The following is a 52,079-nucleotide window of genomic DNA, read 5'->3' as shown; positions in this document are numbered from 1 at the left end:
ACACTACGGCACCGCCATCAACTGGAACGAGTTCCACACACCAGTCAGATACCCCAACACCACACTCTGACCAACACACAACCAAACCCACACACAGAACCTAAAACAACGCGTTTAGTTCCTATAGGCCCGAAATGTGCCCGATTCGGGGCATACAAAAAATTCCAAGGCCCGGAAGCCTTGGAATCGTTGCTATTTGGTCGGGCCGGCGGGATTTGAACCCGCGACCCCTTGACCCCCAGTCAAGTGCGCTACCAAACTGCGCTACGGCCCGACAGTGCATCAGCACCGAGTAGAGATACTAGCACAGCGTAACGGGGCCGACAACGGTCCGGCGAGTCCCAGGAAACAAGTCCAGGCAGACCAGGTCACATGATCAACTTGCTATCATGTTTCTGGACGGTCGACGCAACCCGCGTCGACCGCAAGTCGTCCCAGCCCGGAAGGGGTTCCATGAGCACAGACGTTTTCGACCTTTCGGCCGCGAAGATGCGAGACAAGGGCATGAGCGAAGTCTCCATCAACCAGTTCAAGCAGCTTTACGAAACTTGGGAACGGGGAGACGCCAAGGCCTGCGTGCGCGAGAAGGATGTCACTCCGCTCAAGGACGTGCCCCGTACCAAAGATATCCACGACACCATGAACATGGACATGGCCCTGGATGCATTCTCCCGCACGGCCTTCATCAAGCTCAACGGTGGACTGGGCACCTCCATGGGCCTGGAGAAGGCCAAATCCCTGCTGCCCATCCGTCGCCACAAGGCCCGTCGCATGCGTTTCCTGGACATCATCATGGGCCAGGTGCTGACGGCCCGCAAGCGTCTAGGGGTTCCGCTGCCGCTGATCTTCATGAACTCCTTCCGCACCTCGCGCGACACCATGCGCGCGGTCAAGCAGGACCGCCGCTTTGTTCAGAAAGACGTGCCCATGGAGATCATTCAGCACATCGAACCTAAGATCGACGCTGACACCGGCCGTCCTGTCGACTTCCCAGCCAACCCCGACCTTGAATGGTGCCCTCCCGGCCATGGCGACATCTTCTCGACCATCTGGGAGACGGGCCTGCTGGACACACTCAAGGAGCATGGAATCGACTATCTGTTCATCTCCAACTCCGACAACCTGGGCGCCCGGCCTTCAAGGACCCTGGCCGGTTATTTCGCGCAGTCCGGAGCGCCCTTCATGATCGAGGTGGCCAAGCGCACCGATGCTGATCGGAAGGGCGGCCATATCGTTATCGATAAGGCCAGCGGACGCCTTATCCTACGAGAGATGTCCCAGGTGGACCCGCACGACCGCAGCTCAGCCATGTCCATCCGCAAGCATCCCTACTTCAATACCAACAGCATCTGGGTCAGGGTCGATGCCCTGCGCGACAAGCTAGCCGAATACAATGGCGTGCTGCCGCTGCCCATCATCGAGAACCGGAAGACCGTCGACCCCACCGATCCATCCACCCGCCCCGTGGTGCAGCTGGAGACCGCCATGGGCTCTGCCGCCACGCTCTTCGAAGGAGCCATCTGCGTACAGGTGGACCGTATGCGCTTTCTGCCGGTCAAGACCACCGACGACCTGTTCATCATGCGCTCCGACCGCTTCCATCTGACCGACTCCTATGAGATGGAGGATGGCAACTACGATTTCCCAAACGTTCAGCTGGATGAGCGCTACTACAAGTACATCGCCGACTTTGACGAGCGCTTCCCCTATGGGGTTCCCAGCCTGGCGGCCGCCAACTCGGTCACGATCGAAGGCGACTGGACCTTCGGCAGGGATGTGACCCTGTATGCTGATGCCCATCTGAGTGATCAGGGGCGCTCATCATACGTGCCCAATGGTCAGTATGTGGGACCCCAGGGGATCGAACCGGACGAGTGGGTCTAGGGCCAGTCTCAGCAGGGTTCAGCCTGTCAAGAAAAGGGACCGTATTTGGTTGTTTGGCTCCCAAGGTCCTGAAAATCAATCTATGATAGATAAGCGTGCGTTAGGCGCACTGATACAAAAATTTTAACGATACGCGAGGACTGATGGCAGAAGGCACGAACGGAAGACGGCGTTTCTCGGATAAATGGGGCAAGCACGAACTTGATGTCCTAGCCGTCTTATCGTCAGCTTTCCCACAATGGCTTACATCTCGGCAAATAGCCCAACGGGTCAAGGCCTATGCCGACTCCTATGGCGAGCTGGCTGACCAGGCCGCCAAGGCAGCCTTCGCCAAACAGTTCCAGCGTGACCGCGCCAAGTTGGCGGCCATGGGCATAGCCATAGAATCCCGTCAGCCCGAGTATTCCTCCAAGTCAGAGGGGCAGGATTTCGCCTCCTACCGTCTGCAGCTGGGGGATGAGCCCCGCATCCGTATGCACTTCAATCAGGAGGACATGCCGGTGCTGGCCGCGGCCAACTACCTAGCGCGATCCATAGCCATGTCCCAGGAGGCCAGCGAGGAGCCGACCCGACCGGTCTCGCGCACCACGCCCCGGGTACCGCAGGTGCCCATCCCCGGCCTTGGCCTGGACTCCATAGCCCCTGGATTGGGCACCCAGCGCATTCCCGACGATCTGGTCAAGGTCATCGATTCCCGCCGCTTCGCCGCCACTGTGGACGTGGACGGGGAGAACCTGAACGTGGCCTATGCCGACTCCGATGACCTGGCCATGTTCGTCTTGGAGCACCCCGATGCCTCCATCGTCAGCCCTCAGGAGGCCGCAGATGCCTTCCGGCGCCGTCTGGATGCAGCGGCCCGCTTCAAGCTGGCCGACGAGTCTTTGAGCCCCGGCGCGGCAACGGTCATCTCTCCGGAGATTGCCCGGACCAGCGTCGAGCATTTCGCCACTGACCTAAGCGACGACGACACCGACCTCCGCCACGCCCGTCGGGTCAGTGCATCCTCCTTCCAGACTGGATCCGAGGTGGACCGCCGCCTGCGGCTCATGCTCTTCCTGTCCGCCCACCTGGGTGAGGAGTTCTCCCTGGCCGAGCTGGCCGATCGCTTCATCGGCCATCCCAACAGCAAGGAAGAACTGCGCAAGTACGTCAATACCATTCACAAGGACATCAACACCCTGACCACGGTTTCGGACGATGGCGAGATGGCCGGCAGTCAGTTCTTCGACATTGACTGGTCCCTTCTGGACGACAGTGGCATCGTCTCGGCCACCAACTCGCTGGGGCTGGAGCGACTGGCCGGCATTTCACCCCAGTACCTGAGCATGCTGACCGCCTCTCTCAACTACCTGGCCCATTCGCCCCTGCTGCCCGAACAGTCCCGCACCCAGGCCGAGTCGCTCTACCAGCGCCTGCGCACGCATGTAGGGCCGGGGGAGACACCCTGGCTCTCCCTGACCGGGTATGAGACTGAGCCCAAGAGCTTCTCGGTAGTCCGACGTGCCATCAAGACCGAGTCTTTGCTGGACATGGAGTACACGGACGCCGCCGGCCGCACCCGCCGCAAGGTGGTGGCACCTGCCAAGATCTTCGTGGATGAGGGCGTCTACTATGTCGCCGCCTGGACCGATATAGGCGATGCAGCAGAGGGCACTGAGGCTGCGGATGCTCCCTCGGATTCCAGCCGCCACCTCAAGCAGGGCACCGGACGCAACAGGCAGTGGCAGGTTCTGCGAATCGCCAGAATCGAGCATGCAACCATCGTTAAGCCCAGCCATAAGGTGGAGTTCCCGGATGTGCCGGTCAGCGAGCTGCGCAAGTGGTCCTTCGACAACGGCACGGCTGCGGTCTTCATCACCGACCGGCCGGATCTGCCCTACATTAAGTCCCTGCCGGGCGCCTCGGTGGAGCCATGCGGATCCGGGCAGAAGGTCCACCTGACCGTCTCCTCGGATTCCTGGTTTGTGGCCTTCTGCATAGCGCACGCCAAGCACATCACCGCAGTGGCGCCCAAGACCCTGCGCACCATGATCCTGGCCCGCGCCCAGCGCGAGATCACCATCAGCGACGCTCACGACAAGGAGCAGGACCGGCACTAGTCCCGGTCGGAGAGGAGTGCCATGCCTGGATGGATCTGGATCTTTCTGGTGATCTTCATGCTGGCCATGCTGATTGGCGGAGCCGTCTACGCCATCCGCCACGCCATGACAGCCGGCCAATCCATAGGACGGGTCTCAGACGATCTGAACCGACACATGCCCCAACCTCCAGTTGCAGGACAGTCCCAGGCAACAGATAGGGCTGAAGGTCCGGCTTTCGCCCTGCCCCTGTCGCAGTCAACCGAGCGCTACAGCCAGGCCCACGCCCAGGTTCTGCAGCGCAGGGAGCAACGCAGGAGGAATCATGCCTGCGTCTGGCGGCGGTGGAAGCAGTTCAATAAGTAGTTCTTGGAGGAATATGTCAGGTCATCGTCACCACGGACAGGATTCATCAACATCCGAACCGGGGCCGGCGGAACGCTATGCCCGTTTCAGTCGTCATCGTAAGCGAATGACCGGGGCGCCCGCACGTTTTCAGTCCAAGTTGCCCTTCCCTCTGGACGACTTCCAGCTGGAAGCCATCACTGCTCTGGAGGATGGCGACAACGTCTTGGTGGCCGCTCCGACTGGCGCCGGGAAGACCATCGTAGCCGATTTTGCAGTATTTTTGGCCCAGGAGCAGAACGTCAAGACCTTCTACACCACCCCCATTAAGGCCCTGAGCAACCAGAAATACCATGACCTGGTCGACCGCTACGGCGAGGACCGTGTGGGACTGCTCACCGGCGACACCTCCATCAACTCCGAGGCAGACATCGTAGTCATGACCACCGAGGTCTTGCGCAACATGCTCTATGAGCAGTCCTCCACCCTGACGGCACTCAAGTACGTAATCCTGGATGAGGTCCACTATCTTGCCGACCGCTTCCGGGGACCCGTCTGGGAGGAGGTCATCATCCATCTTCCTGCCTCCATCCGCATTGTGGGGCTGTCGGCCACCGTGTCCAACGTGGAGGAATTCTCCGACTGGATCTCATCGGTGCGTGGACGCACCCATCTGGTGGTCTCCGAACGCAGGCCCGTACCGCTGGAGCAGCACGTCCTGGTCCAGGCCGACAGGCACACCGAGCCCGAGATCCTCGACCTGTATCGACACGACAGTTCAGGACGGCAGACCCCAAAGATCAACCCACGTCTGGTCTCCCGGCTGGCCCAGCTGGACAAGGCAGGACAAGAACGTGCCCAGGCCCGTGATCAAGGACACCATCACCATTATGGCCGCGGCGGCAGGCCAGAGCGACGGATGGGGGAGCGGTATCGTCCAAGCCGGGCAGACGTGGTCGATGAGCTGGACTTCATGGACATGTTGCCCGGCATCTACTTCATCTTCTCCCGTACCGGCTGCGACCAGGCCGTCCAACAGTGCATCCGGGCAGGCCTGCAGCTGACTACTGATGAGGAGGCCCGCCGAATACGGCACATCGTGGACTCCATGGCAGCCGGCCAGCTCAGCAAGGAGGATCTCAAGGCGCTGGGATTCTCCCAGTTCCGTTTCGCTCTGGAGCAGGGCTTCGCCGCCCATCACGCTGGCGTGGTCACCCTCTTCCGGCAGATAGTCGAACATCTGTTCGAACTGGGACTGCTCAAGGTGGTCTTTGCCACTGAAACCCTGGCTCTGGGCATCAATATGCCCGCGCGCTGCGTGGTGGTGGAGAAGCTGGAAAAGTTCGACGGCACCGGCCATGTAGCCTTGACACCCGGCGAGTTCACCCAGCTGACCGGCCGCGCCGGCCGGCGCGGCATCGACGACATCGGCCATGTGGTGGTGGTCGACCATCGGGACTTCAGCCCCAAGACCATGGCCGCCTTGTCCAGCAGGAGGGTCTACCCGCTGCACTCCAGCTTCCGGCCCACCTTCAACATGGCCGTCAACCTACTCAACTCATCCAGCTACGGGCGTGCCCGGGATACCCTGGATCACTCCTTTGCACAGTGGGAGGCCAACCGATCAGCCTCGGAGCTGGAGGAACGCATCGAAACCCTGACCAGCGGCCTGGAGGACTACCGAAAGGCAGCCCGGTGCAGCCGTGGCGATCTGATCGAGTTCATGCGCATCCGTGCAGCCCTCTCCTCGGCCCAGAAGAATGACCGCCGCCGCTTGAAGCGCCAAAGGTTCACCAGTGAGAAAGCCCGGTCGCAGGCCTTCCGCGACCTTGACCATCATATCGACCAGTTGCGCGAGCAAGAGCGCAACCATCCCTGTCGCCAGTGCCCGGACTTGCCCAAGCATCTGCGCTGGGGTAACCGGTGGATTCGCATGGACAAGGAACTGCAGCGCACACGGGAACAGTACGAGTCCAAAACAGGATCAGTCTCACGCCAGTTCGACAGAATCTGCCAGATTCTGGCCGACCTGCGCTACACACGGCCTGTGGACCCTGACGACTGCCGACTGACCCGGAAGGGGCAGCTGCTTCGGCGCATTTACAGCGAACAGGATCTGAGCCTTGCCGAGACCCTGAATCGGGGCATCCTCAATGATCTGGAACCCGCCGAACTGGCGGCCGCCGTCTCTGGACTCGTCTACGAATCCCGCCGTGGGGTAGGGGAGCAGCCAGGGGAGAGGACCGGATACCGGGCTCCCAGGCTGGTTGAGGCCGTGGAGGATATGAAGCGTCAGTGGTCCCAAGTGCAAGAACGCTGCGATCAGGCCGGATTGGAACTGCCCCCGGAACTCGACTTCGGCTTGGGGCCGACCATTTACGACTGGGCATGCGGCGACTCGCTGACCACCATCCTGCGTGACAGCGATCTGACGGCGGGGGACTTCGTGCGCAACGCCAAGCGCCTGTCCGATGTGCTTACCCAGATCGTCCAGGTGGAACCCTACCTGGGCAGGGGAGGGCATCACCTGGCCAGGACTGCCAGCATCGCCGCTGATCAGGTTAACCGCGGCATTGTGGCTTATACAGGCGTGGAGTGAACACGGCCGCAGACAGGGAATAAGTTTCAGGTCAACACTGTTCTGTAGCTTGGAGGCAGTGACGGACACGAGTATGGAGGAATCATGGCAGAGCGCAGTCTTCGCGGCATGAGTATTGGGGCGAAGTCCCTGGAATCCGATCAGAATGTGGACTTCGCGGCACGCAGCGAGGTCGCCTACATCTGCCCCAAGGGCCATCGGACCATTCTGCCCTTAGCTGAGGGCGCTGAGGTGCCGCAGGAGTGGGAGTGCCGCTGCGGGCAAATCGCTCACCTTGAAGGACATGACGAGCAGGAGTCTGGCAAGACCGGCAAGCCGACCAGGACCCACTGGGACATGCTGCTGGAGCGTCGATCCGAGGACGAGCTCAAGGCTGTCCTTGACAAGCGCCTGAAAATGCATCGCGAAGGATGGTTCCCTGACTATGAGTAAATCACCGCGCCGCCTGGTTCTGCTGGATCTGGACGGTACCCTGACTGCTTCTCACCCTGGCATTCTCGCTTCTGTGGTGCAAACTTTCAAAGAGCTTGGTCATCCTGTGCCCGATGAGAGCGAGCTTCGACGATTCATCGGACCAGCTATCGAAGTATCCCTGCGCAACAACGGCATCAGTGAGGAGGATGTAGATAGGGGCGTTCAAATCTACCGGCGCTATTACAGCGAGATAGCAGCATTCGAGGATCCTGAACACCCAGGACAACACATCCCAGGTCGACTGCTCGCCACGGTCTTTGACGGCATTCCCGATCAGCTGAACCGTATGCACGAGCATAGTCTGACATTGGCTGTGGCCACCTGCAAACCCGAGTACCAGGCCCTGCCGGTCTGTGACCACTTCGGACTGACTCCACTGGTAGACGGCGTCTATGGCGCCAGCAAGGACTCTACAAGGATCACTAAGGCCCAGGTCATCACCTACGCTCTGCAACAGCTTGGTTTCAAAGCCAAACAAGGCGACCGAGCCCTTATGGTCGGCGACCGCTGGACTGATGCCGACGGTGCACTGGAAACCGGCCTGGACTGCCTGGGATGCGGCTGGGGCTATGCCGAGCCCGGAGAACTTGAGTCTCACGGGTGCTACCGAGTCATCGACCAAGTCGGCCAATTGTGCCAAGCTGCCGAGGATTACTTCCAGGAATAACACCTTGTTCAGGATCTGTCTTGTGCCAACGAGCACACACTTTTGAGGCCAAAGACATATGCATGTCAGTATCAGCAAAGATTCGGGAACAGGGTATGCCGGTATGCCCATATATCTATCGATTTAAAGGCAGTTCAGTCAAAAATATGAGTCGATATTGAACTGCCTTAAGTCAGCACTGCAGTATTTACAATAAGCCAATAATGATGTTCCGGCCCTACATAGATGTACCGCTTAACCCGGCAAATCAAGGAGTAGAACTACGAGAGCTATTCCCGAAGAAACAAATGCTTCAGAGGAAACAACTTACACTTCATCACTAAGGGAATGTGTTAATAAACTGACCTTTAGATGCCAAATTTTAGCTGTCATTGCCACAGCTTCAATAGCCGGTCATGTAGGTGCGGTTTTCGGGCTGTTGTCTTACTTGAATCACTGGTGATAAAGATCAGATTTGAGTTTTGCGATTGTCTGCGCACCAGGTAGTCGACAATCGCAAAACTCAAAGCAAGGACAGTAGCAACCGTGAAATCATAGTCAGCAAAACAAATTGTGGCGAAACACCAGTAAGCCGATAATGTACGTTATGTCAAATTACTTATTATTTTTCTCCCCCTTTAGGCCGCCACATGGCCTTCGCACAATGTTGTCCTCGTCGATCATGCAGCCCGTTGACGCTGCTCGTGCTGGTGCTCCAAACGCTGGCGCAGACGCATAGCCGTCAGCTCGTCGATGGGCCGCTCAGGCAAGCCTGGTGTCAGCTGTCCGGTAGTCAAATCCACATGGTCGCAGGTCTGCAGTTCCAGATCCATCCGATGCCAGATAGCACCCACAGAGATAGCAAAGACGGCACGCCCGGACTGCATCAAAGCGAAGACCTGATCCGGGCCTGAACACTCGCTAACCTCGTCCCCGTCGCAAACCACAGTCACATGCTCAAGCTGACCGACTGTCCGATGCTCAAGATAAGCCACAGTGCTCGTTGCGTTGACCAGGTTGACGCCGGCATCCAGAAGTCGCTTGAGGACCGCCAGGATGACCACATCTTTAAAAGAATATAGCCTGCGGGAGCCTGATCCGTGTGAGGCCTTGATTGAGGGCTCTACAATCCGTTTGCGGGCCCAGTAATCCAGCTGCCGATAGGTGATGCCGGCCACCTTGGCCGCGACAGTTCCCCGGTAGCCTCGGGTCGTGCCCTCGGCCTGCTCAGCCGAGAAGAGTTCCCCCTGCACCAGCTTCGGCACCTCTTCGGCCATGCCATGCCCCCTATCAGCTCTTGGCGATGACTGCCCGATTGTCGAAGTAGACCAGCCTGAACTTGCCGATCATGATCTCGTCGCCGTTGTGCAGGTCGGCCTGGTCAACGCGTTCACGGTTGACGTAGGTGCCGTTAAGGCTGCCCGTGTCCTCGACCCTGAAGCCTTGGTCAGTCCGTACAAATATGGCGTGCGCCCTGGAGACTGTCGAGTCGTCCAACAGAATATCCGCTTTGGGATCACGGCCCACGCTGACCTGGTCCTCATCCAGCAGATAACGCGATCCCGACACCGCTCCCCTAGTAGAGATCAGCAGGGCTGTACCCTCAGGCAATCGGGCCATAGTCTCCAGATCGTCCTTGGTCAGTGGACGGTCACCGTTGGAGGTGACTGGAATGTTCAGGGCCGGCATGCCAATGATGGTCGTCTCGCCCGCAGTGGGAATAGGTTCTGTCATAACTGTCTATTCTACAGGCTTTGCATACTGATAGTCCTGCACGCGTCGAACCTGGTCGATTCTGACACTATCGGACTGCTCCACGGACACGGATGCGTGGAATTGGACCTTGATCCGCGAACCCACTCCCCCGGCGATCTGAATGGCGTTCTGCAGGCTGTCCGGGTCCCCGATAGCCTTGACTACGTAGGGACTGTGCAGCTTGGTATGATCGCACTGCAGGCCGGTGCGGGTATCCAGCAGATAGGTGTTGGTGACCACCCGGACATCATTGAAGGATATGACCTCGGCCCCGGCGTTGCGCAGCTCCTCAATCAGGTTGAACATGGTGGAGGCATCCACACGATCACTGTCCTCGGTGACCGTCACCACTACTCCCCTGCCCTGGGCTGGCAGCCGTCCGGACAGGATGCCACTGCTCTGCTCGTTCTGCTGGGCGATGCGGGCGGCCTCCTTTTGCTTGTCAGCAGCGGACTTGATAGAGGTCAGCTGCTGGTTGAGCTGGCTCTTACGCTCCTCCAGCTTATCGACCTGGTTGCTGGTCTCGTCCAGCACCCGCACCAGCTCTTCCTCGGACAGGCTCTGATAGGAGGACTGATTGTTACGCACCTGGACGGCATATCCAAAGCCCAGCAGGGCGCACATAAGGGCCACTAGGACGCTGGTGACCAGCCTGACCCTGGTGGCGTTGGAGTTGAGTGTGCGCAGAGGCCGCCGACGAACCACAGGGAAAGCACCAGTCTGTGTATCGTCGGATGGAGCCCTGACCCGTCCAGGCCGCCTAGGCGGAATGCTCTCGGGCATTCGTTCATCGCGCTTTTTCCTGAGGGTGTGTCTCATATGCTCACCCCTTGAAAATGAACCGTCGAATAGCGGAGACGTTGGAGAAGATGCGAATACCTAGGACCACAATGACAGCTGTGGACAGCTGAGAGCCCACACCCAGCTGATTGCCCAGGAAGACCAGAAGCGTGGCGGTGATCACATTGGAGATGAAGGAGACCACGAAGACCCGATCTGAGAAGCTGCGCTCGAAGTAGGAACGGACTGCGCCCATCAATGCATCCAGGGCCGCCACCACCATAATGGGCAGGTAGGGCTGCAAGACGATGGGAATGTCGGGCTTGAGGAAGATGCCCGCCACCACGCCTAGGATCAGGCCTAGAATTGCCGACATGTCAATGACTCCTTCCGGCATAGGACAGATTGGGCAGACCGACTGCATTCAAGTTCAGGCGCCGCTGCTTGTTCACATTGACGGTTATGTTCGCATCCTTCAGATCACGCAGGCGGCTCTGCAGATCGCTGCGAGACATCAGATCAGACAGTGCACCCTGGTCGCCTATGGCCTCAATCTTGTAGGGTGCCTCGATGGAAGCGGTACCCACCAGGATGGTCTGACCGGCCGTGCGCACTGATGTCTGTGTTCCTATTCTATTGCCGTTGATGGCAATGGCCTCGGCTCCCGCAGACCAGAGCTTGGTCAGAAACCACTGCAGATCCTGGTCGGTGACCAATTTAATCTGATCCGTATTGTCCCGGGCATCCTTGGAGGCAATGGGGTTAGCCAGGGTGATAACAATGCCTTGGCCCTGCACCTTACTGGTACCGTTGGTCAGATCATCGGCGGTTTTGGGGCCGTTCTGCCCCCGACCGCCCACTTGACCCGAAAGCGTGTCGATATTTCCGTTGAGATCCGAAATCTGGCCGTTGAGGTCATCGGCACGTTTGCTGACCACCTCTACCTGAGAGATCAGCTTTTCACGTACCTTCTGACGCGGGTCCCGGTGCAGCACCTGCACTATGCCCGTGCCAGCCAAACCAACCAGCACACAAATGACGAAGACCAGGATCCTGTTGACCCAGACGCTCAGCGGTGACCTGCGCTCAGCAGGCAATAGGCGGGCATCCTCAAACATAGGATCCATGGGACGGTTGGTCAGATCATCGATCAGCCTCAAGGACTCATCGGCCATGCGTCGACGAATGGACTCCTGGGAGGGCTCAGAGCTCTCTTCATCAACATAGTGACGTTCCAGACCAGCACTGGAGTGCGAAAAAGCCGCCCGGCGGTGAATCAGGGCACGGTCGGGCGGCACGGGGAAGGATTCAGGCACTCTCTGCGGTTCAGTCATGATGGCGGTCCTGACGAAGCAGTCCGATGCCTTGACGTGCGTATATCAGCCCTGCCAGCCAATAGAGGCCCACCCCCCAAATGACGGCCGCCAGGGCCACCAGATGGAAGAAGCGGAAGAAGGCTGAAGTACCCACATCCGCAAAGATCAGGGCCGGTATGGCCAGCATGAGTACGGCTGTGCCGGTCTTGCCCGCGAAGTGAACCGGCAGAGGGCCATAGTTGTGCTGAGCCAGCGCCAGAACCAGCAGACCCATGAGCACGTCCCGGGCCCCGACCAGGGCCAGAAGCCACCAAGGGAGTATGGATGCGATGCTCAGAGCCAGAACCGAACAGAGAATGAGCAGGCGATCAGCCACAGGGTCTAGAATCTGGCCCAGCTTGCTGACCTGGTTGAACCTGCGAGCAATAATTCCGTCCACACCGTCTGACAGGGCCGAAATCAGCATGACCACCAGAGAGATGATCAGGTGCCGATTGGCCACCAGGTAGGCAATAAGGGGTATGGATAGGATACGGAGCAGGCTGATGACATTCGGTACAGTGAGAATCACAGACCGCGGCTCAGGGCTGTACCTGCTGCGTGAAATTCGATCGATCAGTGCCATCCGACTACATTCTAGAAGCTTGAAGAGCTGTTACAAGGATGGCACGCGCACCAATCTCATAGAGGCGGTCCATTAGGTTGTTCACCTGGTCCCTGGGGACCATGGCCCTGACTGCCGCCCACTGCTTGTCATGCAGGGAGGAGACTGTCGGCGACTCGTACCCGGGCGTGATGCCTACAGCCATGGCTACACGCTCGACCGGGATGTCGTAATCCATCAGTACATAGCGACGGGCTGTCAGCACACCCTCCAGCCTACGGGACATGACCGCCAGCCGCTCATCATCCGGATCCAGGCGGGGCGACCTGATGAGAATCCCCTCCGATTTCAGAATCGGGTCACCGAAGACACGGAGCCCGGCATTGCGCAAGGTGGTGCCGGTGGAGACCACATCAGCGATCAGGTCAGCCACCCCGAGCTGGACAGAGGACTCCACTGCCCCATCCAGATGGATCAGTTCTGCCTTGAGACCCTTGCCAACCAGGTAGTCACCAAGAAGCCGGTCGAAGGTGGTGGCGATCCGCTTGCCGTCCACATCCTGAAGACTGCTGATAGCACTGGCTTCGGGAGCTGCGAACCTAAAGGTGGATGCGCCGAATCCCAGCTGGGTGACCTCGACGGCCCCGGTGCCTGAGTTCAGTAGAAGATCACGCCCGGTGATGCCCAGATCGATGGTTCCCAGGCCGACATAGACCGCTATGTCGTTGGGCCTTAGGTAAAAGAGCTGAATGTCGTTGTCAATGTCATCGACCACCAGCTGCCGATCATTGGAACGCAGACGGTAGCCAGACTCTGACAGCAACCTCCATGCAGGTTGGGACAACATGCCTTTATTGGGCACCGCGACCTTCAACACGGCAACCTCCTAATTACGGAAGCGAATCTACAGCGGGATGGGATTGGGAGTCACAGGTACCTGTAGACATCCTCCAGGGTGATGCCCCGATCGATCATCATGACCTGGATGTGATACAGAAGCTGGCTCATCTCTTCAGCCGTCCGCTCCTTGCCCTCATACTCAGCGGCGATCCAGGTCTCCCCGGCCTCTTCATTGATCTTCTTGCCAATGAAATGCGTGCCTTTGTCCAGCTCGTCAACAGTCAAGGATCCTTCTGGGCGCTCCTTTGCTTTGGTCGTGAGCTCCTCAAATAACCCATCAAAGGTCTTCATCCGGCTATCTCCATTCTTCCTGCAAAACCTGTCAGTCCTTGTAGCTTACCTGCGCAGCCTGCCTGATCTGGTCAATGGCTTTGGCCGGGTCGTCGGCACCATAGACCGCTGAGCCTGCCACCAGAACATCGGCTCCAGCTTCTGCCACGATGGGAGCCGTGGTGGGGCTTACTCCACCATCCACCTGGATATGGGTCTTGAGGCCACGAGCAGTGATCTGGTCACGTAGGCGGCGGGTCTTAGGCATCTGATTGTTCAGGAACTTCTGGCCACCGAATCCTGGTTCCACGGTCATGACCAGAATCATGTCAAACTCATCCAAAATATCGAAGATCGGCTCTACGGGTTCGGCAGGACGCACAGCCAGGCAGGCCTTGACCCCCATGTCGTGCAGCTGTCGGGCCAGGCGGACCGGGGCATGGACGGCTCCAGTGTGGAAAGTGACGGAGGCGACACCCAGCTTGGCAAATTCAGGAGCCCAACGGTCGGGATCCTCGATCATCAGATGCACGTCCACCGGCAAGTCGGTTACCTGGCAGATGCGCTCCACCACAGGTTCGCCGAGTGTCAGGTTGGGTACGAAATGGTGGTCCATCACGTCGACGTGGACCATATCGGCATTGGCAATAGCCTTGAGATCCCGCTCCAAATTGGCGAAATCGGCGGAAAGAATGCTGGGTGCTATCTGAATGCTCATGAAGATCATTCTATGTTGTACGGAAGACCGGCGGTACCGGTTTGTTGCTCAATTGCACAGGTCCCGACCCTCGGGCAACCGACCCCTGTTCTACTTGCTCTGGACCTCAGATTCCTGACGCACCTCAAGCTCGGTAATGGTCCTCAGCTTTTCGGACAACAGGGAGGTCGGCTTGCCCTTGCGCGCTATGAGGACGAAGGCTGCAGCAGCCAGGAAGAAGACCGTCATGGACACCCAGACGTTGATCCTGACACCTAGGAATTCGTGGGCGAAGTCGATGCGAAGGGCCTCGATCCAGGTGCGCCCCAAGGTGTACCACATGACATAGAGGGCGAAAAGGGAGCCAGCCTTGAGGATGTTCACGGCCTTGTGGCCGATCCAGACCAGGAGGGCCGCGCCGATCAGGTTCCAGATCATCTCATACAGGAATGTGGGCTGGAAGAGGGTGCCGGTCGGACAGGTAGCCCCGTCATAGCACTGTTCGCTGCTGCCGATGGCGGAACCTGCGGCGTCGATCTTCAGTCCCCAAGGCAGCGTAGTGGGAGCCCCGTAGAGCTCCTGGTTGAACCAGTTGCCCAGCCGCCCGATGGCCTGGGCCACCAGAAGGGCAGGAGCCACGCTGTCAGCCAGCAGGGCGGTCGGGTAATTCTTGTGACGGCACCAGACCCAGGCTGCTAGAGCTCCCAGGAGAACTGCACCCCAGATGCCCAGACCGCCTCGCCAGATGCGCAGAATGTCTGCCGGGTTGCCATCAGCTCCGAAATACCGCTCAGGAGTGGTGATGACGTGATAGAGCCTTGCGCCGACGATGCCGGCCGGTACCGCACAGATAGAGATGTCCAGAATCTGATCAGTCCGGCCACCCTCCTTCTTCCAGCGTCTGGTCGTGATCCAAGCAGCCACGATGATGGCCAAGAGCATGGTCAGGGCATAGAACCTGATGGTGACCGGCCCCAGATGGAAGCTGGATATTCCCGGCGATGGAATGTAGGCAAGCGTCATAAAGCCCCAATCTAGCCCCTAGGCCTTACAGCCCCACTCACTTCCTGGCCTGGGAGATGCCCCAGCGCAGGTCGGAGCAAACCTCAGCCAGGGCCTCCAGAGCCTTTCTGCGATCTTTCCGCGGCCTGCCCTCGTCATCCAGAAGGCAGTGGACCAGAGCCGATCCGACGATGACCCCGTCCGCGTAAGCGCCGACCTGGGAGGCCTGCTGGGCGGTCGAAACCCCGATGCCCACGCAGACATAAGGAGCGCCCGCATGCCTGACTCTCGCCACCAGGTTCTGGGCCGAATTGGACATACTTGTTCGCTCGCCGGTCACGCCCATTCGTGAGGTCGCATAGACGAATCCTCTGGCGGCTCGAGAAGTGATCTGCAGACGTGCATCAGTGGAGTCGGGCGAAACCAGATAGACCCGGTCAAGGCCATAGCGGTCAGACTGCTCTATCCATTCCCCAGATTCGTCGACAATCAGATCCGGAGTGACAAGCCCGGACCCGCCAGCCTCGGCCATACGCTGGGCAAAGTCCGCTACGCCATGATGCAGAATCAGATTCCAATAGCTCATGACCAGAGCCCTTGCACCGTCCGCCTGGACCTGGCGAACCGCATCGAAGACGCCCTCGACCTTAACGCCATTGTCGATGGCGCACTTGCTGGCTGCCTGGATCACTGGGCCATCCATGACCGGGTCGCTATAGGGCAGTCCGATCTCAACGATGTCGACACCGCTTTTCACCATGACCCGCATGGCCTCCAAGGATGTTGGCACGTCGGGAAATCCGTAGGGGAAGTAGCCGATGAAGGCTGGCTTGCCCTGCTGCCGGAGGGCCTGCAAAGTGGATGCCACCGGGCTGGCCGTGCGGCTGAACCCTTTCGGCTGGACGGGCTGCACGGGGGCTTTCTGCCATTGCCATAGCTGGTTGACCATCATCGGGCCTCCTCTTCTGCTTGATCACTCTTGCCATGCCCGGCCTGGGCTTCCAGTGCGCTGGCCTCCTGCTCGGACAGGTAGCCGAACCATCTGCCCGCAGTGGCCACATCCTTATCGCCTCGGCCCGAGATGTTGATCAGGATGACAGGATTCCTGATTCCCTTGCGCAAAAGGTCGGTGGCTGCCTTGCTGGCTCCTGCCAAGGCGTGCGAAGACTCCAGGGCGGGGATGATGCCTTCGGTCCGGCAGAGGTCACTGAAAGCCTGCATGGCCTCCTTGTCTGTTGCGTAGTCATACTTGACCCGGCCCATGTCGTGCAGCCAGGCATGCTCAGGTCCCACCGAAGCGTAGTCCAGGCCGGCGGAAATCGAGTAGGTGTCCATGGTCTGGCCTTGGTCATCCTCCAACAGATAGGACTTGGTCCCCTGGAAGACGCCGACCTGACCTGTCCCTGGCGACAGGCGGATGGCGTGCTCGCCCGACTTGGGCCCGTTCCCGCCGGCCTCGTATGCGTAAAGGGAGACACGAGGATCGTCCAGGAAAGTGTTCATGATGCCGATGGCGTTGGAGCCTCCACCGACGCAGGCCACAACCCCATCAGGATGGTCGATGCCATACGCAGACAGCTGAGCTGAGGCCTCTTCGCCGATGATCTTCTGAAAGTCCCTGACGATGGTCGGGAAGGGATGGGGGCCGGCCACCGTGCCCAGCAGGTAGTGGGTGGACTCCACGTTGGTCACCCAGTCGCGCAGGGCCTCGTTGATGGCATCCTTGAGAATCCTGGTCCCTGTGGTCACTTCGACGACTTCGGCGCCCAGCATTCGCATCCTCGCCACGTTCAGGGCCTGTCTGCGGGCGTCGATCTGCCCCATGTAGATTCTGCACTTGAAGCCCAGGAGGGCACAGACCGTAGCCGTGGCCACGCCGTGCTGTCCGGCGCCGGTCTCCGCAATGACGCGGGTCTTGCCCATCCGCTTGACCAGGAGCCCTTGCCCCAGGGCGTTGTTGATCTTGTGGGCGCCCGTGTGGTTCAGATCCTCCCGCTTCAGGAAGACCCTGACCTGGCCGCCGACCCGGTCACTGATCAACTTGGCGAACCGGGGGGCCGGCGTCAGGGCCGAGGGACGCCCCACATAGACTCGGTTGAGTCTGTTCAGCTCCTCACGGAAGGCCGGATCTGCCTTGGCATCCTTGTATACACGCTCCAGCTCGTCAAGGGCACCCACCAGGGCCTCAGGGACGAAGCGTCCGCCATAAGGGCCGAAATAGGGACCGTCATGGGTTGAGAGGGGTTTGGCCTCAGCGGCCTTGAAGCGATGGCCGGCCTGGACCAGCAGGCGAACCGTCCCCTCCTGGTCCTGGGAGGTGACCAGACCTTCTCCTATCAGGACTGCATCGGCCCCGGCCCGGGCGTACCGCTCCAGCTCGACCGTCCCGAACACTCCGGACTCAGCCACCTTGACCACATCCTTGGGCAGGTTGGAAGCTAGACGGGCATATTGGTCAACGTCAACGCTCAAGTCTTTCAGGTTGCGGGCGTTGATGCCAATCACCCTGGCGCCGGCCGCGATGGCCCGCTCAATTTCTTGACGATCATGCGTCTCGACCAGGGCGGTCATGCCCAGACTCCCAGCCAGATCGAGCAGGTGCTTAAGGCGGGTGTCATCCAAGGCCGCCACAATTAGCAGGATCATATCGGCCCCATTGGCTCTGGATTCCCAGACCTGATAGTCGGAGACGATGAAGTTCTTGTTGAGCACGGGAATGCCCACTGCCTGCCTGACCTGTCGCAAATCTTCCAAAGACCCCAGGAAGCGTCTGCCCTCAGTCAGGACAGATATGGCTGAGGCACCCCCGTTGGCGTACTGCCGGGCCAAGGCAGCAGGATTTTTGATGTCTGCAAGATACCCCTTGGAGGGCGAGGCGCGCTTAATTTCTGCGATAATCGGAATGCCGACGCTCTCCCTGAGCAGTCGGGCAGCATCCAGAGGTTTGCGCTTCATGCTCCTGACCTGTTGCTTGAGGCTTTCCAAGGGAATCTTCTGTACCCGGCCCCTAGCATCCTCCACGGCACCGGCCACCAGTTCATCCAAGACGGTCATAGAGCCCTTCCCTCCAGTTTCCTGTGTGTTCCCTGCCACAACCTTAGCGTCTTTCTGCAATGGATGGCCCTTCCTCACTATTCATTTCCGCCTGAGTACGATTGCCCTGCACTACTGGAAGCGGTCCGCCGGCTTCGAAACACGACCTGGTCCCGGTATGGCAGGCCGCCCCTACTTGGTCCACCTCGATAAGAAGCGCGTCCCCGTCGCAGTCAATGCTGACTCCCTTAACGTATTGGACATGCCCGGAGGTGTCACCCTTGCGCCAGTATTCCTGCCTGGAGCGGGACCAGAATGTGACCCTTCCTGTCGTCAAGGTCCGTCTAAGGGCCTCCTCGTCCATGTAACCGACCATAAGCACCTGGCGACTGTCATACTGCTGGACTACAGCGGCCACAAGCCCCTGATCGTTCTTCTTGAGCCTAGACGCTATGTTCGGATCCAAACGTTCTTCCTGGTCATTCGAAGACTGTGACATTGATCCTCGTTCTCCTTGATTCAGCTAATTGATTCAGCTGGTTTGTCCGACATAACCCTGTCGATTTATTGTTTATAGTATGGGTATAGTTTCCCGATGTCTGCCAACAAGGCCTGCAAACGCCGTGCACCGCGTGGTGCCGAAGTTCTCTGCGGGATTGGTTCAGGCCTGCCATCGGACCGGATACCCGGCCGCATGGAGCGCCTGCTTGACGTCCTGGATGGACACCTGACCAAAATGGAAGACGGAAGCAGCCAAGACCGCATCGGCCCCAGCCTTGACCGCAGGAGGAAAATCGGCGGCCTTGCCTGCTCCGCCACTGGCGATGAGCGGAAGAGATACTGCCCTGCGCACGTCGGCGATCATCTCCAGATCGAATCCCTGACGGGTGCCATCCGCATCCATGGAGTTGAGGAGTATCTCGCCGGCTCCGAGTTCCTGGGCCTGCTTGACCCAGTCGATAGCATCAATGCCGGTGGACTGGTGGCCGCCCATGGTGGTCACCTCATATCCCGAGGTAATGCCCTGTGCATTGGATCGGCGGGCATCGACCGAGAGCACTAGAACCTGGCGACCGAACCGCTGGGCGATGTCGCCGATGACCTGCGGGTTGGCAATTGCTGCTGTGTTGATGCCAACCTTATCGGCTCCTGACCGCAGGAGAGTATCGACATCCTGCGGGGTGCGCACGCCTCCGCCGACGGTTAGGGGGATGAAAATCTGATCTGCAGTGCTTTTGACCAGGTCCACCATGGTGGCTCGCCCGCTGCCCGAAGCAGTCACATCCAGAAAGGTCAGTTCGTCGGCTCCCTGTTGGTAATAGGCGGAAGCCAGTTCGACCGGATCACCCGCATCGCGCAGGTTCTTGAAGTGGACGCCTTTGACCACACGGCCCTGGTCGACATCAAGGCAGGGAATGACACGAACCGCTACCGTCATGCGACCTGCCTTCCTGCCTGAACCCATTTGTTTGAGTCAAAACCTTAGCTTCTGCACTGTCCGAAGACCATAGCATGTCCACACTCTGGCATGTCCACATTGCAAAACGCTGAATCAGGCCTGAAGCTTTACGGCCTTGGCTGCCAGCTGTCCGCAGGCGCCGTCGATGTCAGATCCGCGGGTGTCCCTCATAGTTGCCGTGATGCCGGCCTTGTGAAGGATGTCCAGGAAGCGCTGCTCATCTTCAGGCTTGGAGGCCGTCCAACGAGACCCCTCAATCGGATTCAGAGGTATGGGATTGACGTGCGCCCAGTCGTCCCCATAGTGGTTGAGGCGCTTGGCCAGAAGGCGTGCATGCTCGGCCTGGTCGTTGATGCCGCGCATCAGGGCGTACTCGATGCTGACCCGTCTGCCACTGGCCAGGTAATAGTCGTGAGCTGCATCCAGAACCTGGGTGGTGTTGAAGCGGCGGTTCATGGGAACCAGCTCGTCGCGCAGCTTGTCGCTGGGAGCATGGAGGGAGACGGCCAGACGAACCGGGATTCCCTCTTTGGTCAGTTTGCGGATACCGGGGACCACGCCAACCGTGGACACAGTGATGTTCCTGGCCGAGATTCCGAATCCTTTGGGCGGCAGGGCGCTGATCTGCCTGACTGCGGACAGGACGGCCCGGTAGTTGCCCATGGGCTCGCCCATCCCCATGAAGACGATGTTGCTCAGGCGTCCCGGGCCTCCGGCAACCTGTCCGGACCTCATCATGCGAGAGGCGGCCCTGACCTGTTCCAGAATCTCCCCGGTCGACATGTTCCGGGTCAACCCAAGCTGACCTGTGGCGCAGAAGGGGCAGCCCATGCCGCAACCGACCTGGCTGGAGATGCAGAGGGTGGCCCTAGAGGGGTAGCGCATGAGCACGGATTCGATCCTGGATCCGTCGAAGAGCTCCCAGAGGGTCTTGATGGTGGTCCCCTGATCCGCCTTCTGAACGGTGACCGGGGTAATCAGTTCAGGGAAGAAGCGGTGTGCGGCCTCCTGGCGGCTGGCTGCGGGAAAGTCCGTGAAGTCGTCCGGGTTGGTGGACAGATGATTGAAGTAATGGTTGGCCAGTTGCGAGACACGGAATTTAGGCAGGCCCAATTGAGCGCAGACCTCGTGACGCTCCTTCTGGTCCATGTCCGTAAAGTGGCGCGGCGGCTTGCCTCGCCGGGCATGGTCGGCCGCCAGAACGTCCCTGAAGGCCCCATCCTTGCCTCCGGGGGTGATGCCGGTCTCAGGCTCGTCACCGGTCACGTCGACATCCGTCATACCTCAACCTCATCCTGTATCAGTCATCCGACCATCAATTCCGGTCACAGGCCGGTAGTCAAAAGAACCAGTGTGATGAACGGTGCGGACATGAGGATGGAATCCACCCTGTCCAGCACTCCGCCGTGGCCCTTGAGCAGGTGGCCCATGTCCTTGATCCCCAGGTCGCGTTTGATCAAGGAGGCACTCAGGTCCCCGAGGGTGCCTGTGGCTCCGACCATGATGCCCATGAGCAGGGCGACCCACCAGATTCGTCCCCAATCCGCCATGGGGTAGGTGGCCGCAAAGATGACCAGGGCACCGACCAGGCAGCAGAGCATGGAGCCTGCCAGACCCTCCAGGGACTTGCCTGGCGAGATGCGGGGCGAGATCTTGTGCTTGCCGAAGAGGGAGCCGAAGAGAAGACCGCCGATGTCGCTCAAGGCAGGCAGGAAAATCACCATGAAAGCATGTGCGGCGGGATGCCCGCCGAAGGTGGTGGGCAGGGTTATCAGACAGGCCAGGAGGGTGATGTAGACAACGGTCAGGAGGGTGACTCCCACATTGGCCAGGCTGCTTGACCGGCTCTCACCCTCTGCGGTGCCGTAGGAGGCATCGGCCATGGTCTGAGCATCCTTGCCCGACAGCTTGGCGTTCACCGCCTTGAGCAGACGGCCGCCCGGACGATGGTTGCGGGTGGCCGCAAGAGCTCCGACCAGGGCAGTGATCAGAACACCGGCGGTCATGACCGCCACATGGTCCGGCGCGTAGAACGAGGCCAGCATGGTGGCCGCCGAGCATACCCACAGCTCGACCACCGGTATGTGCAGGCCCGCCGTGGCAAAGTCCACCCTGAGCTCCCAGAGCCCCAGGGTCATGAAGATCACGATCAGATAGATGAATGCGTCGATGCGCACCAGGATGCAGGCCAGGATGATAACCACCAGAAGCGCACCGGTAGCCACCGCCTGCGGCATGTTGCGCCCGGTGCGTTTGTTCAGGGTTGCGACTGCATCCTGACCTGCCTTCTCGGCTAAGCTTTCCTTGGTACTCATGAAGTGTGGACCCTCCCCAGGCGGATCAGACCTCGAGGATCTCCTTCTCCTTGGCATCCAGGAGCTGGTCGATCGTGTCGTTCTTCTGCTTGGTGACGGTCTCCAGCTCCTTCTGCAGCCGGTTGCCCTCGTCCTCGCCCAGGTCGCCGTCCTTGACCTTGGCCTCCAGCTCCTCCTTGACCTTGCGCCGGATGTTGCGGACAGCCACCTTGCCCTCCTCGGCCTTGTTCTTGGCCAGCTTGACGTAGTCCCGGCGGCGCTCCTCGGTCAGCTCGGGCATGGTGACCCTGATGACGTTGCCGTCACGGCTGGGGTTGACGCCCAGGTCGGAGTCGCGGATGGCCTTCTCGACCGCACCCGCCTGGGAGGGGTCGAAGGGGGTGACGGCCAGGGTACGAGGCTCCGGGACGCCGATGGATGCCAGTGACTTGATGGGCGTGGGAGTGCCGTAGTACTCCACCATGATGTCGTTGAGGAAGGAGGGGTTGGCGCGCCCGGTCCTGATCCCCGAGAAGTTCTCCTTGGTCGCCTCGATGCTCTTGTCCATCTGCCTGCCGGCCTGGTCCACCACTGTGGTCATGATCTGCTCCTTGCTGTATGGACCATCCGCCTGTGCGCGCGAGGTCCGTCATTCTTATACTCTACGGCCATGGGGCCACAGGGGCCAAGCGGCGCGGGGTGTGTGCCCGCAACCGGTCACAGGGTACGATCAGGACCGCCGTGGACCAAGGTGCCCAGGCGCTGGCCTTTAAGCGCACCGGTCACGTTGCCTTCACCCTCCAGTCCGAAGACGCGGATGGGCATGTCATTGTCCCGGGCCATGGACAGCGCTGCCGCGTCCATGACGGCCAGGTTGTCCACTAGGGCCCGCTGGTAGCTGAGATTGGTGAACATTCGCGCAGAAGCCTGCTTGTGCGGATCAGCCGTATACACACCGTCCACACCGTTCTTGCCCATGAGGACCTCGACGCAATGTATCTCCAAGGCCCGCTGTATGGAGACCGTGTCGGTTGAGAAGTAAGGCATGCCGGATCCGGCGCCGAAGATGACCACGCGTCCCTTCTCCAGGTGGCGGATGGCCTTGAGCGGAATGTAGGGCTCGGCCACCTGGCCCATGGTGATGGCTGTCTGCACCCTGGTGGCCTGACCATCCTGCTCCAGGAAGTCCTGCAGAGCCAGGCAGTTCATGACCGTGCCCAGCATGCCCATGTAGTCGCCGCGCGAACGTTCGATTCCGGCCTGACTGAGCTCGGCTCCGCGGAAGAAGTTGCCACCGCCCACCACGATGGCCACCTGAACGCCGCCCTGCACCGCCTGGACGATCTCCTTGGCCACCCGCTTGACCACCTGCACGTCGATGCCGACCTCGCCTCCTCCGAAGGCCTCTCCGGAGAGCTTGAGCAGCACACGACGAGGCGATGCTTGGTTTTGCGCTGAATCGGATCCGGTCATAAAAGCCCTTTCTCCAGACATGATGACGGGCGGAATACGCCGATAATAGAGTATCTGGGCTGGGCGACAACCCCTCTTGAGCAGACCGAGGGAATAGGCCCTGGGAACTGACTTAGGACAAAAGAAGGGGAGCAGCTACGAAAGCCACTCCCCTGCCATCAATGCCGGACGTTTGCCAGTACCTTAGACAAGATCAAGCAGACGACGCAAAACATTGCTGAGCTACTTACTACTCCTCGTCGCCCTTGCCGACCTCGAGACGGGCGAAGGCCAGAGCCTTGCCACCTGCCTGCTTGAAGAGGTCACCAATGGTCTTGGATGTGTCCTTGACGTACTGCTGCTCCAACAGAACGGTCTCCTTGAAGAAGGCGTTCAGACGCCCCTCGACGATCTTGGGAATGATTTTCTCGGGCTTGCCTTCGGCCTGGGACTTCTCAGTGGCCACGCGACGCTCGGACTCCACCACATCAGCGGGCACATCTTCGCGGCTGAGCCACTTGGGGCTCATGGCGGAGATCTGGAGGGCCACCTCATGGGCGACCTGGGCGCCGGCCTCATCAGTGGCGATCATGGCCACGATGGATGGGGGCATCTCCACAGACTTGCGATGGGCGTAAATCTCTACACGGGGACCTTCGACCCGGGCCACCTGGCCGACCTTGACGTGCTCATGGAAGAGAGCACCAGCTTCCTCCACGGTCTCCTTGACGGTGCCTGACTTGGATGGAGCGGCATCGACCTGCTCGGCGTTGGAGGCATCAGCCTTGGCCACGTCATCGATGACCTCCTGGCCAAACTCGATGAACTGAGGGGTCTTGGCCACGAAATCGGTCTCGGAGTTGAGCTCGACGGCGTAGCCGATCTGACCCTGTCCGCCCTCGATGACGGTGGAGGCGATCAGGCCCTCCTGAGCCTTGCGGCCCTCACGGGCGCCTGCGGCCTGGATGCCGGTGGCGCGGATAATCTCCTTGGCGCGGGCCATGTCGCCCTCGGCCTCGGTTAGGGCCTTCTTGACGTCCATCATGCCGGCGCCGGTCTGGTCACGCAACTCCTTGATCAGTGCAGCGGTGATTTTTGCCATAAAACTCTCCTATCTGGTCTTTCCTGAATGCATCATCTAGACGCCAAATTTCAGGCGGCCTGATCGGCAGCGGGGGTCTCCTGCTGCTGTTGCGCGGGCTGCTCGGCCTGGGGAGCCTGGGCGGTCTCCTGGGCCTGCTCCTGCGGCTGTCCATCCTTGTTCTCCAGCAGATTCTTCTCCCACTCGGCCATGGGCTGGTCAGAGGCCTCCTCGGTCTTGGCGGCCTTGCCAGAGCGCTCCAGCAGACCGTCAGCCACGGCATCGGCCATCAGCCGAGTCAGCAGCTCGACGCCGCGAATGGCATCGTCGTTGGCGGGAATGGGGTAGGTGACGAGCTCAGGATCCGTGTTGGTGTCCACCAGGGCCACCACCGGAATGCCCAGCTTGTTGGCCTCGGAGACCGCCAGGGCCTCCTTGTTGATGTCGACCACGAACAGGGCCGAAGGGGTGCGGTTCATGTTGCGGATGCCACCCAGCTGGCGCTCCAGCTTGTCCTTCTCGCGCCGCAGGAGCAGGAGTTCCTTCTTGGTCAGCCCCGAGCCGTGGACATCGTCGAAGTCCATCTCCTCCAGCTCCTTCAAGCGGCCGACCCGCTTGGTCACGGTCTGGAAGTTGGTCAGCATGCCGCCCAGCCAGCGCTCGGAGACGTAGGGCATGTTCACCCGGGTGGCCTGGGCCTTGATGGCCTCCTGGGCCTGCTTCTTGGTCCCCACGAAGAGCACGGTGCCGTTGTGGGCCACGGTCTGCTTGATGAAGTCATAGGCCTGGTCGATCAGACCGAGCGACTTGAAGAGGTTGATGATGTGGATGCCGTTGCGCTCCATCAGGATGTACTGCTTCATCTTGGGGTTCCAACGACGGGTCTGGTGTCCGAAGTGGACGCCGGCCTTCAGCATTTCGCTCATGGTGATCTGTGCCATGTCCGTACCTTTCATTGTCGGTTATTGCCTGGCCATGTGCACCTGCGTGCAACTCCGAAGAGCCGACCGACACAGGGCGTCGCGGACATGGCGCGAATTTGCGGCGTGTGTTCGGGAATACTCTTGGCGCGCCTGCCCACCCGTGACAGCGGACCTGCGCAATGACACGCCGAATTACCATGATACCCGAGGCCAATGACCTCGGGTATCATGTTCGCCCTCTGCCTACTTGGCTGATCTCAGCTGCTGCATGGCCTTGCGGCGGACATCGCTCTCCAGCCGATCCACATAGACATGACCGTCCAGGTGATCGCACTCGTGCTGGATCATCCGCCCCATGATGCCATGGCCTTCGAGGGTCACCGTCTTGCCGTCCAAGTCGATGCCGTGGGCTCGGGCGTAGTCGGCCCGCCTGGTCGGATACCAGAGGTTGGGCAGGGACAGACATCCCTCCTCGCCATACTGCTCGCCGGAGGTCTTGTCGATGACCGGATTGATGATGTAGCCCACCTTGCCGCCGATGTTATACGAGAATACGCGCAGGCCCACGCCGATCTGATTGGCCGATAGTCCTGCCCTGCCTGGATCGTCGACAGTGTCCACCAGGTCACGCACCAGACTGCGCACAGCCGGGGTGATGCTGGTCACAGGATCGCAGGGGGTACGCAAAACCGGATCGGGAACCACTCTGATTGTACGAATCGCCACTGCCTACTCCTCGTCATCCCGGCCGTCGCGGCCGTCCTTCTCGTCCTCCAGGGCTGCTTCCTCCTCCTGGCGGCCTTCACGCTTGCGTCCGGTCATGCTGGCCAAGGAATCGCTCATGGTGGTCCGTGCCCTGCTGACGATGTCGTTCTCCTTGACAGCGGGTTTGACTGGCGTCCTGGGCGCATAAAGGACCTTGTCCACAAGTTCGGCATACTGACGGAGCACCTCGGGGCGCACCACCTTCAGGCTGGGGGTCAGGGTACCGTCCTCCTGGCTAAAGTCCTTGTCCAGCACCAGGAACTTGCGCACCGACTCGGCCCGTGAGACGTTGCAGTTGGCCTTGTCTACATACTGCTGGATGAAGGCATGGATAGCATCGTTATGGCTGGCCTGCTCCATGCTCATATCAGCATCTAGGCCCTGGGAGGCCAGCCAAGATTTTAGCATTCCGGCATCCAGAGTGACCAGGGCGCCAACGAAGGGTCTGCCGTCGCCCACGACCACGGCCTGGGAGACTATCGGACAGGTGCTGATTACATCCTCCAAAGGCGCCGGGCTTACGTTCTTGCCGCCGGCTGTGATGATGACATCCTTCTTGCGGCCAGTGATGAAGACGAAGCCCTGGTCATCGATTTGGGCCAGATCGCCGGTATGCAGCCAACCGTCCTTGTCAAGTACGGTGGAATCCAGCTCGGGCTGGTGGTAGTAGCCCATGAAGACGCTGGGGCCCTTGACCAAAAGCTCATCGTCGTCGCTCAGCCTGACCGTGATGCCCGAGCCAGGTCGACCGACCGACCCAACTTCGTTGGCATCCTCGAAGTTGACAATGCAGGGGGCCGCCGTCTCGGTCATTCCGTATCCCTGAATGAAGGTAATCCCGTCGATTCCGTTGAAGAAGTGGGCCAGGTCTGCGTTCATGGGTGCGCCGCCGCAGGCCAGATAGCTCAGATTGGAGCCCAGGGCGGACTCGATCGTGTTGCCGACGGTCTTGGTGTAGAAGGCATGGGCCAGGCGAGTCAATGGCGAGTGGCCGCGCCCCTCCTGCTCATCCTTGGACCACTTGATGAAGTGCCTGGTGGCCTTGGCAAAGACCTTGCCTGCCAGACCTGCACCGGCCTTCTGTGAGGCGGCATTGTAGACCTTCTCGAAGACGCGTGGCACACCCAGCAGATAGGTGGGCCGGAAGGTGCGCAGGTCAGTCAGCAGGTGTTTGGCGTTAGAGACGTATCCGACCACGCCTTGAGCGCCTATGGCCACGTACTGGATGTAACGGGCGAAGCAGTGGGCCAGGGGCAGGAAGAGCATCAGGCGGGAGGGGGCTGCCAGCATGTGGTAGAGCACATCCCAGCCCACGAAGACGATGTGGACAAAGTTCCGGTTGGAAAGCATGGCGCCCTTGGGCTCACCGGTGGAGCCCGAAGTGTAGACGATTGTGGCAAGATCGTCGGCCTTGACCTGGGCGATGGCCTGATCCAGGCGTTCGTCGTCAATCCCCTGGCCGAATTCGCTGACTGCATTCAGACCCCCCGCCTCGAAATTGAATACATACTTGAGCTTGGGCGATGACCCCCGGACCTGCTCAAGGATCTGCGCATGCTCCGAGTCGCCGGCAAACGCCAGGACGCAGTCCACGTCCTGAACGATCTTCTGGGCCTGGCTAGGCGAGTCGGTCTCATAGATGGGCACAGAGACCGCCCCGATGGCGGCACAAGCGAAGTCCGTGACTCCCCAGTCGTAGCTAGTAGAGGCATAGATGACTACGGTGCTGCCTTTTCCCACACCCAGGGCCATCATGCCTTTGGCCACGGCGCGAACCCGTGCGGACATCTGCCCGGCCTTGACATCGTGCCAGTTTCTGGTCATGGGATCCTGCCACTGGGCAACCAGCTCCTCAGGATCGCGAGCGGTGCGTTTTGCCAGGAGTGAATAGATGGTGTCCTTGTCCGTCGTCGGGTGTTGAAGCTCGACCGTATATTCACGCAACATACCCACCATCATATGGGTCAACCCGCCAAAGCCGCCGCCTAGCCCATGTCGAAGCGCACACAGACCCAGCGCGAACCGCTTCTGGCGACAATCATGTTGGCCAGCACAGTGCGCTCGCCGACCAGGCATCTGATGGTGGTTTCGTATCGGTCGCGGTCCACGCGGTAGATCTCAACCAGGTTAGGAATCAGCGGTAGGTATGTCATGCGTGCATGATCTGCAGTGCGAACCATGCCTAGATGCCGATCATGCAGCAACCGGGCCAGCAGGGCCAGCCGTTCCATGCATACGCGGTTGAGCACACGATCCAGGCTCTTGATCGGCAGACGGCCCCGCAGCACATCGAAGACCCTGGAAGCCAATGCACACAGGTTGACGAGAATTCGCTTGAGACTCCCAGGCAGTCCCTCATTCTCAGCAACATCTCCCGGTCGGACGAAATTGACCGTTCGCACTGTCAGATTGATGTCGCCAAGTCCAAGCGGCACTTGCGTACAGGTGGACGGCCACCAGCCGTCGAACTCCTGTCCTGTTGGATCCTCGTTTGCCTGCTCACTATCCCAGGCCGGTGCTAGATCCATATAATCCGTCATACTTCTCTCCTCGCACTTCGACGTGCATGCTCCCCCTCCCATGCAGGCGAGGCGCAGCGAGCTACTGACGCAACGACAGCGATTACGTTCAGAGCAGGAATGCGCAGAGGGATTGTAAATGTAAGGGTTATAAATAAAATAAATAGGCTGTGAATGTCTTCTTCTGCTTAGCTGCGGGGAGCAGGAGTCACTGCCACACGGCACTTCTGGAAGTTCTTGACATCCACGTAGCCGGTGGAAGCCATGGCTCGCCGCAGAGCGCCGATCAAATTCAGACTGCCTTCGGTGCGATCACTGGGTCCGAAGAGTATGCGCTCCAGGCTCCCCACCTGGCCGACCTGGACCCTGCGACCCCTCGGCAGCTCAGGATGATGGGCCTCGGCTCCCCAGTGCATGCCCTGACCGGGAGCATCGGTAGCCTTAGCCAGAGGCGTGCCCAGCATGACCGCGTCGGCCCCCATGGCCAAGGCCTTGACAAAGGACCCCGAGGTGCCGGTCTCACCGTCGGCGATGACCTGAACGTAGCGTCCGCCGGACTCATCCAGGTAGTCGCGACGCGCCTCAGCCACATCCGAGATGGCCGTGGCCATGGGGGCCTGAATGCCGATGGTGGCGGAGTCAGTTGAGGAGGCTCCCCCGCCGAACCCGACCAGGACCCCAGCAGCACCCGTGCGCATCAAATGCAGGGCAGCCTGGTAGGTAGCGGCCCCGCCAACGATGACCGGAACGTCGAGATCGTAGATGAACTTCTTCAAATCCAGGGGCTCATGGCTGGTGGAGACATGCTCGGCCGAGACCGCCGTTCCACGGATAACGAAGAGATCCACGCCCGCATCAACCACCGTGGTGTAGAACTCCTGCGTGCGCTGAGGGGACAGAGCCCCGGCCACTGTGACCCCGGCCTTGCGAATCTCCTGCAGGCGGCGGGTAATCAGCTCTGTCTTGACCGGCTCCCGGTAGACCTCCTGAATGATCCCAGTCGCTTGCTCCGGCGAGGCATGGGCTATCCGGTCCAGCTGCGGACGCGGATCCTCATATCGGGTCCACAATCCTTCCAGGTCAAGCACACCCAACCCGCCTAAACGTCCCAGGGCGATTACCGTCTCCGGACTGCTCACCGAATCCATGGGCGCCCCCAGCAAAGGCAGGTCGAACTCGTAGGCATCCACCTGCCAAGCCGTGGAGACATCCTGGGGATCCCTAGTCCTCCTTGAAGGGAGTATGGAAACATCATCGAGCGTGTAGGCGACTGTAGCCTTCTTGCCGAGACCAATTTCGATTTCCTGTGTCATGTCTGTCAGCCTAGCGCCTCATGATGACGCTCCGGCGTGCTACGAACGGGTTACGAGCAGGGGAACAGAGAGTAACAAACTTGGGATAGAACTGTTCGCGAGCGCAATTGCGGCATCGGGAGCAGAATCCGGCCCCCGACCCGCCGACCGATAGGAGGCCGCCATGGACAAGATCGCCGTGAAGGGACGCATCGTCGAGCTCGACGGTGACGAGATGACCCGGGTCATCTGGAAAATGATCAAGGAACGGCTGATTCTGCCCTATCTGGACGTGGACCTGGACTATTACGACCTGGGCATCCGCAACAGGGATGCCACCGACGACGAGGTCACCGTGCAGGCGGCTCAGGCCATTCAGCGCGAGCACGTGGGAGTCAAGTGCGCCACCATTACCCCAGACGAGGCCCGCGTAAAGGAATTCGGTCTCAAGCGCATGTGGAAGTCGCCCAACGGCACCATCCGCAACATCCTTGGCGGAACCATCTTCCGCGAGCCCATCGTCATCGACAACATTCCCCGGCTGGTTCCCGGATGGACCAAACCCATTGTGGTGGCCCGCCATGCCTTTGGCGACCAGTACCAGGCGACTGATTTCACCGTTCCCGGGCCGGGAAAGCTAAGCGTCGTGTTCACTCCTGATGACGGGAGCGACCCGGTGAACCGACAGGTGACCATCTACCCAGGTCCGGGCGTGGCTCAAGTGCAGTTCAACCTTGATGATTCCATCCGCGACTTCGCGCGCTCCTGCTTCAACTATGCCTTGCAAAGGCACTATCCGGTCTACCTGAGCACCAAGAACACCATCCTCAAGGCCTATGACGGTCGGTTCAAGGATATTTTCGCACAAGTCTACGAGCAGGAATACCAGAGTCGGTTCGAGGAAGAAGGACTGACCTATCAGCATCGGCTGATCGACGACATGGTGGCCTCCTCGCTCAAGTGGCCGGGCGGATACGTCTGGGCCTGCAAGAATTACGATGGCGATGTCCAGTCCGATTCAATAGCTCAAGGGTTCGGGTCTCTTGGCCTTATGACCTCCATGCTGATGACGGCCGACGGGCAAACTGTAGAAGCCGAGGCTGCCCATGGGACCGTGACCAGGCATTACCGGCGCTGGCTCAAGGGCGAAACCACCTCCACCAACCCGATCGCATCCATTTTCGCCTGGACCGGCGGTCTCAAGCAACGGGCTCGACTGGATGATACGCCCAAGGTAGCTTGGTTTGCGCAAACTCTGGAATCTGTAGTTATCGATACTGTGCGCTCCGGCCGCATGACCAAGGACCTGGCCAGCCTGGTCGGTCCTGATCAGCCTTGGCTGGACACCGAGGACTTCATGGATGCCCTGAACCATGCCCTTGCCGAACGTATGGCTTCAGCTGTGGCGGACTAGCAGGTCGGCAGACCAGCCGAGCAGACAAAGCGCCGTCTGCTTTCTCCACTGTATGCAGTTAAATCGCTCGGATCAGTCTTGACCATCTGCTCCTTGACGAGAACCGTGGGCGCAAAATCATCGACGCTTCATGCGCTCCTGTCCGAGAGCCCATAGAATGGTTGCTCGGGACCCGGCCATAGTCGGGCTCTGTCGGGACGAAGGAGCGAATGTGAAGAAGACCGGCTTTGCACGGCATTTGTCCGGCTTGCTGGCCCTGCTGGCATGCCTGGTCATAGTGGCATCGACTGGTGCTTGCGGTCCGGCCCTAGGCAAGGGGGAACAGTCCCCGAGCGCCCCGCAGAGCCTGGCTACTCCTACTGCCGCTGCCGAAGTACCCGGTACGGTGGCCATTTTCACCCCCTCTGACGGCATCACCCTTTCCCAGCACACGCCCATCAATAAGTGGGCCGCTCTGATTCCTGAGCTCAAGGCGGCACTGTCCAAGGAGCATCTTTCCAGCAAGCGCATCGATGCCTACACCAGTGGGAATCTTGAGGATCAAAGCAAGGAACTGCAGGATTACGTGGTCAACCGTCTTTCGGAGCGCAAGGCCGGAAAGAGCTCAGAGCCGACCACACTGGTGGTGGCACCCATGACCTCGCCAGACTCCATTACCCGCCAGTATGGCGACTATATCAGCAAGTCACTGGATGCCGATGCCAAAGACAAGGCACGCTCACGTCTGGTCTCGTCTCTGCGTCTGGCTGCTGGAGCGGGCATGCATGTGGTGCTAATGGCCAACCAAGTGCCGGGCATTCAACCGGATCTGTTCGTACAGTTGTCTGACGCACGGGCCATTGGTCAGATGCAGGCGGAGAAACTGGCCAGCAAGCTGGAGCTGGACAAGGCCAGCAAGGACAACCCCTGCCGCATCGAGATTCTGTTGCCGAACCGCCCGGCCGATGCATCCTCTGCTGACAAAGGTGCTGAAGCCAGCCGGGCTGAGCAGGGCCAGCAAGAGGATCAGAATTCCTTCCCCGCCCAGGCCTTCGCCGGAATCTGGCAGGTGCTAGGGCCATATTTCAAGGATGGACGGGCGGACAGTCCCTCGGGACGCCTGCAGGCCGACAGTACCGAGCAGGACTGGCAGGCTGTCGCCTTCGATCCAGGCAAGGATGCCTCGGCTACAGGCAAAGAACTGGCATCCCGTCTATCCATGAACGACGGCGCTAAATCACACACCGAAGTAGACGGCATTCTGGCCATGAACGACTTCATCGTTTCCGGAGTGGTCTCTGAGCTCAGGGATTTGGGATATCGCGGTTCGTCGGCGGACGTCAACCCGGAGATCTCCATATCCGGCATCATGGGATCCATGGCCGGCCGTCAGGATCTGCACCGTCAGCGCGTGCCCAAACCCGCCCACAGCCCTGCAAACCAGAATTCGACGGGATCGCAAACGGATTCTTCACAGGCCACGGGCAAGACCCAAGAATCCACGTCCTCCGACGACCACACCGCCTGGCCCATCATCAGCGGATATGGCGCCTACGTGGACAACATTCCCCAAATCGTGGACGGACAGCAGTGGATGACCGGGCTGGAGGACAGACTGGGGCTTGCGGCTGATATTGCCAAGGCCTGTGTCAGTCTCAACAGCCAGGGCAAGGTGCCAGCCATGGATACAATCCAGACCGTCAACCAGGACGGCAAACAAGTGCGTCGTCTGTCAAGACCCTTGGTTGCGGTTTCGGCCTCCAACCTCAAGGCGACGCTGATTGATACCGGCTACATCAAACCTGCTGATGCTGGTCTTTGAGCATAGATCTCCTGCTCGATCCGATCCTCATACCGCTTGAGAACCTCCTGACGGCGGGGCTTGTATGACGCGGTCAGCAGACCGTTTTCACGAGTGAAGTCCTGGTCCAGAATCAGATAGCGGCGGATGCCCTCGGCCCGGGATACCTGGGCATTGGCCGCGTCCACTGCACGGTCGACCTCGGTGCGGATGATGGGGTTCTCCCCAGCTGCAGCGGCCTCTTTCAGGGGCTCAGCGCCCTGGTCCCGCAGCCAGCGGTCGACCTCCTCGGAATTGAGAGTGATCAGGGCCGAAATGAATGGCCTGCGGTCTCCGATGACCATGCAGTGGCTAATGATGGGCGAACGTTCAACAGCCGTCTCCAGAAGCATCGGCGAAATGTTCTTGCCTCCAGCAGTAATGATGATTTCCTTACGTCGGCCAGTCAGCCGAACGAACCCGTCCTCGTCCAGACTGCCCAGATCGCCAGTCAGGAGCCAGCCGTCGCGAATCTGCCTGGTGGTGATTTCTGGATGGTTGTGGTAACCCATGCACACGTCGGGGCCTTTGACGCAGAGCTGGCCCTCCTGGTCGATACCCACAGTGATGCCAGGCATGGGAAGGCCGATGGTTCCCAGCCGGTAGTCCTTGGTGGGGTTGACCGTCACAGGACCCATGGTTTCGGTCATGCCGTAGCCCTCCAGCAGGGGCAGGCCTATGCCGTTGAAGAAGTCAGCAATGTCCCTCTCCAGTGGAGCTCCGCCCGAAATGGCATACTTGACTCGGCCGCCCAATGCCTCCAGGATGGGATCGTAGACGGTGCCCGTATACATGAGGTGCTTGGTCTTCAACGACATGGGAACGCGGGTGCCGTTCTGCTGATGACGGGACCACTGCCTGGCCACTCCTGCGGCATCCAGGAAAATCCTGCCCATGGCGCCTGTTCCTGCTCGCTGGGAGGCGGCGTTGTAGATCTTCTCAAAGATTCGCGGCACAGCCAAAATGAAAGTGGGCTTGAAGGTCTGCATGTCCTGCAGCAGATTGCGGATGGACCCCGTAAGCCCCAGGGTGAGATCCGTGGCAATGGCGAAGAACTGCAAGCAGCGGGCGAAAGCGTGTGCCAGAGGCAGGCAGAGCAGAAGCCGTCTACCCTCACCCAAGCAGATGTCAGGTACCGCCTGAGCACCCGAACGGACGGTGAAGACAATGTTGCTATGACTGAGCTCTATGCCCTTGGGCTTGCCCGTAGAGCCTGAAGTGTAGACAATAGTGGCCAGGTCGGAGCCTTGCACCGAGTCGACTCGGGCTTGGAAGTCCGCCTGGTCCACCGCCTGTCCGTAGGCGGTCAGAGTGGTCAGCGCTCCTCTGGTAATCACATACAGGTCGTTCAGATAGGCGCAGTGGGACCGGACAGCGTCCACACGGGCCCTCATGTCGTCATCCTCCAAAAAGGCCATACCCACATGAGAGTCGTTGAAGATGCGCCGAATCTGATCGGGAGAGTCAGTCTCGTAGACCGGCACCGTCACCGCTCCGATGGACAGGATAGCCATGTCCAGGGCAGTCCACTCCCATCGGGTGTGCGAGACGATGGCCACCGAGTCCCCTTGGCCTATGCCCCGGGCCATAAGCCCTTTGGCCAGCGCGACAACGCGGTCCCGGAACTCACGGGCAGTGATGGTGCTCCACTCACGTCCGCTCCGGTATTCGATCAAAGGATCGTCCCCCAGGCGTTCAACCCTGTCCTCAAGCAGGGAAAAGACGCTGGCATCAGCATCTATCGGCTCCTCAAGCGGACGCGTGAATTCTTGCTGCATGTTCTGCATGACCACTCCCTGCTGAAACGGCGTTATGCTTAACGATTCTAACCGCTTCCCCAGGCTGGCGATATACCCGGCTTGCAGACGCGCGAGTCCTGCAAGCAAAACCACATTCCTACAAAGGCTTGAGACGAATGCGATGCCATCCGACCCTGGCGCCGGGATCCAGATAACGGCCTTGATCGTCTTTCAGTCCCCAGTGCAGACACTCCTGAGCACAGTGGTCGGAAATCCCTTCTACCTTTCCCCAGACTGTGCCGGCTTGCAGCCGGGTTCCCGTCGGCAAAGAGCTCTGAGCGGGCTCATAAGTGGAGGTCAGGTTGCCGTGACGAATGGAGACCACGTCCTTGCCTGCTACGGAACCTGCGTAAGCGATGATGCCGTCTGCCGGAGCACGGATTCGTCTGCCTTGCTTCGTTGTCAGATCTATACCACGATGACCGCTCAGCCATGGACGATCCGGTGGATCGTAGAGGCGCATTACCTGCGGGGCGGCCTTATCTTTCGGGAGAGGTTCAAGAGGCCACAGCCAGCCCCGGCGGCAGGCTGCGGTTGTTGGGGTAACTTGACCGTTCTGCGCCGGGGCTGCAGCCGAAGGCAGGGTCGGCGCAGGCTGAGCCGTGACGGTTGCTGTAGGCCCTGCAGCCGACAGGACCAGCGCCAGCGTCAACACCAGCAGTGTCCTCGGAAACCAAGGGGGCCGACAGCCGGAAGGCATGATGGGCATCCGGCCGGTAACGCGCCTTCTGCCCTTGTTCTTATGGTCACGCGCACAGGCCATAATCGCACCTTCATTCCGTCATCGTGGATACCCGGATTGGGCCTCCACCATCATGATGGACTAGATGCCGAAACCTCGGGAATCGAGCAGGGACATGTGGTCGAACATGCCGTCGTCCACAGCACGTCTGTCAAGAAACCAAAAGACAATTACCCATGCAAAAATGCCAAGTTTGGTGGAAAATGACTTATTAAAAGTGCTGACTGATCTTGTATTATGTAAACCGTAAATCCTTTCAGGCAAGGTGCATACGGCCACGTTAATCGATATTGAATGCAGATATACCTTTACTTTTACCGCATCTAGCGTAGATATGTAAAAAAGAAACTTCTGCTAGACTACCAGAAAGAATTGAAAATCTAAGATCAGTCAGCTGGATAGAAGATCAGGCTCAAACCGAACTCACCAGAAGCTGCTTCAACAGATAATTTCGTTTCTGAGAATTATTCGAGTTACATCGAAGGATTCAGCCGCCTCGGCTTGACTTGTTGGAGTTGCTGCTACAGTCTTTTGTCTTTTGGAAAAGTCAGGGTTGAATCACGCTCTACGAGCTGAAAATCAGTCACAAAGGTCCTCGGCTTGCCCTTGTACCCATTGATGCGCTCAATCAACATATCAATTGCATGCTCAACGTAGTCATTCAGGCTTGGATCTATGGTGGTTAGCGATGGAGTCGAGTAGGACGACTCAGGTACATCATCGAAACCCACAACCTGGATGTCTTCAGGAATGCGTATTCCCTCGTTCTGCAAGCCATGCAATGTGCCCAGAGCCATGGCATCCGTCAGACAGATGATTGCATCCGGGCGTATTCCTTTGGACAACATTTGCGTCACAACTTGTACGCCACTGACTCCTTCCATCCAATCCTTGGGTAGAAGCATCCGCCAATCTACGGATAGTCCTCGCTCTTCGAAGGCCTCGATATAGCCTCTTATCCGCAGCTCCTGCGTCCCTTCAGTGGCACACATATATTCATTGCGTGTCTTTGCTTTTTCCGGTGCGCCAAATACGGCTATATGACGGCATCCCATATCGAGCAGTCTGCCTGTAACATACCGAATAGCTCTCGTATTAGGCATGGTCACCCAATCAACCCGATCATAGGATTCGTAATCACCTGCCAGAACGATCGGATATGGCTGATCGAGGATGATGCCCTTGTTTTTTAAAGGTTGATCTGAAAAAAGCAGCCACCCATCTGCTGATAGTTTGGTGATTTCATCCATGATGACAGGCAGACCTGATCCATCCGATCCGTAAGTGCTGATTACTGTTCCATATCCATGTTTTCGCGATATGTCTATGACTTTATCTGCCAAGTAAGGGGCAAATGGCTGTGAAAAATCGAAAATTGCCAAACCTATCAGTTTAGTGGCGCCTGTTTTCAATGAACGGGCCGATACATTGACCATATATCCAAGTTCACGAATGGACTCCTGCACACGTTTCCTGGTGGAATCACGCATGCTGCCAGTGCCATTGATGACGTTGGACACTGTTTTAATGGAAACACCAGAATGCCTGGCTACATCCTTGATAGTCACTCTGGATGTCAATAGAGCCCCTTACCAATCGGCAGTTACACATATTCCGAATCCGCACAACTCCACATTGTGGAATCATGCGAATCCGGAATATGCGACAATATTTTTGTTTTCAGTTTATCTCAACAAGAACATATAGTCTGAATACCAAGTCCTTCCTTGGATCATGATTTGACTGATCCAGCCGTCAATCCTCCTACCCAGTACCTTTGCAGGAAGAGGAAAGCCAGAACCATGGGAATAATGGAAATGAAGGCGCCTGAAGTCACCAGATTCCAGATCTGTTCTGATGCTGCTCCGGCCTGGGATTTTGTCTGCCACTGTGTCAGTCCAACCGTAATCGGGAATAGTTTTGGATTAGTGAGAACTACCTGAGGCAGGAAGAAGTTGTTCCAAGCACCGACAACGGAAAGCAGAAAGACTGTAGTAATTGCTGGGGTCATAATCGGCAGAGAAACTTGTGTAAAGGTTCTCAGCTCACCAGCCCCATCAACTCGAGCCGCCTCAATCATTTCATCGGGTAGGGATTGCATGCAGTAGATTCTCATCAAGTAAACACCCATTGGATTAAGCAGGGACGGCAGGAGCACGGCCCAAATGGTGTTGGTCATACCAATGTCAGACATTAGCAGGAACGTCGGTATCACCAAGGCTGTCGATGGGATCATCAAAGCACCGAGAACGATGTTGAAGTACAGATTTCGCCCACGGAATCTGAACTTGGAGAAACCATATCCAGCCATAACCGCCACTACTGTGGCGCCGAACCCTCCTACAAGAGCGTAAAGGAAGGAGTTGAAAATCCAACGCCAGTAAATACCATCCTGATAGGTCGTAAGCTGACTGATGTTCTTCCAAAGGTCGAAATCCTTATCGAACCACATAGAGCCATGGGCGCCGAAGAACAATCCCGAATTTGACTTTGTGGAAGCGACGATCAACCACCATACAGGCAAAAGGAAGTAGACCATGGCCAATATCAGTACTACATAAACGAAAACGCTGGTATTCCCCTGAATACGTTTGGCGCTTCTGCGAACACCGCTTGTTCTTGTGGCTGACATGTCAGTCCTCCAATCCAGACTGATTGCGAGTCAGTCTCATGAACAAAACGCTGAATATCACCACGACCAGTCCCAGCGCAAATGAAACTGTGGCGGAGTAGTTGGTCTGGTTGTAATTGAAAGCGAGAGCTTGCGCGTACATATTGGGCGTATACTCCGGCGGTATGACCGTCGGCGCCTGATTACGCAGAATGGTGGGTTCAGTATAGAACTGCAGGGTGCCGATAAGCGAGAAGATAGTCACCATGACCAATGATCCTGAGACCATTGGCACTTTGATCCTTGTAGCAATCTTCAGTTCTGATGCCCCGTCTATTCTGGCCGACTCATAGAGTTCATGCGGAATGGACTGCAAGGCCGAATACAAAATCACCATGTAGTAACCCGTCCATTGCCAAGTCACGACATTGACCAATGAACCGAAGATGCCGTTAGCAGTGAGGAATCCGGGGGTCTGCATTCCAAACAGCCCGAATATCGTAGTAAACGGGCCCATATTCTTGGAGTACATAAATCCCCACATCAACGCACCGATGACACCAGGTATTGCATAAGGCAAAAAGATAACCAGCCGGGAAACTGAGGCAAACTTGTTCTTAAAGGAGTCTAGGAGCAGAGCGAATATCAGCGCCAGTCCCAGCTGGATGGGAACCATGACAACGGTGTAAAGAATAACGCGGCCCATGCCGACCAGGAATATCGAGTCAGTAAAAACGCGCTGATAATTGGCGAACCCCGAGAAGGACTCCCCTTTGACCTGTGTGTAAGTGAACAATGATACATAGAATGCATAAGCCAGCGGTATCACAAGAAACAGCAGAAAGATGACCCCAAAAGGAGCAGTGAAGAACCAGCCCCACATCCCTCTATGACTGCTGCCGACATTGGATTTCGTCTTTCTGGGCTTGCCTATTGCGTTCGAAGCCATTTCAGAACCTCCTAAAAAGGAGGGATACCGATAACGACATCCCTCCAATTAAATGAGCAGTCACTCTACGGTGAAACCTTGCTGCTTTGCATAATTGTTCAGCTTGGTTTCAAGAGCCTTCAAGGTCTCCTTGCAATCATCACCTTTCTTGACAATTGCGGAGAAAGACTTGGTCTGTTCGTCATAGGCATAAGTCTGGAAGGGCAGGAACTCGTCGCCCTTCCAAGCGTCTGCCACAGGAATGGTGACTTCATTGGACTTCTGGTTGCCCAAGAATGGCTCTTGCATGTTCTTGAAAGCGTCAGATGCAAGCTGCTTCTTCCAGGACGGGAACAATCCGCCATCGGTGACACCAATATGCTGTGCTGTATCCGAATCGAACAGATCGTGAGCAACGCTGGCCGCTGCTTTGGTGTCTTTGGCCTGATCAGTCACAGCCCAAGCTGATCCTCCCTGGTTGACCTGAGGCGTGGAGTCATCCCAAACCGGCGCCTTATAGATCCTGAAATTACCACCTGAGGAGTTATCCAAACCCTTGATGTAGCCAGTCAGCCAGGAAGCCTGAACATAGGCCGCATACTTGCCAGCAATCATATTGTTGTTCCAGTCGGTCGTGTTTGAGTCCGTGGTGTCGACCAGCCCCTCCTTGACCAGGTTTTGCCAGTACTCAAGAACCTTCTGTACACCTGGGGTATTCAACTTGATGCCTACCTTGTCAGGCGTCTTTGATGAATACTTGTATACCTTCTCTCCAGCCTGAGCGAAGAGCGCAGGATTGACAGCAGTGCCGTTAGGAGCCCAATCGCTCAGGAATCCGTCGAAACCGGCAGCTTTCAGATCCTTGCCTGCCTGCTCAAATTCCTCCCAAGTAGTAGGAACCTTGACGTGGTACTTATCGAAAATGTCCTGCCGCACATACATGACGAAGGGACCAAGATCGACAGGAACGCCATAGACGGAGTTGCCGCCGCCCATGCTCACGCTCTTCCAGGCACCTTCCGTGTACTCCTGCTTGTGGTCATTCATGCCGTACTTGCTGAGGTCGACCAGATGCTTCTGGGCCCCCGCAACGAATTGCGGCATTGCTTCATACTCGAGCTGGATGATGTCAGGGCCGCCGGACTTGGCCTTTATTGCATTATTGAATTTGGTGTACTCAGGACCCCCCTGACCAGCATTCGTCCAGCAAACCTGAATGTCGTCATGGTTCTCGTTGTAGTCGTCAACTACCTTCTGAATGGCCGGGTACCAGGCCCATACGGTGACCTTTTGAGCATTCGGCTTCTTGACCTTGTTCTGGCACTGAGCATTGGCATTCGCGGTTTTATCGCTGTGCTCAGCCTGACTTTCATTCTTGGCTCCTCCGCCGCCGCCACAGGCAGCCATGGAAATCGCCAAGACTCCCGAGAGTGCCGCTGCAATGATTCTCACAGTTCTCCTCATTATTTCTCCTTTGAATATATGTGGAAACCAACAATTTTTAATTATCAATCTATGTGGATAGACGTCCATGAAACCGGGGGAAGTATGATGCCAAGTTTGCCGTTCTCAAAGGTAAAGTCCTTACGCGTCTGCAAACCAACGCGCTTGGGATCTCCAAGCGTATTGCGAGCAGCAACATCCTTGTCATGGATGCTCTGAACAACCACTTTCCCGGCTTTATAGAGTCCAGAAACGTCGGAACGATACTCCACGCTCCGATCAAGACTGCGGTTGACAACGAAAATAGTCAGTGAGCCATCGGCTCCTCTGACCACCACAGAGTCCGTCATCGGCACTTCGCCGTATTGACTAGTTTCGCATGAATCAGCATCTTCCTGAGATACCAGCACACTGCCGCCCTTGGCGTATTTGGCAGTCAAGGCAAAGGGGAAGAAGATGGTTTGTCTCCAAGCAGGGCCACCGGGTTCTGTCATAATTGGCGCAATGACATTGACCAGCTGAGCCAGGCTGGCAGAATGAACGATATTGACATTCCTGAGCAAGGTGATCAGCAGATCGCCAAACACCACTGCATCCGCAACCGAATAAATATCTTCCAAAAGTCTGGAACCTTGAGGCCAGTTGCCTATGCCTACTGGAGGCTTACTCGGTTCTGCATCCTGATACCAGACATTCCATTCATCGAAAGATATATAAACCTGATGCTTGCTCTTGAGTCTGCCTCGAACCGCAGCTATGACCGAAGCCACATCGCGGATGAACCCATCCATATCGACGCCAGAAGCCAAGAAACTGGCCATATCGCGATTATGCGGCTCATAATAAGCATGGCAGGAAATGAAGTCGATTTGATCGTAGGCTTCCTCCAGTACAGTCCGTTCCCATTCACCAAAGGTAGGCATACTGTGCGAAGAGGAGCCACAGGCTACCAACTCCAGATCCGGGTCGATCATACGCATGGCCGTTGCAGTCTGAGTAACCAGCCTGGCATATTCGTGGGCAGTCTTGTGACCGACCTGCCAAGTCCCGTCCATTTCATTGCCTAGGCACCACATTCGAATTCCGAAAGGCTGCTCGCGGCCATTGCGTCGACGCATGTCGGACAAGGCCGTGCCAGAAGGAATATTGGCGTATTCGAGTAGATCAAGCGCCTCTTGAATACCCCGTGTACCAAGATTGACAGCTTCCATGAGTTCTTTGCCGCCTAATTCATCCAGCCAATCCGCCATCTCATGAAGACCGAATTCGTTGCTCTCGCCCGAATGCCAAGCCAAATCGATACGCTTAGGGCGTTCAGAGCGCGGCCCGACACCATCCTCCCAACGATAGCCGGAAACAAAATTCCCACCGGGATAGCGGATGGCAGTGACGCCAAGCTCCTTTACCAAATCAATGACATCCTGTCTGAATCCCGCCTTGTTTGCAGTCGGATGGTTCGGTTCATAGATGCCGGTATAGATGCCACGACCCAAATGTTCGACAAAAGAGCCAAAAACGCGGTCGTTGATGGGAATGGACCTTGTCCCCGTGTCTAGAATCAATCGCGCCTTCCCAGGCTTTGATTGTTGCGGTTCTTCCATGGATCTGGTCTCCTTTCCCCTGCCTTCTCTTTACTTTAAGTAGTGCAGGGTCTTACGCTTTGAGTACAACGTTGTTTTCACTAGGAAATATGCGGTTGGGTCATAATCTACCTCGCTTTTCTTCGTGCAACCCTGCACATCACTTCGTATACTATACAACAAAAAGAAAGAGCATGATCCACAATACATACAACGTTGTTCTAATTGGCCTGAAAATACGTGCGACACACCATCTAAAGCAACACGATGCCTATCGGACTTGCTGGTTTTTATGGCTGCTGTGTCCGTAGACAAAGCTCCAGGCCGACTATCCACGACCAGGGTTAAGAAAACACAGGAAGGCAGATTTCTGACCATCTTCAATCAGCTAGTTAATCGAAACCAATAAGCTAGCCTATGATAACGGCAATCCTGTTCATTGCAAAAGCACGAATACGCCCACATATGGAAAGCCGCCGGCTAACCGGCGGCCATTAGCTCCCGCAGCTGGGCTTGAACCAGCGACATTTCGATTAACAGTCGAACGCTCTGCCAACTGAGCTATGCGGGAATGTCCCGTTCAACTCTTGCTGAACACAATTACCATACTATAGTCAGGACCTTCGTATCCGACAACTTGGCGTGTCGATTACATCAGGATCCTGTCCATAGGCATCGCCGAATCAATGGAGAAATCAGAAGCAGAGGGAGACAGGCCAGCCTGGACCAGATTGACGCCTAGCATGGCCACCATAGCACCATTGTCTGTGCACAGGTTGATCTTCGGAATGCGGATCTTAACGCCTTCCCGGTCGCCGAACTCCTGAAGCTTGCCGCGCAGCTGCGAGTTGGCCGAGAACCCGCCGCCGACGATCAGGGTATCCGTGCAGAACCTGCGACAGGCGGCCATGGCCTTGCGGGATAGGACGGTGGCCACGGAATCCGCCAAGGAGGCGCAGACGTTATCAACGGGGATATCGAGCCCGGCCTGCTGTCTGCGTTCGACCCATCGAGCCACGGCGGTCTTGACCCCGGAGAAGCTGAAGTCATAGGGATGCTCGGCTCCAGCCCGGCCCTTTGTCAGCCCCTGGGGCACAGCGATGGCGTGAGGATCGCCCAGACGGGCATGGCGATCTATGTGGGGACCGCCAGGATAGGGGAAGCCAAGCAGGCGTGCAATCTTGTCGAAGCACTCCCCCGCCGCGTCGTCCAGAGTAGTACCCACCACCTGGACCGATCGCGCCAGGTCATCCACATGCAGCAGCGAAGTGTGGCCGCCGGAGACGATCAGGGCCAGGGCATTCTGTGGGAAGGGACCGAATTGGAGCTGAGTGACAGCTATATGGCCGATGACATGGTTGACACCGTACAGGGGCTTTTTCGCCGCCCAGGCCAGTGCCTTGGCACCGGAAACACCTACGGCCAGGCATCCAGCCAGTCCAGGACCAGCCGAGACCGCTATCGCGTCGATCTGGGAAAGGTCCATATCTGCATCATTCAGGGCCTTGGAAACGACCGGCACAAAGGACTCAGCGTGTGCCCGCGAGGCGATCTCGGGTATGACACCACCATAGCGGGCATGCTCGTTCATGGAGGACGCCACCACGTTGGACAGCAGCCGGTTGCCCTGAACCAGGGCAGCCGCGGTCTCGTCACAGGTGGATTCGATGCCAAGCACCAGAGGCTCACTCATGGTCAATGATCCTTTCCTGTCCCTTTGAAAGCTTGTTGCCGCCAAAGCCCACCGGACCCGGTCCGACCGAGCTTAAGGGCCTGGTCATAGCCCAGGCATCCACGTCTTCGGGCTGATAATAGCCTTTACGCAGACCCGTCTGTGAGAAGCCGAAGTCCTTGTAGAGGTCAATGGCAGCGGAGTTGTCTACACGGACCTTCAGATTCATGCGCTGCAACCCCTCACAGTCGGCTGAAGCGATCAACTTGGTCAACAGAGAACCCGCAATGCCCCGATTCCGGGCTTCCGGTAGCACTCCCATAGTCATCAGCTCGGCATCCCTTTCGCCCGACCAATACCCTCCGTAACCCAAAATGGCACTCTGGTCTTCCCATACCAGGTATGTGTGTGAAGGTCCGGACAACTCAAATCGCAGCTCCTGCCGACTCCAGGCCTGGTCGCCGAAGACGCGCGTCTCCAGATTGACAAGCTGGTCCAGATCCCCCAAGGCCGCTGCGCGAATCATGACTGGACGGCTACGTGCTTGAGCGGATTGGGTACCGAGACATCCGGCCTGCGAAGGTAAAGCGGCTCCACAGGGCCGATCAGCCCCTGTTGGGCACGCCGGCATGCACAAGCAGCCATCAGGCTTGTCCCCTGTGTCCCATCCTCCAGGAAGGATCCTTCGTCCAGCATCACCTGTATATCAGAACGATTATCAAGACACTCCCACTGGTCAGCGTAGCGACCAGCTCCATGGCCGCTAATAACCAGAGCAACAGGACCCTGGTCCAGAGACTTCTGTCCGTCTGCAATAACCGCGATTTTCTCACAGACAACAGCTGGGTAGTCGATGCTCATTTCGGTCAGCGGCCGGGCCGGGGCTTCCACATCTCCAAAGTCGTCAAAGAGACGGTAGTAAAGCTGCCGACGTCGAGCATCGTTGACAGCCAGGACCAGAAGCCGGATGTGGTCTTGGTCCTTCTGCTTGAACCGGCTGTAAGCATAGCGGGCCTGCGGCTCCAGAATGTCCTGGCCCAACAGATGGGCACCCGTGGCAAACGCCAAGGCTTTGGCGGTGACGATGCCTGCCCGCAGACCGGTGAAAGGCGCAGGGCCCAGTCCCACCACGATGGTGCTCAAATCTTCTGCGGACAGCCCAGCCTGGTCCATGACCTTGGCGATATTGACCTGGAGACGTTCCACATGCGAGCGCGAATCGCTCTCTATGCACGGCTCCCGCCCGGGCAGTCCCACAGTCGAGCCATATGAGGTGTCTATCACCAAAAGGGGCGTATCGCTCCCGCTCATGCCGTCATCGCCTTTCTCATCTGCTCCAGTCTGGTGGCCCATGACGGACCCACTCCACGCAGACGTACCATACGCTGACCCTGGGAGCTGGGTGGCGCGTCAGGATCTTCCATGGGATCCACGGGTCGGGCGATGCTCACTTCCAGACGTTGATCGGCCAGTGCCGAGGCCATCTGCTCACCCCATTCCATCAGGACGATGGTGCTTTGGCCCGGATCCTCCAGCTCCTCGTCAAGACCAAGGGACTCCAACTCATCCAGGAGCCGATCCACGGCATCCTCGCCAGGCAGATAGTCCTGTCCGCCCAGCCTATAGGCATCCACGTGGATCAGGGTGACCGGCGAGCCGTCGGACAGATGGCCATGCAGCTCTCTCGCAATGGTGAACGTAGGCGAGAGCACAGGACCGTCCACTCCAAGTCCGCTGCCCAGCCCCTGGGCCAGCGTGGTCTTGCCCGCCCCCAGAGGTCCGGACAGGAGGATCACATCCCCGCCTTGCAGACACGAGGCCAGGTTTCTGCCCAGACGTTGCATATCCTCGCCCGTAGGCACGGCCAGCCCAAATCCATCCCGCTGCCCGGCGCTGTCCTGCAGGCTCATGCCAATGTCCTTCCCTTGGCGGCGATCAGCTCAACTGCCCGTTCCAGAGCATAGCGGGCGTCGCCGCTACTGGTTTTGCTGACCTCATCAGCCTGGGCCAAGGCCTCGATGCAGGCCGCCAGGCCGGAGGATGTCCATCCATGCAGCTGTCGTTTTGCCTCCCGCAACTGCCAGTAGGCGGCCTTGGCCTCGGCTGTCGTGATGGATCCAGATTCGATGGCCGCCTCCTTGCCCAGCGTTCGCAGCTTCAGGGCCAGTACTCCGATAAGGGATACCGGTTCGTTACCCTGTTCCAGAGCTGAACGCAGGGCGACGACGGCTTGGGCCGGCCTACCGGCAAGGGCCCTGTCTGCCACAGCGAATCCGGATACAGCCGGGTTATCGGTCAAATACCGGTTGACGATATCCAATGTCATGGGGTCCTGGTCAAAATCGAAGCAGAGCTGGGAGCACATGGATGCCAGTTCCGGAGTCCGCTCGCCCAGGACATCCACCAGACGCTGGGCCGCCCGCGGCTGGATGCGACGCTGATGGGCCTTGAATTGCCCATAAACGAAATCAACCTTGTCATCGAACTTCTTCAGATCCGGCATACGCTCTATGACTGCTCCGGCCCGTTCCATCTGATCCAGAAGCCTGCGACCCCGGTTGCCCCCGTCATGACGTGCGATGACAATGCTGGATTCGGAATCTACCGGCTCGTGGCAGAAGTCCACCAGGGCCTGAGCCAAGGCCTCATCGGCCGCCTGCAGATCATCCAGAAGAACCACGGCCGTCTGACTGAGCAGAGAGGGTCCGACCGCCTCCTGAAAGGCATAAGCGTCGCAGTCTGCTGCGTCCATTTCTATGTATTCGCTGTCCGGGTGAGCGGCACATGCCTGTGCACACAGCTCCTTGACGCGCTGCCCGTTGAGGAAGGGATCGCCGCCGACCACCAGATGGACGGAAGGGTTCTCCTGCTGAGCTTTGGTCATGACTCAAATCTCCCTTTATCACTGGACATTACCCCGGTCGTTTTTTGAAGACCAACTGTGCCAGAAGGCCATAGGTCTGCCGTAGCCAGACCTTGATTGACCCCCAAGCCGATGGCCGAAAGGGAACCCCTGAATCCTCGTCTGTCACAGCTGACCATGAACTGTCCCGCCTCCGGGTACGGATGAGTCGAACCAGCCGATGATCGATCACGACCACGAGACCCAGACCAAGCAGACAGGCGCTGCCGACTGGCCCCGAGGGCCAGGCAGCCGGAGCAGCCGCCTCGCCCAGCCATGTGGCGGCAAAAGCCATGACCCCGGTACCCAGGGAGGTCAAGCGGGCCAGCAAGAGCCCCAATGGGGGCCAGAGCCAGGAGGTGAGCAATGCAAGCAGGCCGGTCACGGTGGCAGCGTCGACCACAGGAGTGACCAGCAGGTTGGCCAGCGGGGCCAGCAGAGGCAGTCCGGGACTCATCAGCACCTGCACGGGCAGAGTCCCGGCCTGTGCGCACAGGGTCGTGGCCAATGGACGTGCCAGTAATGCCGGCAGATGGTCTTCAAGGAGGGCAGTCAAACGCCGGTTGCCCAGACCTATGCCAAGCACGGCACCACAGGAGAGTGCGAAGCCGAAGCTTGAAGCCATGGAAGGCCGCAGGATCAGGACCAGCAGCACGCACCAGGACAAGGTATTCAAGGACTGTGCAGGACGGCAGGCAGCGAGGGCCAGCGCCGAAAGAAGCCCCATGGCCTGAGCTCGCAAGACTGAATCCCCTGGGACCATCAGCATGCCTAAGCCCAGGTAGGCGGCAGACAAAACCAGGGCCATCAGCAGGGGCGGCGAGCGCAGGGACCGCATGATCGAAACCAACAGCGAGGCCAGGATCATGAAGTGCCCGCCGGAGACCGCCATCAGATGAAAGATACCTGATGCCCGGAAATCCTGGGTCAGACGGGCGGCATAGGCGGGTTCCACTGCCGGTCTGCTTAGGGACCCACCCGACCCGGGCAAAGCCTGGTTGCCTAGGATGCCCATGGTCAACCCCGGCACCAGGATCCGCCCCTGATCATCCAGCCTGCTGGCCTGTTCGAGAAAGGCATTTTGCATACGAGCGATTAATCGTCTACCAGGTCCTGGCGGTCTGACCTCTTTCAGGCCGCCTTCCACAGCCAGCCAAGGCATAGGGCGTCCGTAAGTGGAGGGTTCCAGGAGGCCTCGCGCGCGATACTGTCCACCCTGCTGCAACAGGCATGACCGGCTGCGGGCGAAGAGCACAATCCGTTCATCGGAAGGCATGCGCACTCCGGCCACAGTCACCCATTGCAGCCTTAATTCCACCTGACAGTCCCAGCCTCTTCGAGAGGATGCGCTCATAGGTCCCACAGCTTTGCCACGAACCTCAGCCATCGCCTTCCCCTGACGGATCTGACGGGACGCCGGCCCGCTGCGCACCGACTCATGACCGACCGCGGCAGCCAATGCTGCAGCCAAAGCCACGGCAGCCAATACGGCCAGCGTCGGCAGCTTTTGAGGACCAAACCAAGTGGACACCAAGGCGTCCTTGATATTCGCTGCGCTCCCACAAGTTGTATTCAGATGGTTTTCATTCCAACGACCTTTGTCCCAAAGATTCTTGTTTCCACGACGCACACATACTCGGGGCAGATAGGTCCGTCTGCGTAAGCGATGAGGCCGACGAAATACCTGACTCCTGCAATCGGGGTTCTCTGTTACGACCAAGCAGACGAATTTGATGGCAAGCAGGAGCGTTGCAAGGATTAATGGAAGCGCCAGGACGAGCGGCGTCATCCAGACCGCCATGCCCATGCCTCCACCGGCTGTACTCCCACCGGCCATGTCGCCTTTGGATTCCCCCATCGATTTGGCCCAGTCACCGCCCTTGGCTGATCCTGCCGCTGATCCACCCATGCTCCGATCCAAAAACCATGGGACCAGCAAGGCAACCGCCCAAGCCAGACAGGCGGCGGGGAGCATACGAAGGTTGCGGCTGCCGTTCTCCCGATCAGTTGCATCGTGAACCCCATCGTGAACCGCTGCATGACCGACCATCATTGCGCTACCAAATATGGGCGTAAGCGGGCCAGGGTCTTGGCACCGATGCCGGGGACATCCAGGAGCTGGTCTACCGAAGTGTAGCGGCCGCCGATGGCTCGTCGATGTTCCAATATTTTTGCAGCCTTGACCGGACCGATCCCCTTGACGTTTTCCAGATCCTGCTGGCTGGCGCTGTTCAGATTCACGCGCCCCGCCTGATCGGCTGACCCCGAGGAGGCACTTGAGACCGGAGCAGCAGTGGCATTGTCGGCCTTTTTGGCAGGTTGGGAGGAGCCAGAGACCGGAGGATCGGCCTGCCCGCTGCCTGCTTCACCATGGGTACCACGGCTGTGTTCGTTTCCCGAGACAGGCTTGCCTCGGTGCGCAGCACTCTTTACATCACTATTCGCCGGAGCCGATGACCTGGCACCGGATTCGTCAACGGCCACTCCTGCAGCCAGGGCACGTCCCTGTTGGGCCAGCAGAGTCAAGCTGACTGCCAGGGCCGCCACCAGAATAAGGATGGCTGTCAAGGCCTGAATCGGTGTAAACGACCAGACAGGCCGATCCCGTCGTGCCAGAGACTTGGCCATTCCTTGGGCTGGCCCCTTCGATCGAACAGATCGATTCAGAGCCAGAGCCTGGATGGGCGGCGCCGGGGGCTGGGTGATGTTGATGCTCATGAGCCCAGCCTGACACGAAAAAGCCCCCCCGGTATGAGGTCGAGGGGTTATGTGGTCGAATGTCGTCATCCGTCCACAGCCTGGCTGCGGACAGCGCAGGGTCAGGCTGGCACGACCGAAACGATCCTAGGCGCCTTAACGATGACTTTGCGCGGCTCCTTACCGCCCAGCCGCTCCTGGACGGCGGGTAGTGCCAGGGCCATAGCCTTGAGCTGGTCGGGCGCGATGTCGGGGCTGACCTGCAGTTTGCCGCGAACCTTGCCCTTGACCTGGACCACGGCGGTAACCGTGTCCTCGCCAAGATATCGATCATCCCAGGTCGGCCATTGGGCATGCGCCAGGGACTCCTTATGACCCAGACGGCTCCAGAGCTCCTCACAGATGTGTGGGGCGATGGGCGAAAGCATGAGCACCAGTGGCTCAATGGCTGCCCTGGGCGTCGGATTCAATCCGGTCAGATGGTTGTTGAGCACGATCATCCTGGCGATGGCCGTGTTGGGCCGCATGGCCTCCATCTCCACCGTCACGTCGTGGATGGTGGTATTGAGCAGCTTCAGGGTCTTCTGGTCGGGTTCGCCCTCGTCCAGGACAACCTCGCCGGTCTGCTCGTCCACCACATTGCGCCAGAGCCGCTGCAGGAAGCGCATGCCGCCCACCACGTTGCGCGTGTTCCAGGGTCTGGACTCGTCCAGGGGACCCATGCTCATCTCGTAGAGGCGGAAGGTGTCGGCTCCATAAGTGCGGTACATGTCGTCCGGAGTGATGATGTTCTTGAGGCTCTTGCCCATCTTGCCGAACTCGCGGTTAACCGGCTGCCCCTGCCAGGTGTAGCTGACCTTGCCGCCCTCCTCGTGCTCCTCCACCTCAGCGGCGGGCACGTACTGGCCGCGCTGGTCGGTGTATGCGTAGGCTTGGATCATCCCTTGGTTGAAGAGCTTGTGGAAGGGCTCCTTGGACGAGACGTATCCCAGATCGTAGAGGACCTTGTGCCAGAAGCGTGCATAGAGCAGGTGCAGCACCGCGTGCTCCACACCGCCCACGTAGAGGTCGACACCGCCTGACTCCCCGGCCGTAGCATTGTGCTTGGGTCCAAGCCAGTAGTCGTATTCCTCCGGATCAACCATGTGCTGGTCATCCTTGGGATCGATGTAGCGCATGTAGTACCAGCAGGAGCCGGCCCAGTTGGGCATGGTGTTGGTGTCCCTGTGGTAGACCTTGGGGCCGTCACCCAGGTCCAGGGTCACGTTCACCCAGTCCTGGTTGCGGCTCAGCGGGGCCTCCGGGCTGGATTGGGCATCCTCGGGGTCAAAGGTCTTGGGCGAATAGTCGGGCACGTCCGGCAGGGCCACCGGCAACTGATCGTCGGGCAGCAGGTGCGGTAGGCCCTGGTCGTCATAGACCACCGGGAAAGGCTCGCCCCAGTAGCGCTGACGGGAGAAGAGCCAATCACGCAGCCGGTAGGAAACCGTCCCGTGGCCCACCCCGGCCGACTCCAGCCATGCGGTCACCTTCTCGATTGCCTGGTCAACCCGCAGGCCGTCCAGGCTGAGCTGGTCGCCAGCAGCCTGGGTGGCCTGGACCGAAGAGTTGACCACAATGCCGTCGTGGGAGACGAAAGGCGCCTTGCCCCGGTAGTCGTCCAGGGTCTGACCGGAATCAGCCAGTGGGCTGACCGTGTAGACGACGGGCAGGCCGTACTTGACGGCGAAGTCGTAATCACGCTGATCGCCGCCAGGCACAGCCATGATAGCTCCTGTGCCGTAGTCCATCAGCACGTAGTCGGCAGTGAAGATGGGCAGCTTGGCTCTAGTGATGGGGTTGACCGCATACAGCCCGGTAAACAGGCCGGTCTTGGCTCCGCCCTCGTCCACACGATCCTTAGCGGTCTTGGCTTCGGCGGCCCTGCGATAGGCCTGTACACCCTCCGCGGGATTGGCATAACCGCCCTTCCACTGTTCAGGCACATCATCAGGCCAGTCATGGGGCAGATGTTGCAGCAGGTCGTGCTCGGGAGAGACCACGGCGAAGGTGGCGCCAAAAAGCGTGTCGGGACGGGTGGTGTAGACCTCCATAGTCTGATCGCCGTCAGGGCTGGGCACGGTGAAGTCCACCGAAGCCCCGTGTGACTCTCCGATCCAGTTGCGCTGCATGAGCTTGACCTTTTCGGGCCAGTCCAGAATGTCCAGATCCTCCAGAAGCCGGTGGCCGTAGGCGGTGATACGCATGGACCACTGCTTGAGCTCGCGCTGGTAGACCGGGTAGTTGCCCCGCTCGGAGCGTCCT

General features: G+C 58.7%; 46 protein-coding genes, 2 tRNA genes and 2 pseudogenes (1 of these 50 cut by a window edge). 9 read left to right on the top strand and 41 right to left on the bottom strand.

Going from position 1 to position 52,079, the window contains the following annotated elements; all coding sequences use genetic code 11:
* Positions 1 to 197: 197 nt before the first annotated feature.
* Positions 198 to 274: transfer RNA gene (locus tag DKK74_RS03670), tRNA-Pro, on the bottom strand.
* 179 nt (positions 275 to 453) lie between these two features.
* Here DKK74_RS03670 and DKK74_RS03665 point away from each other — a divergent pair.
* The 7 genes and pseudogenes from DKK74_RS03665 (at position 454) to DKK74_RS03640 (ending at position 8,047) form a co-directional block, all read left to right on the top strand.
* Positions 454 to 1,884, top strand: coding sequence for a UTP--glucose-1-phosphate uridylyltransferase (locus DKK74_RS03665; protein ID WP_110412866.1), 1,431 nt, complete (start codon positions 454 to 456; stop codon positions 1,882 to 1,884).
* A gap of 143 nt (positions 1,885 to 2,027) precedes the next feature.
* A pseudogene (locus DKK74_RS08885) lies at positions 2,028 to 2,811 on the top strand (helix-turn-helix transcriptional regulator); the annotation flags it as partial.
* 74 nt (positions 2,812 to 2,885) lie between these two features.
* A pseudogene (locus DKK74_RS08880) lies at positions 2,886 to 3,983 on the top strand (helix-turn-helix transcriptional regulator); the annotation flags it as partial.
* 21 nt (positions 3,984 to 4,004) lie between these two features.
* Entirely contained in the window at positions 4,005 to 4,328 is a 324-nt protein-coding gene (locus DKK74_RS03655) for a hypothetical protein (RefSeq protein WP_110412772.1), read from the top strand.
* A gap of 13 nt (positions 4,329 to 4,341) precedes the next feature.
* Positions 4,342 to 6,906 carry a DEAD/DEAH box helicase gene (locus DKK74_RS03650; RefSeq protein WP_110412771.1) on the top strand — a complete coding sequence of 855 codons (2,565 nt, stop codon included), beginning with the start codon at positions 4,342 to 4,344 and terminating at the stop codon, positions 6,904 to 6,906.
* A gap of 84 nt (positions 6,907 to 6,990) precedes the next feature.
* Positions 6,991 to 7,338: an RNA polymerase-binding protein RbpA gene (locus DKK74_RS03645; RefSeq protein ID WP_045935333.1), complete on the top strand. Its 348-nt coding sequence runs from the start codon at positions 6,991 to 6,993 to the stop codon at positions 7,336 to 7,338.
* Positions 7,331 to 8,047: an HAD hydrolase-like protein gene (locus DKK74_RS03640; RefSeq protein WP_110412770.1), complete on the top strand. Its 717-nt coding sequence runs from the start codon at positions 7,331 to 7,333 to the stop codon at positions 8,045 to 8,047. The genes DKK74_RS03645 and DKK74_RS03640 overlap by 8 nt, the downstream gene beginning before the upstream one ends.
* Positions 8,048 to 8,706: 659 nt before the next feature.
* Here the strand turns inward: DKK74_RS03640 and DKK74_RS03635 are convergent.
* The 24 genes from DKK74_RS03635 to DKK74_RS03520 form a co-directional block, all read right to left on the bottom strand.
* Entirely contained in the window at positions 8,707 to 9,303 is a 597-nt protein-coding gene (locus DKK74_RS03635) for a MerR family transcriptional regulator (protein ID WP_046322860.1), read from the bottom strand.
* Between the two features lie 13 nt (positions 9,304 to 9,316).
* Positions 9,317 to 9,760, bottom strand: a complete 444-nt coding sequence (locus DKK74_RS03630) for an FHA domain-containing protein (protein ID WP_046322859.1) — start codon at positions 9,758 to 9,760, stop codon at positions 9,317 to 9,319.
* A gap of 6 nt (positions 9,761 to 9,766) precedes the next feature.
* A complete protein-coding gene (locus tag DKK74_RS03625) occupies positions 9,767 to 10,600 on the bottom strand; it encodes a DUF881 domain-containing protein (protein WP_110412769.1) in 834 nt (277 codons plus the stop codon).
* Between the two features lie 4 nt (positions 10,601 to 10,604).
* Positions 10,605 to 10,937, bottom strand: coding sequence for a small basic family protein (locus DKK74_RS03620; RefSeq protein ID WP_015021764.1), 333 nt, complete (start codon positions 10,935 to 10,937; stop codon positions 10,605 to 10,607).
* A 1-nt stretch (position 10,938) separates the two neighbouring features.
* Complete coding sequence (locus DKK74_RS03615; protein ID WP_110412768.1) at positions 10,939 to 11,895, bottom strand: DUF881 domain-containing protein; 957 nt, start codon at positions 11,893 to 11,895, stop codon at positions 10,939 to 10,941.
* Positions 11,888 to 12,502 carry a CDP-alcohol phosphatidyltransferase family protein gene (locus tag DKK74_RS03610; protein ID WP_181414894.1) on the bottom strand — a complete coding sequence of 205 codons (615 nt, stop codon included), beginning with the start codon at positions 12,500 to 12,502 and terminating at the stop codon, positions 11,888 to 11,890. The genes DKK74_RS03615 and DKK74_RS03610 overlap by 8 nt, the downstream gene beginning before the upstream one ends.
* A 4-nt stretch (positions 12,503 to 12,506) precedes the next feature.
* Positions 12,507 to 13,358 (bottom strand): ATP phosphoribosyltransferase, encoded by an 852-nt coding sequence (gene hisG, locus DKK74_RS03605; protein ID WP_110412767.1) that lies wholly within the window; start codon positions 13,356 to 13,358, stop codon positions 12,507 to 12,509.
* Positions 13,359 to 13,408: 50 nt separating this feature from the next.
* On the bottom strand, positions 13,409 to 13,672 hold the full coding sequence (locus DKK74_RS03600; RefSeq protein WP_046322855.1) for a phosphoribosyl-ATP diphosphatase: 264 nt from the start codon (positions 13,670 to 13,672) through the stop codon (positions 13,409 to 13,411).
* Between the two features lie 31 nt (positions 13,673 to 13,703).
* The gene (gene rpe, locus DKK74_RS03595) at positions 13,704 to 14,369 is read right to left on the bottom strand and encodes a ribulose-phosphate 3-epimerase (RefSeq protein WP_046322854.1); all 666 of its coding nucleotides are present in this window, start codon (positions 14,367 to 14,369) and stop codon (positions 13,704 to 13,706) included.
* A 90-nt stretch (positions 14,370 to 14,459) separates the two neighbouring features.
* Positions 14,460 to 15,371, bottom strand: coding sequence for a prolipoprotein diacylglyceryl transferase (gene lgt / locus DKK74_RS03590; protein WP_110412766.1), 912 nt, complete (start codon positions 15,369 to 15,371; stop codon positions 14,460 to 14,462).
* A gap of 37 nt (positions 15,372 to 15,408) precedes the next feature.
* On the bottom strand, positions 15,409 to 16,299 hold the full coding sequence (gene trpA, locus DKK74_RS03585) for a tryptophan synthase subunit alpha (protein ID WP_110412864.1): 891 nt from the start codon (positions 16,297 to 16,299) through the stop codon (positions 15,409 to 15,411).
* Positions 16,299 to 18,404 (bottom strand): tryptophan synthase subunit beta, encoded by a 2,106-nt coding sequence (trpB, locus tag DKK74_RS03580; RefSeq protein WP_110412765.1) that lies wholly within the window; start codon positions 18,402 to 18,404, stop codon positions 16,299 to 16,301. Before trpB ends, trpA begins: the two co-directional genes overlap by 1 nt.
* Positions 18,405 to 18,447: 43 nt before the next feature.
* Positions 18,448 to 18,882 carry a phosphoribosyl-AMP cyclohydrolase gene (hisI, locus tag DKK74_RS03575; protein WP_110412764.1) on the bottom strand — a complete coding sequence of 145 codons (435 nt, stop codon included), beginning with the start codon at positions 18,880 to 18,882 and terminating at the stop codon, positions 18,448 to 18,450.
* A gap of 162 nt (positions 18,883 to 19,044) precedes the next feature.
* The gene (gene hisF, locus DKK74_RS03570; protein ID WP_110412863.1) at positions 19,045 to 19,821 is read right to left on the bottom strand and encodes an imidazole glycerol phosphate synthase subunit HisF; all 777 of its coding nucleotides are present in this window, start codon (positions 19,819 to 19,821) and stop codon (positions 19,045 to 19,047) included.
* A 114-nt stretch (positions 19,822 to 19,935) separates the two neighbouring features.
* Positions 19,936 to 21,123: a 23S rRNA (adenine(2503)-C(2))-methyltransferase RlmN gene (gene rlmN, locus DKK74_RS03565; RefSeq protein ID WP_110412763.1), complete on the bottom strand. Its 1,188-nt coding sequence runs from the start codon at positions 21,121 to 21,123 to the stop codon at positions 19,936 to 19,938.
* Between the two features lie 44 nt (positions 21,124 to 21,167).
* Positions 21,168 to 22,157: a phosphatidate cytidylyltransferase gene (locus DKK74_RS03560; RefSeq protein ID WP_110412762.1), complete on the bottom strand. Its 990-nt coding sequence runs from the start codon at positions 22,155 to 22,157 to the stop codon at positions 21,168 to 21,170.
* 25 nt (positions 22,158 to 22,182) lie between these two features.
* Positions 22,183 to 22,737, bottom strand: coding sequence for a ribosome recycling factor (gene frr, locus DKK74_RS03555; protein WP_110412761.1), 555 nt, complete (start codon positions 22,735 to 22,737; stop codon positions 22,183 to 22,185).
* A 116-nt stretch (positions 22,738 to 22,853) separates the two neighbouring features.
* Positions 22,854 to 23,609: a UMP kinase gene (gene pyrH / locus DKK74_RS03550; RefSeq protein ID WP_110412760.1), complete on the bottom strand. Its 756-nt coding sequence runs from the start codon at positions 23,607 to 23,609 to the stop codon at positions 22,854 to 22,856.
* 229 nt (positions 23,610 to 23,838) lie between these two features.
* The gene (gene tsf, locus DKK74_RS03545) at positions 23,839 to 24,690 is read right to left on the bottom strand and encodes a translation elongation factor Ts (RefSeq protein ID WP_110412759.1); all 852 of its coding nucleotides are present in this window, start codon (positions 24,688 to 24,690) and stop codon (positions 23,839 to 23,841) included.
* A gap of 50 nt (positions 24,691 to 24,740) precedes the next feature.
* Positions 24,741 to 25,610, bottom strand: coding sequence for a 30S ribosomal protein S2 (rpsB, locus tag DKK74_RS03540; protein ID WP_110412758.1), 870 nt, complete (start codon positions 25,608 to 25,610; stop codon positions 24,741 to 24,743).
* 225 nt (positions 25,611 to 25,835) lie between these two features.
* Positions 25,836 to 26,318 (bottom strand): peptide deformylase, encoded by a 483-nt coding sequence (locus tag DKK74_RS03535; RefSeq protein ID WP_045935314.1) that lies wholly within the window; start codon positions 26,316 to 26,318, stop codon positions 25,836 to 25,838.
* Positions 26,319 to 26,321: 3 nt separating this feature from the next.
* Entirely contained in the window at positions 26,322 to 28,304 is a 1,983-nt protein-coding gene (locus tag DKK74_RS03530; protein WP_110412862.1) for an AMP-dependent synthetase/ligase, read from the bottom strand.
* Positions 28,305 to 28,342: 38 nt separating this feature from the next.
* The gene (locus tag DKK74_RS03525; RefSeq protein WP_110412757.1) at positions 28,343 to 28,897 is read right to left on the bottom strand and encodes an Rv3235 family protein; all 555 of its coding nucleotides are present in this window, start codon (positions 28,895 to 28,897) and stop codon (positions 28,343 to 28,345) included.
* A gap of 167 nt (positions 28,898 to 29,064) precedes the next feature.
* Positions 29,065 to 30,189 carry a GuaB3 family IMP dehydrogenase-related protein gene (locus DKK74_RS03520; RefSeq protein WP_110412756.1) on the bottom strand — a complete coding sequence of 375 codons (1,125 nt, stop codon included), beginning with the start codon at positions 30,187 to 30,189 and terminating at the stop codon, positions 29,065 to 29,067.
* Between the two features lie 163 nt (positions 30,190 to 30,352).
* Between DKK74_RS03520 and DKK74_RS03515 the strand changes: the two genes are divergently transcribed.
* Positions 30,353 to 31,582, top strand: a complete 1,230-nt coding sequence (locus DKK74_RS03515) for an NADP-dependent isocitrate dehydrogenase (RefSeq protein ID WP_110412755.1) — start codon at positions 30,353 to 30,355, stop codon at positions 31,580 to 31,582.
* Positions 31,583 to 31,793: 211 nt separating this feature from the next.
* Entirely contained in the window at positions 31,794 to 33,383 is a 1,590-nt protein-coding gene (locus DKK74_RS03510) for a hypothetical protein (RefSeq protein ID WP_181414893.1), read from the top strand.
* Here DKK74_RS03510 and DKK74_RS03505 read toward each other — a convergent pair.
* The 16 genes from DKK74_RS03505 to leuS all read right to left on the bottom strand — a co-directional run.
* Complete coding sequence (locus DKK74_RS03505) at positions 33,353 to 35,179, bottom strand: AMP-dependent synthetase/ligase (RefSeq protein WP_181414911.1); 1,827 nt, start codon at positions 35,177 to 35,179, stop codon at positions 33,353 to 33,355. The two genes, DKK74_RS03510 and DKK74_RS03505, sit on opposite strands and share 31 nt — an antisense overlap.
* A gap of 118 nt (positions 35,180 to 35,297) precedes the next feature.
* Positions 35,298 to 35,855, bottom strand: coding sequence for a M23 family metallopeptidase (locus DKK74_RS03500; RefSeq protein ID WP_258334429.1), 558 nt, complete (start codon positions 35,853 to 35,855; stop codon positions 35,298 to 35,300).
* 608 nt (positions 35,856 to 36,463) lie between these two features.
* Positions 36,464 to 37,522: a LacI family DNA-binding transcriptional regulator gene (locus DKK74_RS03495; RefSeq protein WP_110412752.1), complete on the bottom strand. Its 1,059-nt coding sequence runs from the start codon at positions 37,520 to 37,522 to the stop codon at positions 36,464 to 36,466.
* A gap of 152 nt (positions 37,523 to 37,674) precedes the next feature.
* Complete coding sequence (locus DKK74_RS03490) at positions 37,675 to 38,574, bottom strand: carbohydrate ABC transporter permease (protein ID WP_110412751.1); 900 nt, start codon at positions 38,572 to 38,574, stop codon at positions 37,675 to 37,677.
* 1 nt (position 38,575) lies between these two features.
* A complete protein-coding gene (locus DKK74_RS03485; protein ID WP_110412750.1) occupies positions 38,576 to 39,502 on the bottom strand; it encodes a carbohydrate ABC transporter permease in 927 nt (308 codons plus the stop codon).
* Positions 39,503 to 39,562: 60 nt separating this feature from the next.
* Positions 39,563 to 40,933 carry an ABC transporter substrate-binding protein gene (locus tag DKK74_RS03480; protein ID WP_258334427.1) on the bottom strand — a complete coding sequence of 457 codons (1,371 nt, stop codon included), beginning with the start codon at positions 40,931 to 40,933 and terminating at the stop codon, positions 39,563 to 39,565.
* 56 nt (positions 40,934 to 40,989) lie between these two features.
* Positions 40,990 to 42,525 (bottom strand): arabinosylfuranosidase ArfA, encoded by a 1,536-nt coding sequence (arfA, locus tag DKK74_RS03475; RefSeq protein WP_110412748.1) that lies wholly within the window; start codon positions 42,523 to 42,525, stop codon positions 40,990 to 40,992.
* 477 nt (positions 42,526 to 43,002) lie between these two features.
* A tRNA-Asn gene (locus tag DKK74_RS03470) sits at positions 43,003 to 43,075 on the bottom strand.
* A gap of 78 nt (positions 43,076 to 43,153) precedes the next feature.
* Positions 43,154 to 44,197, bottom strand: a complete 1,044-nt coding sequence (gene tsaD / locus DKK74_RS03465; RefSeq protein WP_110412747.1) for a tRNA (adenosine(37)-N6)-threonylcarbamoyltransferase complex transferase subunit TsaD — start codon at positions 44,195 to 44,197, stop codon at positions 43,154 to 43,156.
* Positions 44,190 to 44,702: a ribosomal protein S18-alanine N-acetyltransferase gene (rimI, locus tag DKK74_RS03460; protein WP_181414892.1), complete on the bottom strand. Its 513-nt coding sequence runs from the start codon at positions 44,700 to 44,702 to the stop codon at positions 44,190 to 44,192. Before rimI ends, tsaD begins: the two co-directional genes overlap by 8 nt.
* The gene (gene tsaB, locus DKK74_RS03455) at positions 44,699 to 45,487 is read right to left on the bottom strand and encodes a tRNA (adenosine(37)-N6)-threonylcarbamoyltransferase complex dimerization subunit type 1 TsaB (protein ID WP_110412745.1); all 789 of its coding nucleotides are present in this window, start codon (positions 45,485 to 45,487) and stop codon (positions 44,699 to 44,701) included. Before tsaB ends, rimI begins: the two co-directional genes overlap by 4 nt.
* The gene (gene tsaE, locus DKK74_RS03450) at positions 45,484 to 46,086 is read right to left on the bottom strand and encodes a tRNA (adenosine(37)-N6)-threonylcarbamoyltransferase complex ATPase subunit type 1 TsaE (protein ID WP_110412744.1); all 603 of its coding nucleotides are present in this window, start codon (positions 46,084 to 46,086) and stop codon (positions 45,484 to 45,486) included. Before tsaE ends, tsaB begins: the two co-directional genes overlap by 4 nt.
* Positions 46,083 to 47,060, bottom strand: a complete 978-nt coding sequence (gene holA / locus DKK74_RS03445; RefSeq protein ID WP_110412743.1) for a DNA polymerase III subunit delta — start codon at positions 47,058 to 47,060, stop codon at positions 46,083 to 46,085. Before holA ends, tsaE begins: the two co-directional genes overlap by 4 nt.
* A gap of 28 nt (positions 47,061 to 47,088) precedes the next feature.
* Positions 47,089 to 49,131 carry a ComEC/Rec2 family competence protein gene (locus tag DKK74_RS03440; RefSeq protein ID WP_110412742.1) on the bottom strand — a complete coding sequence of 681 codons (2,043 nt, stop codon included), beginning with the start codon at positions 49,129 to 49,131 and terminating at the stop codon, positions 47,089 to 47,091.
* Complete coding sequence (locus DKK74_RS03435; RefSeq protein WP_181414891.1) at positions 49,128 to 49,796, bottom strand: ComEA family DNA-binding protein; 669 nt, start codon at positions 49,794 to 49,796, stop codon at positions 49,128 to 49,130. The genes DKK74_RS03440 and DKK74_RS03435 overlap by 4 nt, the downstream gene beginning before the upstream one ends.
* A gap of 101 nt (positions 49,797 to 49,897) precedes the next feature.
* Positions 49,898 to 52,079, bottom strand: partial view of a leucine--tRNA ligase gene (gene leuS, locus DKK74_RS03430; protein ID WP_110412740.1) — the 3' portion only. Its footprint extends 788 nt past the window's final position; the window shows 2,182 of its 2,970 coding nt (coding positions 789–2,970); its start codon lies beyond the right edge, outside the window — the gene reads right to left on this strand; it ends in the stop codon at positions 49,898 to 49,900.

Source organism: Bifidobacterium asteroides, assembly GCF_003202755.1.
GTDB lineage: Bacteria > Actinomycetota > Actinomycetes > Actinomycetales > Bifidobacteriaceae > Bombiscardovia > Bombiscardovia asteroides_F.
The sequence above is the reverse complement of the archived record's forward strand: the minus strand, read 5'-3'. Positions and strand labels throughout refer to the sequence as shown.

Bases quoted from the DNA above. Each gene is read 5' to 3' on its own strand.
- DKK74_RS03505 (WP_181414911.1), bottom strand. From the start codon at position 35,179: ATGCAGCAAGAATTCACGCGTCCGCTTGAGGAGCCGATAGATGCTGAT.
- hisF (WP_110412863.1), bottom strand. From the start codon at position 19,821: ATGACGGTAGCGGTTCGTGTCATTCCCTGCCTTGATGTCGACCAGGGC.
- rimI (WP_181414892.1), bottom strand. From the start codon at position 44,702: ATGATTCGCGCAGCGGCCTTGGGGGATCTGGACCAGCTTGTCAATCTG.
- tsaD (WP_110412747.1), bottom strand. From the start codon at position 44,197: ATGAGTGAGCCTCTGGTGCTTGGCATCGAATCCACCTGTGACGAGACC.
- DKK74_RS03610 (WP_181414894.1), bottom strand. From the start codon at position 12,502: ATGGCACTGATCGATCGAATTTCACGCAGCAGGTACAGCCCTGAGCCG.
- DKK74_RS03440 (WP_110412742.1), bottom strand. From the start codon at position 49,131: ATGATGGTCGGTCATGCAGCGGTTCACGATGGGGTTCACGATGCAACT.
- arfA (WP_110412748.1), bottom strand. From the start codon at position 42,525: ATGGAAGAACCGCAACAATCAAAGCCTGGGAAGGCGCGATTGATTCTA.
- DKK74_RS03525 (WP_110412757.1), bottom strand. From the start codon at position 28,897: ATGACGGATTATATGGATCTAGCACCGGCCTGGGATAGTGAGCAGGCA.
- hisI (WP_110412764.1), bottom strand. From the start codon at position 18,882: ATGTCACAGTCTTCGAATGACCAGGAAGAACGTTTGGATCCGAACATA.
- DKK74_RS03635 (WP_046322860.1), bottom strand. From the start codon at position 9,303: ATGGCCGAAGAGGTGCCGAAGCTGGTGCAGGGGGAACTCTTCTCGGCT.
- DKK74_RS03665 (WP_110412866.1), top strand. From the start codon at position 454: ATGAGCACAGACGTTTTCGACCTTTCGGCCGCGAAGATGCGAGACAAG.
- trpA (WP_110412864.1), bottom strand. From the start codon at position 16,299: ATGGTCAACCAGCTATGGCAATGGCAGAAAGCCCCCGTGCAGCCCGTC.
- DKK74_RS03435 (WP_181414891.1), bottom strand. From the start codon at position 49,796: ATGAGCATCAACATCACCCAGCCCCCGGCGCCGCCCATCCAGGCTCTG.
- DKK74_RS03530 (WP_110412862.1), bottom strand. From the start codon at position 28,304: ATGTTGCGTGAATATACGGTCGAGCTTCAACACCCGACGACGGACAAG.
- DKK74_RS03645 (WP_045935333.1), top strand. From the start codon at position 6,991: ATGGCAGAGCGCAGTCTTCGCGGCATGAGTATTGGGGCGAAGTCCCTG.
- holA (WP_110412743.1), bottom strand. From the start codon at position 47,060: ATGACCAAAGCTCAGCAGGAGAACCCTTCCGTCCATCTGGTGGTCGGC.
- tsaE (WP_110412744.1), bottom strand. From the start codon at position 46,086: ATGAGCCTGCAGGACAGCGCCGGGCAGCGGGATGGATTTGGGCTGGCC.
- rlmN (WP_110412763.1), bottom strand. From the start codon at position 21,123: ATGACGGATGTCGACGTGACCGGTGACGAGCCTGAGACCGGCATCACC.
- DKK74_RS03520 (WP_110412756.1), bottom strand. From the start codon at position 30,189: ATGACACAGGAAATCGAAATTGGTCTCGGCAAGAAGGCTACAGTCGCC.
- DKK74_RS03630 (WP_046322859.1), bottom strand. From the start codon at position 9,760: ATGACAGAACCTATTCCCACTGCGGGCGAGACGACCATCATTGGCATG.
- DKK74_RS03560 (WP_110412762.1), bottom strand. From the start codon at position 22,157: ATGAGTACCAAGGAAAGCTTAGCCGAGAAGGCAGGTCAGGATGCAGTC.
- pyrH (WP_110412760.1), bottom strand. From the start codon at position 23,609: ATGACCGGATCCGATTCAGCGCAAAACCAAGCATCGCCTCGTCGTGTG.
- DKK74_RS03620 (WP_015021764.1), bottom strand. From the start codon at position 10,937: ATGTCGGCAATTCTAGGCCTGATCCTAGGCGTGGTGGCGGGCATCTTC.
- DKK74_RS03625 (WP_110412769.1), bottom strand. From the start codon at position 10,600: ATGAGACACACCCTCAGGAAAAAGCGCGATGAACGAATGCCCGAGAGC.
- DKK74_RS03655 (WP_110412772.1), top strand. From the start codon at position 4,005: ATGCCTGGATGGATCTGGATCTTTCTGGTGATCTTCATGCTGGCCATG.
- rpsB (WP_110412758.1), bottom strand. From the start codon at position 25,610: ATGGCACAGATCACCATGAGCGAAATGCTGAAGGCCGGCGTCCACTTC.
- lgt (WP_110412766.1), bottom strand. From the start codon at position 15,371: ATGACGCTTGCCTACATTCCATCGCCGGGAATATCCAGCTTCCATCTG.
- frr (WP_110412761.1), bottom strand. From the start codon at position 22,737: ATGACCACAGTGGTGGACCAGGCCGGCAGGCAGATGGACAAGAGCATC.
- DKK74_RS03615 (WP_110412768.1), bottom strand. From the start codon at position 11,895: ATGACTGAACCGCAGAGAGTGCCTGAATCCTTCCCCGTGCCGCCCGAC.
- DKK74_RS03515 (WP_110412755.1), top strand. From the start codon at position 30,353: ATGGACAAGATCGCCGTGAAGGGACGCATCGTCGAGCTCGACGGTGAC.
- DKK74_RS03650 (WP_110412771.1), top strand. From the start codon at position 4,342: ATGTCAGGTCATCGTCACCACGGACAGGATTCATCAACATCCGAACCG.
- DKK74_RS03485 (WP_110412750.1), bottom strand. From the start codon at position 39,502: ATGGCTTCGAACGCAATAGGCAAGCCCAGAAAGACGAAATCCAATGTC.
- tsaB (WP_110412745.1), bottom strand. From the start codon at position 45,487: ATGAGCGGGAGCGATACGCCCCTTTTGGTGATAGACACCTCATATGGC.
- DKK74_RS03640 (WP_110412770.1), top strand. From the start codon at position 7,331: ATGAGTAAATCACCGCGCCGCCTGGTTCTGCTGGATCTGGACGGTACC.
- DKK74_RS03600 (WP_046322855.1), bottom strand. From the start codon at position 13,672: ATGAAGACCTTTGATGGGTTATTTGAGGAGCTCACGACCAAAGCAAAG.
- tsf (WP_110412759.1), bottom strand. From the start codon at position 24,690: ATGGCAAAAATCACCGCTGCACTGATCAAGGAGTTGCGTGACCAGACC.
- DKK74_RS03490 (WP_110412751.1), bottom strand. From the start codon at position 38,574: ATGTCAGCCACAAGAACAAGCGGTGTTCGCAGAAGCGCCAAACGTATT.
- rpe (WP_046322854.1), bottom strand. From the start codon at position 14,369: ATGAGCATTCAGATAGCACCCAGCATTCTTTCCGCCGATTTCGCCAAT.
- trpB (WP_110412765.1), bottom strand. From the start codon at position 18,404: ATGACCGTCTTGGATGAACTGGTGGCCGGTGCCGTGGAGGATGCTAGG.